General features: G+C 66.2%; 56 protein-coding genes (1 of these 56 running past the window's edge). 36 read left to right on the top strand and 20 right to left on the bottom strand.

The window, feature by feature from the left end:
• Positions 1-339, bottom strand: the start of a protein-coding gene (rfbF, locus tag VIF40_RS02775; protein ID WP_331935994.1) for a glucose-1-phosphate cytidylyltransferase. Its footprint begins 435 nt before the window's first position; only the first 339 of its 774 coding nucleotides appear in the window; it begins with the start codon at positions 337-339; its stop codon lies beyond the left edge, outside the window.
• 294 nt (positions 340-633) lie between these two features.
• Here rfbF and VIF40_RS02770 point away from each other — a divergent pair, with 294 nt between their 5' ends.
• Positions 634-1,635, top strand: coding sequence for a peptidoglycan-binding domain-containing protein (locus VIF40_RS02770; protein WP_331935993.1), 1,002 nt, complete (start codon positions 634-636; stop codon positions 1,633-1,635).
• 151 nt (positions 1,636-1,786) lie between these two features.
• Complete coding sequence (locus tag VIF40_RS02765) at positions 1,787-4,309, top strand: FtsK/SpoIIIE family DNA translocase (RefSeq protein ID WP_331935992.1); 2,523 nt, start codon at positions 1,787-1,789, stop codon at positions 4,307-4,309.
• 128 nt (positions 4,310-4,437) lie between these two features.
• Here VIF40_RS02765 and VIF40_RS02760 read toward each other — a convergent pair whose 3' ends face one another.
• Positions 4,438-5,586: a hypothetical protein gene (locus VIF40_RS02760; protein ID WP_331935991.1), complete on the bottom strand. Its 1,149-nt coding sequence runs from the start codon at positions 5,584-5,586 to the stop codon at positions 4,438-4,440.
• Between the two features lie 244 nt (positions 5,587-5,830).
• On the opposite strand from VIF40_RS02760, the gene VIF40_RS02755 reads away from it, so the two are divergent.
• Entirely contained in the window at positions 5,831-6,730 is a 900-nt protein-coding gene (locus VIF40_RS02755; protein ID WP_331935990.1) for a LolA family protein, read from the top strand.
• A 93-nt stretch (positions 6,731-6,823) separates the two neighbouring features.
• On the opposite strand, the gene VIF40_RS02750 is transcribed toward VIF40_RS02755, so the two are convergent.
• Both VIF40_RS02750 and VIF40_RS02745 read right to left on the bottom strand, forming a co-directional pair.
• The gene (locus tag VIF40_RS02750; protein WP_331935989.1) at positions 6,824-7,459 is read right to left on the bottom strand and encodes a Type 1 glutamine amidotransferase-like domain-containing protein; all 636 of its coding nucleotides are present in this window, start codon (positions 7,457-7,459) and stop codon (positions 6,824-6,826) included.
• An 11-nt stretch (positions 7,460-7,470) separates the two neighbouring features.
• Entirely contained in the window at positions 7,471-8,526 is a 1,056-nt protein-coding gene (locus VIF40_RS02745) for an NAD(P)-dependent alcohol dehydrogenase (RefSeq protein ID WP_331935988.1), read from the bottom strand.
• A gap of 169 nt (positions 8,527-8,695) precedes the next feature.
• Between VIF40_RS02745 and VIF40_RS02740 the strand changes: the two genes are divergently transcribed.
• On the top strand, positions 8,696-8,980 hold the full coding sequence (locus VIF40_RS02740) for a HigA family addiction module antitoxin (protein ID WP_331935987.1): 285 nt from the start codon (positions 8,696-8,698) through the stop codon (positions 8,978-8,980).
• A gap of 15 nt (positions 8,981-8,995) precedes the next feature.
• Here the strand turns inward: VIF40_RS02740 and dgcA are convergent, their stop codons facing one another.
• Complete coding sequence (gene dgcA / locus VIF40_RS02735; protein WP_331935986.1) at positions 8,996-9,979, bottom strand: N-acetyl-D-Glu racemase DgcA; 984 nt, start codon at positions 9,977-9,979, stop codon at positions 8,996-8,998.
• Between the two features lie 137 nt (positions 9,980-10,116).
• Between dgcA and VIF40_RS02730 the strand changes: the two genes are divergently transcribed.
• From VIF40_RS02730 to VIF40_RS02700, 7 genes are all read left to right on the top strand, one after another.
• Complete coding sequence (locus VIF40_RS02730) at positions 10,117-11,262, top strand: ABC transporter permease (protein WP_331935985.1); 1,146 nt, start codon at positions 10,117-10,119, stop codon at positions 11,260-11,262.
• A gap of 6 nt (positions 11,263-11,268) precedes the next feature.
• The gene (locus VIF40_RS02725; protein ID WP_331935984.1) at positions 11,269-12,162 is read left to right on the top strand and encodes an ABC transporter ATP-binding protein; all 894 of its coding nucleotides are present in this window, start codon (positions 11,269-11,271) and stop codon (positions 12,160-12,162) included.
• A 4-nt stretch (positions 12,163-12,166) separates the two neighbouring features.
• On the top strand, positions 12,167-13,051 hold the full coding sequence (locus tag VIF40_RS02720) for an MlaD family protein (protein WP_331935983.1): 885 nt from the start codon (positions 12,167-12,169) through the stop codon (positions 13,049-13,051).
• Positions 13,052-13,151: 100 nt separating this feature from the next.
• Positions 13,152-13,754 (top strand): ABC-type transport auxiliary lipoprotein family protein, encoded by a 603-nt coding sequence (locus VIF40_RS02715; protein ID WP_331935982.1) that lies wholly within the window; start codon positions 13,152-13,154, stop codon positions 13,752-13,754.
• A gap of 187 nt (positions 13,755-13,941) precedes the next feature.
• A complete protein-coding gene (locus VIF40_RS02710) occupies positions 13,942-14,331 on the top strand; it encodes a 2Fe-2S iron-sulfur cluster-binding protein (protein ID WP_331935981.1) in 390 nt (129 codons plus the stop codon).
• A gap of 354 nt (positions 14,332-14,685) precedes the next feature.
• Positions 14,686-15,720, top strand: a complete 1,035-nt coding sequence (locus VIF40_RS02705; RefSeq protein ID WP_331935980.1) for an NAD(P)/FAD-dependent oxidoreductase — start codon at positions 14,686-14,688, stop codon at positions 15,718-15,720.
• 37 nt (positions 15,721-15,757) lie between these two features.
• On the top strand, positions 15,758-16,432 hold the full coding sequence (locus tag VIF40_RS02700; protein WP_331935979.1) for an O-methyltransferase: 675 nt from the start codon (positions 15,758-15,760) through the stop codon (positions 16,430-16,432).
• Here the strand turns inward: VIF40_RS02700 and VIF40_RS02695 are convergent.
• The 3 genes from VIF40_RS02695 to VIF40_RS02685 all read right to left on the bottom strand — a co-directional run bounded on the left by VIF40_RS02695 (position 16,328) and on the right by VIF40_RS02685 (position 19,057).
• On the bottom strand, positions 16,328-17,863 hold the full coding sequence (locus VIF40_RS02695) for a Hint domain-containing protein (protein ID WP_331935978.1): 1,536 nt from the start codon (positions 17,861-17,863) through the stop codon (positions 16,328-16,330). The two genes, VIF40_RS02700 and VIF40_RS02695, sit on opposite strands and share 105 nt — an antisense overlap.
• A 251-nt stretch (positions 17,864-18,114) precedes the next feature.
• A complete protein-coding gene (locus VIF40_RS02690; RefSeq protein WP_331935977.1) occupies positions 18,115-18,498 on the bottom strand; it encodes a hypothetical protein in 384 nt (127 codons plus the stop codon).
• Between the two features lie 166 nt (positions 18,499-18,664).
• Positions 18,665-19,057: a hypothetical protein gene (locus VIF40_RS02685; RefSeq protein ID WP_331935976.1), complete on the bottom strand. Its 393-nt coding sequence runs from the start codon at positions 19,055-19,057 to the stop codon at positions 18,665-18,667.
• Positions 19,058-19,247: 190 nt separating this feature from the next.
• Between VIF40_RS02685 and VIF40_RS02680 the strand changes: the two genes are divergently transcribed.
• The 4 genes from VIF40_RS02680 (at position 19,248) to VIF40_RS02665 (ending at position 23,076) form a co-directional block, all read left to right on the top strand.
• Positions 19,248-19,889, top strand: a complete 642-nt coding sequence (locus VIF40_RS02680; RefSeq protein ID WP_331935975.1) for a helix-turn-helix transcriptional regulator — start codon at positions 19,248-19,250, stop codon at positions 19,887-19,889.
• Positions 19,890-19,972: 83 nt separating this feature from the next.
• Positions 19,973-20,758 carry a 3-hydroxybutyrate dehydrogenase gene (locus VIF40_RS02675; protein ID WP_331935974.1) on the top strand — a complete coding sequence of 262 codons (786 nt, stop codon included), beginning with the start codon at positions 19,973-19,975 and terminating at the stop codon, positions 20,756-20,758.
• Positions 20,755-21,771, top strand: coding sequence for a patatin-like phospholipase family protein (locus tag VIF40_RS02670; RefSeq protein ID WP_331935973.1), 1,017 nt, complete (start codon positions 20,755-20,757; stop codon positions 21,769-21,771). The genes VIF40_RS02675 and VIF40_RS02670 overlap by 4 nt, the downstream gene beginning before the upstream one ends.
• A 255-nt stretch (positions 21,772-22,026) precedes the next feature.
• Positions 22,027-23,076: a hypothetical protein gene (locus VIF40_RS02665; protein WP_331935972.1), complete on the top strand. Its 1,050-nt coding sequence runs from the start codon at positions 22,027-22,029 to the stop codon at positions 23,074-23,076.
• Positions 23,077-23,191: 115 nt separating this feature from the next.
• On the opposite strand, the gene VIF40_RS02660 is transcribed toward VIF40_RS02665, so the two are convergent.
• Both VIF40_RS02660 and VIF40_RS02655 read right to left on the bottom strand, forming a co-directional pair.
• Positions 23,192-25,321: a putative bifunctional diguanylate cyclase/phosphodiesterase gene (locus VIF40_RS02660; RefSeq protein ID WP_331935971.1), complete on the bottom strand. Its 2,130-nt coding sequence runs from the start codon at positions 25,319-25,321 to the stop codon at positions 23,192-23,194.
• A gap of 116 nt (positions 25,322-25,437) precedes the next feature.
• Positions 25,438-25,671, bottom strand: a complete 234-nt coding sequence (locus VIF40_RS02655) for a hypothetical protein (protein WP_331935970.1) — start codon at positions 25,669-25,671, stop codon at positions 25,438-25,440.
• 132 nt (positions 25,672-25,803) lie between these two features.
• Here VIF40_RS02655 and VIF40_RS02650 point away from each other — a divergent pair, with 132 nt between their 5' ends.
• Positions 25,804-26,628: a LysR family transcriptional regulator gene (locus VIF40_RS02650; RefSeq protein ID WP_331935969.1), complete on the top strand. Its 825-nt coding sequence runs from the start codon at positions 25,804-25,806 to the stop codon at positions 26,626-26,628.
• Between the two features lie 6 nt (positions 26,629-26,634).
• Here the strand turns inward: VIF40_RS02650 and VIF40_RS02645 are convergent, their stop codons facing one another.
• Together VIF40_RS02645 and VIF40_RS02640 are read right to left on the bottom strand one after the other, a co-directional pair.
• Positions 26,635-27,378 (bottom strand): acetoacetate decarboxylase, encoded by a 744-nt coding sequence (locus tag VIF40_RS02645; protein WP_331935968.1) that lies wholly within the window; start codon positions 27,376-27,378, stop codon positions 26,635-26,637.
• Between the two features lie 210 nt (positions 27,379-27,588).
• Positions 27,589-29,544, bottom strand: coding sequence for an acetoacetate--CoA ligase (locus VIF40_RS02640; RefSeq protein ID WP_331935967.1), 1,956 nt, complete (start codon positions 29,542-29,544; stop codon positions 27,589-27,591).
• A 235-nt stretch (positions 29,545-29,779) separates the two neighbouring features.
• On the opposite strand from VIF40_RS02640, the gene VIF40_RS02635 reads away from it, so the two are divergent.
• A complete protein-coding gene (locus tag VIF40_RS02635; protein WP_331935966.1) occupies positions 29,780-29,917 on the top strand; it encodes a hypothetical protein in 138 nt (45 codons plus the stop codon).
• Positions 29,918-29,968: 51 nt separating this feature from the next.
• Here VIF40_RS02635 and VIF40_RS02630 read toward each other — a convergent pair whose 3' ends face one another.
• From VIF40_RS02630 to VIF40_RS02620, 3 genes are read right to left on the bottom strand one after another with little or no spacing between them, the layout of a single operon-like run.
• Entirely contained in the window at positions 29,969-31,912 is a 1,944-nt protein-coding gene (locus tag VIF40_RS02630) for a hypothetical protein (protein ID WP_331935965.1), read from the bottom strand.
• 55 nt (positions 31,913-31,967) lie between these two features.
• On the bottom strand, positions 31,968-32,330 hold the full coding sequence (locus VIF40_RS02625; protein ID WP_331935964.1) for a response regulator: 363 nt from the start codon (positions 32,328-32,330) through the stop codon (positions 31,968-31,970).
• Positions 32,331-34,409, bottom strand: coding sequence for a PAS domain-containing sensor histidine kinase (locus VIF40_RS02620; protein ID WP_331935963.1), 2,079 nt, complete (start codon positions 34,407-34,409; stop codon positions 32,331-32,333).
• 147 nt (positions 34,410-34,556) lie between these two features.
• Here VIF40_RS02620 and ftsY point away from each other — a divergent pair, with 147 nt between their 5' ends.
• From ftsY to VIF40_RS02590, 6 genes are all read left to right on the top strand, one after another.
• Positions 34,557-35,597 carry a signal recognition particle-docking protein FtsY gene (gene ftsY / locus VIF40_RS02615; RefSeq protein WP_331935962.1) on the top strand — a complete coding sequence of 347 codons (1,041 nt, stop codon included), beginning with the start codon at positions 34,557-34,559 and terminating at the stop codon, positions 35,595-35,597.
• Complete coding sequence (locus VIF40_RS02610; RefSeq protein WP_331935961.1) at positions 35,594-36,199, top strand: septation protein A; 606 nt, start codon at positions 35,594-35,596, stop codon at positions 36,197-36,199. Before ftsY ends, VIF40_RS02610 begins: the two co-directional genes overlap by 4 nt.
• Positions 36,200-36,338: 139 nt before the next feature.
• Positions 36,339-36,494 (top strand): hypothetical protein, encoded by a 156-nt coding sequence (locus tag VIF40_RS02605; RefSeq protein WP_331935960.1) that lies wholly within the window; start codon positions 36,339-36,341, stop codon positions 36,492-36,494.
• 78 nt (positions 36,495-36,572) lie between these two features.
• Positions 36,573-37,295: a DsbA family protein gene (locus VIF40_RS02600; RefSeq protein WP_331935959.1), complete on the top strand. Its 723-nt coding sequence runs from the start codon at positions 36,573-36,575 to the stop codon at positions 37,293-37,295.
• 48 nt (positions 37,296-37,343) lie between these two features.
• The gene (locus tag VIF40_RS02595; protein ID WP_414684741.1) at positions 37,344-37,796 is read left to right on the top strand and encodes a DsrE family protein; all 453 of its coding nucleotides are present in this window, start codon (positions 37,344-37,346) and stop codon (positions 37,794-37,796) included.
• Positions 37,797-37,917: 121 nt separating this feature from the next.
• Positions 37,918-38,277: a VOC family protein gene (locus VIF40_RS02590; RefSeq protein WP_331935958.1), complete on the top strand. Its 360-nt coding sequence runs from the start codon at positions 37,918-37,920 to the stop codon at positions 38,275-38,277.
• Positions 38,278-38,294: 17 nt separating this feature from the next.
• Here the strand turns inward: VIF40_RS02590 and VIF40_RS21400 are convergent, their stop codons facing one another.
• Positions 38,295-38,441, bottom strand: a complete 147-nt coding sequence (locus VIF40_RS21400) for a hypothetical protein (protein WP_414684740.1) — start codon at positions 38,439-38,441, stop codon at positions 38,295-38,297.
• 304 nt (positions 38,442-38,745) lie between these two features.
• On the opposite strand from VIF40_RS21400, the gene VIF40_RS02580 reads away from it, so the two are divergent.
• Positions 38,746-39,852 carry an endonuclease/exonuclease/phosphatase family protein gene (locus VIF40_RS02580; protein ID WP_331935957.1) on the top strand — a complete coding sequence of 369 codons (1,107 nt, stop codon included), beginning with the start codon at positions 38,746-38,748 and terminating at the stop codon, positions 39,850-39,852.
• 54 nt (positions 39,853-39,906) lie between these two features.
• On the opposite strand, the gene VIF40_RS02575 is transcribed toward VIF40_RS02580, so the two are convergent.
• On the bottom strand, positions 39,907-40,338 hold the full coding sequence (locus VIF40_RS02575) for a hypothetical protein (RefSeq protein ID WP_331935956.1): 432 nt from the start codon (positions 40,336-40,338) through the stop codon (positions 39,907-39,909).
• A 290-nt stretch (positions 40,339-40,628) separates the two neighbouring features.
• On the opposite strand from VIF40_RS02575, the gene VIF40_RS02570 reads away from it, so the two are divergent.
• From VIF40_RS02570 to VIF40_RS02560, 3 genes are all read left to right on the top strand, one after another.
• Complete coding sequence (locus VIF40_RS02570) at positions 40,629-41,450, top strand: L,D-transpeptidase (RefSeq protein ID WP_331935955.1); 822 nt, start codon at positions 40,629-40,631, stop codon at positions 41,448-41,450.
• A 128-nt stretch (positions 41,451-41,578) separates the two neighbouring features.
• Positions 41,579-41,722 (top strand): oxidoreductase, encoded by a 144-nt coding sequence (locus tag VIF40_RS02565; RefSeq protein WP_331935954.1) that lies wholly within the window; start codon positions 41,579-41,581, stop codon positions 41,720-41,722.
• A 7-nt stretch (positions 41,723-41,729) separates the two neighbouring features.
• Positions 41,730-42,668: a site-specific tyrosine recombinase XerD gene (locus tag VIF40_RS02560; protein ID WP_331935953.1), complete on the top strand. Its 939-nt coding sequence runs from the start codon at positions 41,730-41,732 to the stop codon at positions 42,666-42,668.
• Between the two features lie 73 nt (positions 42,669-42,741).
• Here the strand turns inward: VIF40_RS02560 and VIF40_RS02555 are convergent, their stop codons facing one another.
• Positions 42,742-43,620 carry an alpha/beta hydrolase gene (locus tag VIF40_RS02555; protein WP_331935952.1) on the bottom strand — a complete coding sequence of 293 codons (879 nt, stop codon included), beginning with the start codon at positions 43,618-43,620 and terminating at the stop codon, positions 42,742-42,744.
• A 344-nt stretch (positions 43,621-43,964) separates the two neighbouring features.
• On the opposite strand from VIF40_RS02555, the gene sucD reads away from it, so the two are divergent.
• The 8 genes from sucD to VIF40_RS02515 all read left to right on the top strand — a co-directional run bounded on the left by sucD (position 43,965) and on the right by VIF40_RS02515 (position 51,732).
• Positions 43,965-44,849 (top strand): succinate--CoA ligase subunit alpha, encoded by an 885-nt coding sequence (gene sucD / locus VIF40_RS02550; protein ID WP_331935951.1) that lies wholly within the window; start codon positions 43,965-43,967, stop codon positions 44,847-44,849.
• Positions 44,850-44,982: 133 nt separating this feature from the next.
• Positions 44,983-48,042 (top strand): 2-oxoglutarate dehydrogenase E1 component, encoded by a 3,060-nt coding sequence (locus VIF40_RS02545; protein ID WP_331935950.1) that lies wholly within the window; start codon positions 44,983-44,985, stop codon positions 48,040-48,042.
• Between the two features lie 2 nt (positions 48,043-48,044).
• A complete protein-coding gene (odhB, locus tag VIF40_RS02540; protein WP_331935949.1) occupies positions 48,045-49,271 on the top strand; it encodes a 2-oxoglutarate dehydrogenase complex dihydrolipoyllysine-residue succinyltransferase in 1,227 nt (408 codons plus the stop codon).
• Positions 49,272-49,393: 122 nt separating this feature from the next.
• On the top strand, positions 49,394-49,663 hold the full coding sequence (locus VIF40_RS02535; protein ID WP_331935948.1) for a DUF1150 domain-containing protein: 270 nt from the start codon (positions 49,394-49,396) through the stop codon (positions 49,661-49,663).
• 85 nt (positions 49,664-49,748) lie between these two features.
• A complete protein-coding gene (locus VIF40_RS02530; RefSeq protein WP_331935947.1) occupies positions 49,749-50,015 on the top strand; it encodes a hypothetical protein in 267 nt (88 codons plus the stop codon).
• Between the two features lie 54 nt (positions 50,016-50,069).
• Positions 50,070-50,420, top strand: coding sequence for a hypothetical protein (locus VIF40_RS02525; protein WP_331935946.1), 351 nt, complete (start codon positions 50,070-50,072; stop codon positions 50,418-50,420).
• A gap of 67 nt (positions 50,421-50,487) precedes the next feature.
• A complete protein-coding gene (locus VIF40_RS02520; protein WP_331935945.1) occupies positions 50,488-50,928 on the top strand; it encodes a Rieske (2Fe-2S) protein in 441 nt (146 codons plus the stop codon).
• 99 nt (positions 50,929-51,027) lie between these two features.
• On the top strand, positions 51,028-51,732 hold the full coding sequence (locus VIF40_RS02515) for a glutamine amidotransferase (RefSeq protein WP_331935944.1): 705 nt from the start codon (positions 51,028-51,030) through the stop codon (positions 51,730-51,732).
• 104 nt (positions 51,733-51,836) lie between these two features.
• Here VIF40_RS02515 and VIF40_RS02510 read toward each other — a convergent pair whose 3' ends face one another.
• Together VIF40_RS02510 and VIF40_RS02505 are read right to left on the bottom strand one after the other, a co-directional pair.
• The gene (locus VIF40_RS02510; protein ID WP_331935943.1) at positions 51,837-52,313 is read right to left on the bottom strand and encodes a hypothetical protein; all 477 of its coding nucleotides are present in this window, start codon (positions 52,311-52,313) and stop codon (positions 51,837-51,839) included.
• 140 nt (positions 52,314-52,453) lie between these two features.
• Positions 52,454-54,649 carry a penicillin-binding protein 1A gene (locus VIF40_RS02505; protein WP_331935942.1) on the bottom strand — a complete coding sequence of 732 codons (2,196 nt, stop codon included), beginning with the start codon at positions 54,647-54,649 and terminating at the stop codon, positions 52,454-52,456.
• 456 nt (positions 54,650-55,105) lie between these two features.
• Here VIF40_RS02505 and VIF40_RS02500 point away from each other — a divergent pair.
• Positions 55,106-55,205: hypothetical protein (locus tag VIF40_RS02500; RefSeq protein ID WP_331936081.1), on the top strand; the 100-nt coding region annotated here is incomplete at its 3' end.

The following is a 55,205-nucleotide window of genomic DNA, read 5'->3' as shown; positions in this document are numbered from 1 at the left end:
GATGCGCTTCAAGCGGCCGCCCGTCATCGTCTCTACGCCCGTGTCGACCAGCGTGATTCGCCAGGGCTCGGCCTTTTTATTGTGGACGATGGTCTTGTTCTCGGCGAGGTCGAAGGTGACGTCGCTCATATGCAGGAAGTAGTTCGTAAAATAATCCTTGATGAAATAGCCTCTATAGCCGAGGCACACGATGAACTCGTTGACCCCGTGCTGCGAGTATATTTTCATGATGTGCCACAGGATCGGCTTGCCGCCGATCTCGATCATGGGCTTGGGGCGATTGTCGGTCTCCTCGCTGAGGCGCGTGCCGAGACCGCCTGCGAATATTACGGCTTTCACGCGCGGTCTCCTCGAGGATGGGAGCGCGGTCCTCGGCGAATCGGGACGCGCCTTTCACGCAGTCTAGCCGCGCGCCTTGCGCGAGCCTGTCGCGCGGCGCGAGTGACCGAGGGGCGTGGTGCTTGCGTCCTCTCGTGCGCGGGCGCACATTATCTTTCATTGTGGCGCGCGAGAAGATCGCTCGGCGATCGACGTAGAATTTGTGGCCAAAAGGTCCCAGCAGCTTCGACCATCCTCCTACGATCGAAGCGGTATTCGAGCGATTGTTTCTTTAATCGAGGGCGGGGGCCGCGAATGCGTTGGTGTATTTGCAAATCGCACGGCATTATCGACTATCGTTCCGCGGACGCCCCGCCGGCGCGCAAGCCGGACGAGGTTCGAATTTCCGAATCCGTCGGCCTCGGCGGCGTCAATTCCTATTCTGATGTGCTGAAAATTCAGCAGCTTCTCGACAAGATTCCAAAGATCAACGGCGGTCCCGCGCCACTGTTGGCGACAGACGGAATATGCGGGCCGCTGACGCGAGGCGCCATTCTCGACTTCCAAAAAAAGCAGTTCCCGGCAAATCCGCAATTCCATGACGGCTGGCGCCCGGATGGGCGAGTCGATCCGGGAAAATGGACGATCGACAAGATGAATGTCATCGCCAATTGGGGGAGCCGAACCGATTTGCTGGAGATCGCGCGGAAACAGGCTCCGGTCGCGCGGGCGCGGGTGATGAACGCGCTCCACCGTCTTTCGGTCGTGCGGTCCTCCTACGCATTGCCGAGCCCGCTATTCTCCAATGCGCAGCTGAAACGCGAGGCGGATTGGCATTTCAAATTCCATGAGGCGGCCTACCCGCTGGACAATATCGACGCGGTGTCGACGATCTACCAGCGCATGAACGCCGCCCTGAGCAAATTCATCGCCGGCAGCTTCCCGCTCTTCCAATTGTCGGATCATTATCGCGAGGACGCCCTCGCCTATGCGCATGTGGGTGGATATTCTTTCAGCATCGCAGAAATCGAATCCGGCGAGCAGGGCGCTTACATCTACGTCGCCAATGAGCGGTTCGGCAGCCTCCCGGTGATCATTCACGAGCTGGGCCACTATTGTGGCGGCCGTTTCAAATCCGGGCGCGAGATCGATCACGTCAGCACGCCGCATCCCAAGCCGAATGGGGCGGCGCGCGAAGCGGGAAAGCACGACTACCGGCGCATGACGCCGGAGGAAGCATTGAAGAATGTCTATAGCTATCAAGTCTACGCCCTGCCGGAGATGGGCTATAGCCCACCCGAGTCGGGACAGATCTGAGCGCGGCGGCCGGAGCCCGCCCGCGGCGCGGCGCCAGGGTTAATCGCCCCTTAACCCCGCCTGCCTACGCTCGGCCGTCACGTCAGGCGAGGACGCCCGTTTTCCGGGCGCCTCGTTGTTTCCAATCGTCGCACGAGTGGGCTCATTCGTCATGATGCGCAGCAACGCATTCCGTCACGTCTCCGAGCCGGTGCGCGAATTCACGGCGCGGCGGGCGGCGGAGCTCGCCGGCGCGGCGCTCATCGCGGCGTCGGTCGCCGCGGCTCTGGCGCTGGTCTCCTGGTCGGCGCGCGATCCGTCCTTCAATCATGCGACGACCGGGCGGGTGCGCAATCTGCTCGGCTCCGGCGGCGCGGTCGCCGCCGATATATTGATGCAAATGCTCGGCCTGGCGGCGATCGCCGCGATTCTGCCGCTCGCCGCCCAGGGCCTGCGGCTGGTCACGCAGCGCGCGCTGCATCGGCCGCTGCTGCGCTTTGGCTTGTGGATCATCGGCGCGCTCGCGGCGTCGGCCGTCGTCTCGCTGCTGCCCGTCACCGATCGCTGGCCGCTGCCCACAGGGCTCGGCGGCGTGCTGGGCGACGCCGTGCTGGCGCTGCCGCGCCGCGTCTTCGGCGAATCGGCGGCCGCCATGGCCCTCGTCGCGCTGGTCGGGGCGGGGACCGCCATTCTGGCCCTCACCGGCGCCGCCGGCTTCGGCTTCGAGGCGCCTGCCGCCGGCGCGCATCCCGAGGACGAGCCGGTCGAGCGCAGAATCGACGAGGAAGAGGATGACGAGCCGGGCGTCGCCATCGTCTCGCTCGGCGCGCTCATCCACGCGGGTCTGACGATCAAGACGCTGGTCTCGCGCCGCCTCGCCGCGCTTCTGGCGCGCCGCGGCAAGCCGGTCGAGCCCGACGAGCCCTCGGGGCCGCCGCTGCTCTCCGCCCGTCGCGAGCCGGTCTTCGACGCTTTTTCCTTCGTCCCGCCGCCGGCCCCGGCGCGGGCCGCGGCCGCCGCGCCGCGCGAAGAGGAATATGACGAGCCGCAGCCGACGGCGCGCGTGATGGAGCCGGTCGGCCCGCTGAAGCAGGGCAAGCGCGTGATGCGCGAGCGTCAGCCCTCGCTGTTCGAGGGCCGCAACGAGCAGCATCGCTACGAGCTGCCGCCGCTGCTGCTGCTGAGCGAGCCCAAGAAGCAGGCGGCGGCCGCCAAAATCTCGCAGGATGCGCTGGAGCAGAACGCCCGCCTGCTGGAGGGCGTGCTCGAGGATTTCGGCGTCAAGGGCGAGATCATCAATGTGCGCCCGGGCCCGGTGGTGACGCTCTATGAGCTGGAGCCCGCGCCGGGGATCAAATCGTCTCGCGTGATCGGCCTCGCCGACGATATCGCGCGCTCGATGTCGGCGGTCTCGGCGCGCGTCGCCGTCGTCTCCGGCCGCAACGCCATCGGCATAGAGCTGCCCAACCATCGCCGCGAGACCGTCTTCCTGCGCGAATTGCTCGCCTGCGAGGATTTCGAGAAGACCAAGCATCGCCTGGCCATAGCGCTCGGCAAGACGATCGGCGGCGAGCCGGTGATCGTCGATCTCGCGAGAATGCCGCATCTGCTCGTCGCCGGCACGACCGGCTCCGGCAAGTCGGTCGCCATCAACACCATGATTCTGTCGCTGCTCTACCGGATGAAGCCGGAAGAGTGCCGCCTCATCATGGTCGATCCGAAAATGCTCGAGCTCTCGGTCTACGACAACATTCCCCATTTGCTGACGCCCGTCGTCACCGACCCCAAAAAGGCGGTGGTGGCGCTGAAATGGGCGGTGCGCGAGATGGAGGACCGCTACAAGAAAATGTCCAAGCTCGGCGTGCGCAACATCGAGGGCTTCAATCAGCGCGTCGTCGAGGCGCAGGCCAAGGGCGAGATCATCACCCGCACGGTGCAGACCGGCTTCGATCGCGAGACCGGCGAGGCGATCTTCGAGCGCGAGGAGATGGAGCTGCATCCGATCCCCTTCATCGTCGTCATCGTCGACGAGATGGCGGATCTGATGCTGGTCGCCGGCAAGGATATCGAGGGCGCGATTCAGCGCCTCGCGCAAATGGCGCGCGCGGCCGGCATTCACCTCATCATGGCGACGCAACGTCCCTCGGTCGATGTCATCACCGGCACGATCAAGGCGAATTTCCCGACGCGCATCTCCTTCCAGGTGACGTCGAAGATCGACAGCCGCACCATTCTGGGCGAAATGGGCGCCGAGCAGCTGCTGGGCCAGGGCGACATGTTGCATATGGCCGGCGGCGGGCGCATCTCGCGCGTGCATGGACCGTTCGTCTCGGATGTGGAGGTCGAGAAGATCGTCGCGCATCTGAAGACGCAGGGACAGCCGCAATATCTCGACGCCATCACCACCGAGGACGAGCCTTCCGACGAGGCCGTGGAGAGCGCCGCGCCGGGCTCGATGGATGCGGAGGAGGGCGCCGATCTCTACGATCGCGCCGTGGCGATCGTGCTGCGCGACCGCAAATGCTCGACGAGCTACATTCAGCGGCGCCTGTCGATCGGCTACAATAAGGCGGCCTCGCTGGTGGAGCAGATGGAGCGCGAAGGCGTGGTGGGTCAGGCCAATCACGCCGGCAAGCGCGAGATTCTGGTGGGCGGCGGGATCGATCGCGGGGCGTTCGACATAGACGCGGCATGAGGCGTTCCAGCGATCGTCGGATGACGATTTCCTCGTGCTTCGAGACGGCCGTTTCGCGACCTCCTCGGCATGAAAGGGAGAGCGTCGCTTCCTGAGAGCCAGAAGCCGGCGCCGCACCCCTCGCGCGGCTATCGCACCAGCTTGCGGCCCATCTCGATCGCCTCCGTGGCGAGGTTGGTCGCGACGATCCGCACGCTCAGCACAGCGCCTTGCGCGGGGACGATCCGCACCCAGCTCTGCGCCCCGACTTTCAGCGTCTCGACGGCCGCTCCGGCGGCGACTTCTATGTCGATGTAGGTTCCGACGCCCGTCGCTCCGGCGTTCCAGGCGTAGACGCCCTCGCCAAAATGCGCCGCCGCGCCCGTCGAGAGCCGCAGCGAGCCTTCCATCTCGATGCGCGCATAGCTGACGCCTTTCAGCTCCGAGGTGAGCGTATGGCGAAATATCCTCGACGATGTCAGCAATTCGGCGGTACGGATCGGGCTTTTGCCCTGCAGATCGACGATTGTCTTCTCGAGGCGGATCATCGCGGGGTTCGCCGCTATTCGCCCCGCGGCCTTGCGGGCGGCCCTTTGCGCAAGCAGCTTCAAGACCACTCTGCCGCCCTTCGTCGCGAGCTTGAGCAGGCCATAGCCCGCCATGACGTAGCTCAACGGGTCTTCCGACTCGAGGCCCGGCTCGCTCCCGCCGGAGCCCTGGATCGCCAGGATTTGGCCCTCGGGGTCGATCAGCAGCTCGAAATAATTCGGCCCGACATTGTTGAAGTGGGCGAAGGGGCCCCAATCGCCCGCATTCGGATAATCCTCTTCCACATAGGCGATATCCTGATCCAATATCGCCCGAAGGTCTTTTATGCGGCGCACGCTGTCATTCTCGGTCGCGAATTTGCGTCGAACGATGATGTTCTCGACCGGCACTCTCCCGAAATGCCCGATCACCGGATAAGCGGCGAATTTACCGAGAATCGGATAGTCGTAAGTATAGAAGGGCTTTTGATCGACGACCGGAGCGAGCGACATTTTCGTGCTGCGATTGGCGAAGAGCAGGCTGTAGCGCTTCTCCCACCGCGTCGCGAAATCCTCGAATTTCGTGCTCTGCGCGCGATAGAGATCCAAGGGCCGCATTTGCGTGGGAAGCAGCTGAAGGCCCGGGACGGAATCCTCGAAAGGCACGCGAACCCGGCCGCCATGGGCGTTGTCGCCCACGGTCTCCCATTCCTGCCGGGCCCATAATGTCGCATCGAGCAGGCTGCGATTGGCAATGGCTTCGTAATCCATGAAATTCTCCGGCGGCAATCGGCGCATTCTCGCTCTGGCGCCGAGGTTGGCGCGGATGCGCGCCGCCGCCTGTGCGCCAGCGCACGCTCGCGTGAGAGCGGCTGCCGGCGGACGCTCCCCCGACGTCAGGGCGACGCAATCGTTCTCGCCGAATATGATCCAACATTAGCCATATCGCCGTCCTAGTGAGGACGGCGGACGGCCCCGATCGGCCGCGCCGAATCGTCCCGGAGCACCCATTGCTGTGAAATCGCCTCTCGCCGCCGCGCTGGTCCTCGCCCTTCTCGCCGCTTCCGGCGCTCAGGCCGTGGAGCCGAAGAAAAAGCCGCATCCGGCGCCGGCCGCCAAGGCTCAGGCGGGAAAGCCCGCGGCCAAGGGCAAGCCGGCCGCCGACGCCAAAGCGAAGACGAAGCCCGACGATTCCAAAACCGCGCAGGCCAAGCCGGGCGACCCGAAAGCCGCCGACCCCAAAGCTGCTCCCCCCGCCGCCAAGCCGCCAGCCCCCGCTGTTCCGGACGCCGCCAAAGCGGCCGCGGGCGCCGCCGCCGTGGGCGGAGCCGCCGCCGCCGCCGTCGCGGTCGCCGCCCAGCCCCAGGCGCCGCTCACCCGCGACGAGGCCATCAAGCGCGCCGAGGCCTCGCTCAACGCCTCACCCGTCATGACCGCCGATTTCGTGCAGATCGGCGGCGACGGCCGCAGGGCCGAGGGCAAGCTCTATGTCCATAAGGTCGGGCGCATGCGTTTCGAATATGCGCAGCCGGCGACGATGGAGGTCGTCTCCGACGGCACGCAGGTCGCCGTGCGCGACCGCAAGCTCAATACGCAGGACCTCTATTTCATCAATCAGACGCCGCTGAAATTCCTGCTCAACGAGAAGATCGATCTCGAGAAGGACGTGAAGCTCGTCGATGTCGTCATCGACGACGCCGGCGTGTCCATTTCGATAGAGGATAAGGCGACGTTCGGCGGCACCTCGAAGATCAAGCTGATCTTCGAGTCCAAGACGTTCACGCTGAAGCAATGGCAGGTCTCCGATCCGCAGGGCTATGAGACGCTGGTGTCGCTGTTCAACGTCGACCGCAGCCGCTCGCCGGACCCCAATCTGTTCAAGATCGACAAGGGATCGCTGCTCGATTTCCATTAGAGCGCTTTCCGATCGAACGGAATCGTTCGATCGATCAGAATTCGCTCCAACGAAAGAAAGCGAGAGCGCCATCCGATCCAGATCGGATGGCGCTTAGAGTCGACGGCGCGTCGCGCCGTCGATCAGCAGGACCTCGCCGTCGCGCAACGCCTCATAAGGCAGGCCCTTCGCCTCCAGGAAGGCGATTTGCGCCGCGACCGCGCCCGGCTGCCAATGATCCGCGTCGAAATGCACGACGAGCGCATGACCGAGCAGGCCGAGCCCTTCCCATAGGATTTCGCGCGCATAGCCGGCCGGGGCGCTATGCGGATCATCAGCGGCCTCGAGGCCCGCGAGACTCTCCGCGACCACCACCGCCCCGGCGCTGAAGCCGCCATAGACGAAGGCGTCGCGCGCCAGCGCCTCTTTCGCGAGCCGGTCGAAGCCGCTCTGCCGCATCGCGCGGCGCAGGATGAAGACATTGCCGCCGCTCACCCAGACGAGATCGAGCGTCGCGAGCCGGGCGGCGAGAGCCTCGGCCTCGCCGAAATAATCGCGCAAGTCGAGCTCTTCCGCCGCATAGCCCAGCCGGCTCAATTTCTCGATCTGATCGGTCAGCCAATCGGCGCGGGCGCGGGGGCGGTCGTCGAGCGGATTGACGACGACCGCGGCGCGACGCCCGCCGCGCGTCAGCGCGACGAGCGCCTCGGCGTGATCGCCGAGATCGAAAGAGGAGAGATAGAGCCGCACGCCGGCGCGGATCAGGCGGCTTTCAGCGTCGCCATATCGATGACGAAGCGATATTTCACATCGCTTTTCACCATGCGGGCGTAGGCCGTCTCGATCTCCTGCATGGCGATCGTCTCTATGTCGGCGACGATGCCCTTCTCGGCGCAGAAGTCGAGCATCTCCTGCGTCTCCTTGATGCCGCCGATCAGCGAGCCGGCGATCTGCCGCCGCCGGAAGATGAGTCCGCCCGCCGACGGCGAGGGATGCGGCGTCTCCGGCACGCCGACCAGCGTCAGCACGCCGTCGCGCTTCAACAGATTCGTGTAGGCGTCGAGATCATGGGAGACGGCGACCGTGTCGAGGATGAAATCGAGGCTTCCCGCGCGCGCCGCCATGGCTTGCGTGTCTTTCGAGACGACGACCTCATCGGCGCCGAGCGCCAGAGCGGCCTCGCGCTTCGACGGCGAGGTGGTGAAGGCGACGACATGCGCGCCGAGCGCATGGGCGAGCTTCACGCCCATATGGCCGAGCCCGCCAATGCCGACGATCCCGACTGTCTTGCCCGGCCCGACGCCCCAATGCTTCAGCGGCGACCAGGTGGTGATGCCGGCGCAGAGCAGCGGCGCCACGGCGGCGAGCTGCGCTTCCGGATGGCGCACCGAGAGCACGAAATGCTCGTCGACGACGACGGCCGCCGAATAGCCGCCATAGGTGTTCTCGCCGGAGCCGTCGAGCGGGCCATTGTAGGTGGCGGTGAAGCCATGCTCGCAATATTGCTCGAGCCCATCGTCGCAGGAGATGCAGCGGCCGCAGCTGTCGACCATGCAGCCGACGGCGGCGATGTCTCCCACTTTGAACCGTGTCGCCTCCGCGCCGACGGCGGTCACGCGGCCGACGATCTCATGGCCCGGCACGCAGGGGTAGCGCGTGCCCGGCCATTCGCTGCGCGCGGTGTGGAGATCGGAATGGCAGACGCCGCAAAAGAGAATGTCGATCGCGACATCCTTCGGTCCCGGCGCGCGGCGCTCGATGGAGAAGGGCGCAAAAGGCGTGGTCGCGGATTGGACCGCATAGGCCTTGGTGGGCATGGGGGGCCTCGGGATTTTCGAAGGGGGGCTCGCCTCGGGCGGAGGCGGTTTCCAATAGCATGTTTCGGCGATCGGGTCGCGCCGGGTCGCGCTCGAATTGACGTGTGTCGCGTTACAAGTTACAAATTTTCATGATCGCAAGCTTTCGACACTGAAGAAGGCAGCGGCGATGATGAAAAATCCTGCCCATCCCGGTGGGCTCATCCGAGACAATATAGAGGATCTGGGCTTGAGCGTCGCCGAGGCGGCGAAGGGGCTCGGCGTGACGCGTCAGCAGCTCTATCGCCTCATCAGCGGCCGGCACGGCGTTACTCCCGAAATGGCGCTGCGGCTCGAGCAGGCTTTCGGCGGATCGGCCGACGCCTGGATGCGAATGCAGATCGCCTATGATCTGGCGCGGGCGCGGGCGCAGGCGAGCGTTTCCATTGCGCGACTCGCGCCGAAGGTGGCGTGACCTCGCCCACGGATCTCACCCCCACAACTCCCTCTCCGGCGGAAACACCAGCGACCCCTCATAGCGCAGCCCTGGCTCGCGATCCTTCGCCAGCAGCAGCGGCCCGTCGAGATCGACGAATTCCGCCCCTTGCGCGACGATCAGCGCCGGCGCCATGGCGAGCGAGGTGCCGACCATGCAGCCGGCCATGATCGAGAAGCCCAGACGCCGCGCCTCGGCGGCGAGCGCCAGCGCCTCGGTGAGGCCGCCGGCCTTGTCCAGCTTCACATTCACCGCATCATAGCGCCCGACCAGCGTCGCAAGTCCGACGCGGTCATGGACGCTCTCATCGGCGCAGATCGGCACGGGATGGGGCAGGTGCGCCAGCGCCGCATCCGCGCCGGCCGGCAGAGGCTGCTCGATCAGCCGCACCCGGGCGCGGGCGCAGGCCTCGCTATTGGCGATGAAGGCCGCCTCGGTCCAAGCCTCGTTGGCGTCCACCACCAGCTCGGCCTCGGGCGCACCGGCGCGCACGGCATTGATGCGCTCGGCGTCGCCTTCGCCGGCGAGCTTCACCTTCAGCAGCGGGCGATGCGCGGCCTTGGCCGCCGCCTCGCGCATCTCCTGCGGCGTCCCGACGGAAATCGTATAGGCCGTGACCAGCGGCTCCATCCGTTCGAGCCCGGCGAGTCGATAGGCCGGAACGCCGGTGCGCTTCGCCTCCAAATCCCAGAGCGCGCAATCGGCGGCGTTGCGAGCCGCGCCCGGCGGCAGCAGGGCGGCCAGCGCCGCGCGGTCGGCGCCGGCCTCGAGCAGTGCGCGCAGGCTCTCCAACTGATCGACGACGCTTTCCACGCTCTCGCCATAACGGGCGTAGGGCACGCATTCGCCGCGCCCCAGGGCGTCGCCGTCGCGCAAAGTCGCCGTCACGACGACGGCCTCGGTCTTGGCGCCGCGCGAGATGACGAAGCGCCCGGCGATGGGGAAGCGTTCGACGGAGACGGTCAGTTGGACGCTCATTCGGATTTTTCCAGTTGAAACAAATAGCCGCCCGCGGCTCCCGGCCACGGTCATGCTCGACTTCGGCTGCGCCGGAAGTTAAGACGCTGCGGGGCGCGGAGAAAGGGAGCCGCCGGCCCATAGGGCCGAAAATAGGCATGGCCACGGATCTCGACCATACGGCCCGCCTCTCGTCGCGGCGAGAGGGAGAGACCGCCGTCTTCGCGCTCGGCGGCGAATGGCTGCTCGCCGATTCGCAGGCCCTGGAGCGCGACGCCGCCGGCATGGCCGCTTCCGCCCACGGCGCCGCCCGCGCCATCGTCGATCTCGCGCGCATCGCCCGGCTGGACACCGCCGGCGCCTGGATCATCGGCCGGGCGCTGGACGAGCTCGCCCAGGCGGGCGTCGCCGTCTGCGTGGAGGGGGCGCGGCCGGAACATGCCGTGCTGCTGCGCGAGACGCGGTTTCGCCGCTTCGAGACGCCGGCGCGATGCCGCCGCCTGCTGGTCGTCGATATTCTCGCCGATCTCGGCCGCTCCGTCGTCTCGGCGGCCCAGGACGCCTATAATGGGATCGGCTTTCTCGGCGAATTCGTCGTCGCCGCCGGCGTCTCCGTCCTGGCGGTGGGGCGCTTTCGCTTCACCTCGCTGGTCTATCATATCGAGAGCTTCGGCTTCCGCAGCCTGCCGATCATCGCGCTGATCAATCTGCTGGTCGGCGCCATTGTCGCGCAGCAGGGCATTTTCCAGCTCCGCCGCTTCGGCGCGGGCGCCTATGCGGTCGATCTCATCGGCATATTGGTGCTGCGCGAGCTCGGCGTGCTGCTCACCTCCATCATGATCGCCGGCCGCTCGGGCTCCGCCATCACCGCCGAGCTGGGCTCGATGAAGATGCGCGAGGAGGTCGACGCGCTGCGCGTGATGGGCCTCTCGCCGATCGAGGCGCTGGTCACGCCGCGCATATTGGCGCTGGTGCTGTCGCTGCCGCTGCTCACCTTCGTCGCCGATATGTCGGCGCTGTTCGGCGGCCTGCTCGTGTGCTGGGTCTATGAGGGCATCAGCCCGGCCGCCTATCTCTCGCTGCTGCAGGGGGCGATCGGCCGCAACACTTTCTTCGTCGGCCTCATCAAGGCGCCATTCATGGCGCTGATCATCGGCATGGTCGCCGCCATGGAGGGCATGGCGACCAGGGGGTCGGCCGAATCGCTCGGGCGTCACGTCACCGCCTCGGTGGTGAAGGCGATCTTCATGGTCATCGTCGTCGACGGCTTCTTCGCCATCTTCTTCGCCTCGATCAAATATTAGCGCGCGATGACCGATCTCTCCTCGCAAACGATCGAAAAACCGGAGCCGAGCGCGGCGCGCGAGACGGTGATCCGCGTGCGCGATCTTTTCGTCGGCTTCGGCCAGACTTTGGTCATGCGCGGCCTCGATCTCGATGTCTATCGCGGCGAGGTCTTGGGCTTCGTCGGCGGCTCGGGGCAGGGCAAATCGGTGCTGATGCGCACCATTCTCGGCCTCGTCGACAAGCGCTCCGGCCTCATCGAGCTGTTCGGGCAGGACCGCGATCGGATGTCGTCGGCGGAGCGCCGCCGCGTCGAGCGCCGCTGGGGCGTGCTGTTTCAGAATGGGGCGTTGTTTTCCAGCCTCACCGTGCGGCAGAATATTCAAATGCCGATGCGCGAGAGCCGGCAGGTGTCGGCGCGGCTGATGGACGAGCTGGCGATGCTGAAGCTCGAGCTGGTCGGGCTACCGGCGAGCGCGGCGGACAAATTTCCGGCTGAATTGTCGGGCGGCATGATCAAGCGCGCGGCGCTCGCCCGGGCGCTGGCCCTCGATCCGGAGCTCGTCTTCCTCGACGAGCCGACCTCCGGGCTCGATCCGATCGGCGCGGCCGAATTCGACGAGCTGATCGCAACGCTGCAGCACACGCTGGGATTGACCGTCTTCATGGTCACGCATGACCTCGACAGCCTCTATTCCATCTGCGACCGCGTCGCGGCGCTGGCTGAGGGCAAGGTGATCGCCGCCGGGCCGATGGAGGAGATGCTCGCCTTCGATCACCCCTGGCTGAAGGCCTATTTCCACGGCGTGCGCGGCTCGCGCCTCGCCGGAGCGCTGGACGAGCGCAAATCGAAAGATCTGCGAGCGAAAGATCTGCTAGCGCAAGATCTTCGAGCGCAAGATATGCGAGGACGAGAGTAGCCCAATGGAAACCCGCGCCAATTTCGCGCTCATCGGCGCTTTCGCCCTCGCCGTGGTGTTCGCGGCCTTCGGCTTCGTCTTCTGGTTCTCGGGGGCGAGCCAGACGGCGCAATACAAGACGTTCGAGCTGCATTTCAGCGGCTCGGTCAGCGGCCTGCTGCGCGGAAACGACGTGCGCTTCAACGGCCTCAAGGTCGGCGAGGTGACGCAGCTCGCCATCTCCGATCAGGACCCGAGCCGAGTCGACGTGCTCATCAGCATCGACCGCAAGACGCCGGTCAAGACCAATACGCGCGCCCGCCTGGAGCAGACCGGCTTCACCGGCGTCGCCTATGTGTCGCTGACCGGCGGCACGCCCGGCGCCGAGGATTTGCGCGCCAAGCCGGGCGAGACCTATCCGATCATCGAGGCGGAGCGCTCCGAATTCCAGAATATTCTGGAGAATGTGCAGAAGCTCTCGTCGACCGCCACCGAGGTTCTCGACAAGGTGGGCAGATTGCTCGACGCCAATTCGCAGACCATCTCGGACACGCTGAAGAACACCGAGAAATTCACCAAGGCGCTGGCCGATAATTCCGGCGGCATCGACTCCTTCATCCACGATATGTCGGAGATCAGCGCCTCGATGAAGCCGCTGCCGGCGCGCATCGACAAATTGCTCGCGGCGATCGATCCCAAGAAGCTGAATAGCATAGCGACCGACATCGCCGGCGCCTCGGCCAATCTCAAGAGCTTCTCCGGCAGTGGGCTGAAGCAATATGAGCAGCTCGCCGTAGACGCGCGCAAGACGCTGGACACGGTCGAGCGCGCGGTGCGCTCGCTGGAGAAGAATCCGCAGCAGGTGATCTTCGGCGCGAGCCCGGGTCTACCCGAATATCGCGGCAAGTGAAGGGCGTCGCTCTTTGATGTCGCGCCGCCTTCGAGTAGTCTTCGGAATCATTGCCGACAGCGGCGCGGCGTCGCGCGCGGTCGGCGGGAAGGATCGATTCATGGCGCCGTCGCGAGCGTCGCTCTCACTCATTCTGCTCGCCGCTCTGGGGCTGCCCGCTTGCCTGGGGCTGTCCGCTTGCGGCGGCGCGCCGCAGCGCGAGAGCTTCGATCTCGGCGGTCCGGGCGGGGCGGCGCGGACGCTCGCGCGGCCCTTGCGCGGCACGCTCGCCGTCGCCGAGCCGCTGGCGGTGCAGCCCATCGACTCCGACCGCATCGTCGTGCGCACCGGGCCGAACGAGGTGGCCAATCTCGCCGAGGCGCAATGGGTGGATCGGCTGCCGCGGCTCGTGCAGGCCCGGCTCATCGCCGCCTTCGACATCGGCCGGGCGACCGGCTCCGTCGTGCGCGCTGGAATGATCGCCGATCGCGTTCTGGCGACGGAGATCCGTCGTTTCGAGATCGATGTGACCAGCGGCGAGGCGATCGTCGAGATCGCCGCCAAAATGCTGGATGCGCGCGGCGCGCCGGTCGGCCATGGCCGCGTCTTCTCGGGCCGCGCGCCGGCGCCGCATTCCACCGGCGCGGCGGCGACGCAGGCGCTGGACGAAGCGCTGACCGCGACCGTCGGCCAGATCGTGCGCTGGACCGCGGCGCAAGTCTGAAATCGGCCGTCCGACATCACCGCGTCGCAGGCTCGAGGAAAGACTAGCGCGCCCGCTCCGCCGATGATAACTGATCGCGCGAGAGGACGAGCGTCGGGCCGAAGCTTCGGGCGAAGGACTTCGGCGGCCCGCCGATTTTTGCGCCCGCGGCAGGCGCGCCGACACGTCAACGGAAGAGACGAGCACCATGGTGAAGACCAGCCTCTACGACCAAGCGACCCGCTACGGCGCCGAGCCCGGCGGCGGGGCTCCGACCAAGGCGAAGATCACTTTCGTCGACTCGCATGGTCAGGCCCGCACGGTCGAGGGCGAGACGGGCTCCACCGTCATGGAGACGGCGCGTCGCAACGACATACCGGAAATTCCGGCCGAATGCGGCGGCGCCTGCGCCTGCGCCACCTGCCATGTCTATGTGGACGAGGCCTGGGTGGAGAAGGTCGGCAAGCCCTCGCAGATGGAAGAGGACATGCTGGACTTCGCCTTCGACGTGAAGCCCAATTCGCGGCTGAGCTGCCAGATCACCGTGCGGCCGGAGCTCGACGGCCTGGTGGTGACGACGCCGTCGCAGCAGGGCTGAGCGCTCCGCTCCGGACGCCGATTTTTCGGACGACCCGAACGCCGCGGAAACGCGGCGTTTTTTTTCGCATCGGCGAGCCGATTCTCGTGCGCGGCCGGGCGCAACGCCGGAAGACATTACGACTTGAAGACATTTGCATGGCGGCGCGGATGCTAATAGACCAGAGCCGTGACGGATCGGGCGTCGACCGGGGCTTGCGCCTCGGCCGCGCCCGTTTCGACGGCGGCGGCCATGGTCGATCGAGACGGGCGGCGCCTCGGGTGTGGTCCCGAGCGCGCCCCGGCGCATTTTCGGTCCGATGAAGCCGCCTCGCCCCTCGCAAATTTCGTTTTGGACGCGGCGAAGGACAAGAAAATGAGTGAGACAATCGAAACCGACGCGCTGATCGTCGGGGCCGGCCCGGCCGGTCTGTTCGCGGTTTTCGAATTGGGGCTTTTGGATATTCGGGCTCATGTCATCGACATTCTGCCGCGCGCCGGCGGACAATGCTCGGAGCTCTATCCGGAAAAGCCGATCTACGACATTCCGGGCCATCCGCTCGTCACCGGCCAGGGCCTCACCGACAATCTGCTCGAGCAGATCAAGCCCTTCAATCCGACCTTCCATTTCAATGAAATGGTCGAGCAGCTCGTCCCCACCGGCACGCCCGAGTCTCCCTCCTTCGAGGTGACGACCGACGCCGGCACGAAATTCAAGACCAAGGTCGTCTTCGTCGCTGCGGGCGGCGGCTCGTTCCAGCCCAAGAAGCCGCCGATCGCCGGCATCGACGCCTATGAGAGCAAATCCGTCTTCTATGCGGTGCGCCGCATGGAGGATTTCCGCGATCGCGACGTCGTCATCGTCGGCGGCGGCGATTCCGCGCTCGATTGGACGCTCAATCTGCAGCCGATCGCCAGGAGCCTGACGCTGGTCCATCGCCGCGACCAGTTCCGCGCCGCGCCGCACTCGGTCAATGCGTTGCAGGAGCACATCGCCGCCAAGAGGGTCGACTTCCGCCTCGGCCAGATCACGGCGATCGAGGGCGCCGACGGCGAGCTCTCCTCGGTGACGATCCGCGGCAACGACAATGTCGACACGGTCGTCTCGGCGCATCGTCTCATGCCGTTTTTCGGCCTGACGATGAAGCTCGGCCCGGTCGCGGATTGGGGTCTCAACCTGCACGAGAATCTCGTTCCCGTGGACACGGAGAAATTCGAGACCAATCACCCGGGCATTTTCGCCATCGGCGACATCAACACCTATCCGGGCAAGCTGAAGCTCATTCTCTGCGGCTTCCACGAGGCCTCGCTGGCCGCGCAAAAGGCGCATCGCTACATCTATCCGGACAAGAAGCTGCTGTTCCAATACACGACGTCTTCGACCAATCTGCAGAAGAAGCTCGGCGTCTGATCGCCGAGCCGCTCGTCGATCGCGGAGGAGGGTGGCCATGTCTTCGCAAGACCAGTCGCAACGCTGGAATACCGTCGACGCCTATCTCGCGGATCGCCTGATCGGCGCGGATGCGGAGCTCGACTCCGCCCTCGCCTTCAACGCCGCCGCCGGGCTGCCGGCGATCGACGTCTCGCCGCCGCAGGGCAAGCTGCTGCATCTTCTCGCGCGCTCGATCGGCGCCAGGCGCATTCTCGAGGTGGGCGCGCTCGGCGGCTACAGCACCATATGGCTGGCGCGCGCGCTGCCGGAGGGCGGTCGTCTCGTGACGCTCGAGCTCGAGCAGAAGCACGCCGATGTCGCCGCCGCCAATCTCGCCCGCGCGGGGCTCGCCGAGCGCGTCGACATTCGTGTCGGCCCTGCGCTGGACACGCTGCCGAAGCTCGAGACGGAAGCGGCGGGGCCTTTCGATCTCGCCTTTATCGACGCGGACAAGCCCAATAACGCCAATTATTTCGCCTGGGCGCTGAAGCTCGCGCGGCCGGGGAGCCTCATCATCGTCGACAATGTCGTGCGGGATGGCTCCGTGCTCGCGGGGACAGACGCCCACGCCGTCGGCGCCCGCGCGCTATTCGACGCTCTCGCCGCGGAGCCGCGCGTGACGGCCACCGCCATTCAGACGGTCGGCTCCAAGGGCTGGGACGGTTTCGCGATCGCGCTCGTGAACGGGTGACGCGTCAGGGCGCTCGCTCGCGTCTCGCGCGGCGTTGCTCTGCGTCGGCGCCCGCCATCGCGCGACAGGCGGGCCGCAGAGGTCGACGCGCAGAAAGGTCCCGTCCGGACAATTCTGAAGAAATGCGGCCGGCAATCTCGCGCGCGCCGCAGTCCAGCGCCGCGGGCCTTCCTCGAGCGTGTGGAAACCGCTCGCGTCGAGCCGCGGATCGGCGAGATCGATTCGCCGATTCTCGCCGAAACCGTCGCAGAGCGTCAGAGCCGATATGCAGACGCCGAGCTCGCGCTCATCGCTCTGGCCCGCATCCGCCGGCCGGGCGATCGGCGACGCGAGCCGCACCTCCTGCGCGCCGGCGGGAATCTCGAAGCGGCAGGCCAGCCCGCGAATGACAGGCTCGATCCGCGCGCCGTCGACGATGAGATGCAGCTCGAGCGGCGGCTTTTCGTCGAGCGTCCAGCCGAGCGCTTTCGCCCGCAAGCGAAGCTGCGTCCGCAGAGCCTCGACGAGCGGGCCGCCGGCGTGGAAGGGGCGGCAGAAATCCGCATGGCTGCGGGTCGCCGGATCGACGGCCGGGCGGGCGCCGATCGAGACGACGTCATTCTCGACGAAGAAGGCGCGATTGCCGGTGTCGATATAGCTTTCCGAGGGCTGGTTCTCGGCGAGGAGAATGTCGTGCTCGTCGAGCTCGACATGCCAATAGGTCACGCGTTCGGCGTCGAGCTTCCGGATCGTCGCGCCATTGACGAGCGCGCCGGCGGGAATGAGCACCTCTCCCAGTATGTCGAAGCAGAGGGCGTGGTCATGGGAGACATGGAGGTCCCGAGCCGGTCGGTCGGGCCCCAAGGCATGGGCGGCGATGCGGACCGGCCGGATTTTGGCGGGGGCGTCCGCGCAATCGACCTCGCTGTGGCCGAGCCAGCGGATGGGCTTGTGCGCGCCGGAGGCGGTGACGACGAGATCGCCGACGACGAGCGCCTCGACCGGGACATCGCCGCGCGCTGTGCGAATGCGCGTGCCGGCGCAATAGCAGGCGACCACGGACGTGACCGGCAAGCTAGCGTTCGCAGCGTAGTAATTGCTGGAAGTTGCTCCCGTGTCGAAAGTGCGGCCATTGGCGGACTGGTAGATGACGCGACCGAGCGCGGTCGGGTTCTGGCCCGTAAAATACATGACGAAATTATAGTCGGAACCAAGGTTCGTCATGCCGACATTGTAGGTCCCGTCTTCATTGTCGCCGAAAGTGGCGATGTTCCCGCCGCTGCCGCCGACAGCGCTCAGAGCGTCCACGCCGTTGATGGTCAGCGACGACGCCGCCACCTTGCCGGCTGTGAAGTCGATCGTGAATTGGCCCGAAACGGTGTCGGTATTTCCAGCGTTGGAGCCGGTCCCGGGAATAGTCAGATTGGTAAAGGAGATCGTATACGTCGCCATGGCCGACAATCCGCGTCGAAATAAAATTATTATTTCAACGCTAGATTGCGGGACTGTGCTTGTCAACGCTCGGCAGCGCGGCGCTGGTCGCGGCGTTAGGGCTCTTCGGCGCCACGCCTTTGCGGTCGGAGATCGGAATTCATCTCCACCAGCCGATAGCGCTATCCGATTCAATTAGATCGGATAGCGCTCCGGGGGGCTGCGGCGGCCCGCGTCCGTCGGGTCGCCGAGCGAGCGCTCGGTCTGCTCGATCAGGCGTCGGCGAGCGCCCGGTCGCGCGCGGCGGCGCCCTTCTGGACCGGCTCGCCGGCGACGTCGTAGAAGGAGGCGTCGATCTGCCGGCCGCGCTCGTCATAGCTCCAGGCGATGCGGGCGACGCCGAGGCCCTTGCGCAGGGTCGGCTTGCCGTCGGCGTTGAAATAGGCCTCCTCGACCTTGTTGCCGCGCTCGTCATAGTGACGGGCGACGCGCGCCGCGCCTGTGCTCTTGCGCTTCACAGGGCGGCCGTCGGCGCCGAAATACGTCTCCAGCACCTCGATCCGGCGGCGCGTCGGCGCATTGGATTGGTCCTGACTGGGCGCAGCCGCGGTTCGCACGGCGCGCCGGCCTTCTCGGGGGGAAGCATCATAATCCATTGTTTTGTCTCGGTCTCTCGAGCGAATATTCGGATCGATCCTCCGCCGCGCGGCGCGCGTCTGCGGGGTCGAGCACGGTTTCGCTTTTGTCTTCTGGGGAAATGCGCCTTCCGCTCCCGAAGGCGGGAGCACGAAGACGCGCCAGTTAGCGCAGCCTCGGCTGCGGTCAGACGGAGAGGACCGGCGGAGCGCGCGCTCCGACGGGAAGCTGGGCGAGACGCTTGTGGCCGCCGGATTCGCGCAGCGGCGCGAGAACGCCGATCTCGGGCGAGCGCGGCGCGTCGAGCTCCGCGAAATCGCCGAGGACGCCGCCGTCGAGCCCCGTGCAATGCTGGAGGCAGCAGGCGTCCATCCGATGGGCGGGGGCGCGCGGCCCTTGCGAGCCCTCGTCGACGGTCGTCGCTTTGGCGCTGAGGCAGATCGCGCTATTGACGTTCTGTCCGGCGCGCGCGCCGACGACGAGGCCTGCGGCCAGTCCCTGCAGCACGAGCAGATAGGCGACGAGCAGCGTCGCCGCCGTCTGTCCATACTGCCGAGTTTTGTCGCTCTGCTGGGTCACGATCGGACCAAGATAGGCGGCCCGGCCGGCATGGTCAATGGAGCCGTCCCGGCCAATTCCTGGAGTTTGCTGAAAATGCGACGACTTCCGCCGGAAAAATGCAGCGGCCCGATCGGCGGCGGCGGGCAAATCTGGAATTGCGGAGCGGCGGCGACTGTTCTATTCCTACTTATAGGAATGAGGTCCGCCAATGGCTGAAATCCTGACGCATGCGCAGATCTGGGCGGCTCTCGACGCGCTCGGCGAGCGCTATGGCCTCACCGCGTCCGGCCTCGCCCGCAAGGCCGGGCTGGACCCGACCACATTCAACCGCTCCAAGCGGCAGACCGCCGATGGGCGGCTGCGCTGGCCCTCGACCGAATCGATCGCCAAGGTTCTGCAGGCGACGGGGGCGAGCCTGGACGAATTCATGAATCTGGTCATGGCCAAGGGGCAGCGGCCGGCGCGCAGCGCGCGTCCGCTCATCGGCCTCGCCCAGGCCGGGGTCGGCGGTTTCTTCGACGACGCCGGCTTCGCCACCGGCGCGGGCTGGGACGAGATCGACGTCTTCGCCGACGCCGACGAGCACTCTTATGCGCTCGAGATTTCCGGCGACTCCATGGCCCCGCTCTATCGTGACGGCGACATCGTCATCGTCTCGCCGGCCGCCCCGGTGCGCCGCGGCGACCGCGTGGTGGTGAAGACGACGGCCGGCGAGGTCCTCGCCAAGGAGCTGAAGCGCCAGACCGCCCGCATGATCGAGCTGAAGTCCTTCAACCCCGCCTATCCGGATCGCGTCGTGCCCCGGGAGGAGGTAAGCTGGATCGCGCGCATTCTGTGGGCGACCCAGTGAGCCGCCGGCGGCGTCATGTTCCGTCGACGTCGAGACGCTAGATTGCCGTCCGACGATCGACCTTTTCACGAAGAGGAGCGCGAATGTCTCTCGCCAAACGCAACGCCGTCGTCACCGGCTCCACCAGCGGCATCGGCCTCGCCGTCGCCCGCGCCCTCGCCAAGGAGGGCGCCAATGTCGTCATCAACGGCTTCGGAGAGGCCGCCGACATAGAAAAGGAGCGCGCCGCCATAGAGAAAGAGTTCGGCGTCACCGTCATCTACGACGGCGCCGACATGACCAAGCCCGAAGAGATCGCCGCGATGATCCACAATGCGGAGGAGACGCTCGGCTCGGTCGATATTCTCGTCAACAACGCCGGCATACAATTCGTCTCGCCGATCGAGGATTTCCCGATCGAGAAGTGGAATCAGATCATCGCCATCGATCTCTCCTCGGCCTTCCACACGATTCGCGCCGCGACGCCCGGAATGAAGAAGCGGCGCTGGGGCCGCATCGTCAACACCGCCTCGGCCCATTCGCTGGTCGCCTCGCCGTTCAAGGCCGCCTATGTCGCCGCCAAGCACGGCATCGCCGGGCTCAACAAGGTGGTGGCTCTGGAGCTGGCGACGTTCGGCGTCACCGCCAATTGCATCTCGCCCGGCTATGTCTGGACCCCGCTCGTCGAGAAGCAGATCCCGGACACGATGAAGGCCCGCAATCTCACCCGCGAGCAGGTCATCAATGACGTCCTTCTACAGGCGCAGCCGACCAAGGAGTTCGTGACCGTCGATCAGATCGCCGCGCTGGTCCTGTTCCTGTGCTCGGACGCCGCGGCGCAGATCACCGGCTCCAACATTTCCATCGACGGCGGCTGGACGGCCGGATGACGATCCCGAAGAAGAAGGTCACTCTGGCCTTGCAGGGTGGGGGCGCTCACGGCGCCTTCACCTGGGGCGTGCTCGACGCCTTTCTCGAGGACGGGCGGCTCGACGTCGTCGGCGTCAGCGGCGCGAGCGCCGGCGCGATGAACGCCGTCGTCTATGCCGATGGATTGCGCGAGGGCGGCCCGGCGCGCGCCCGCGCGCAGCTGCAGGAGTTCTGGCGCACGATCAGCGTCGATGGCGAGCTGAGCAAGGCGCAGCGCGATCTCTGCGACATGGTGTTCGGCTTCTGGGACCCGCTGAAGCTGCGCAAGGCGCTCACGCAGAATGCGGCGAGCTACTTCTCGCCCTACGACTTCAACCCGCTCGATATCAATCCGCTGCGCGATCTCATCGCCGGCCTCATCGATTTTGCGGCGCTGCGCGCCACCGACGATCTGAAGCTGTTCATCTCGGCGACCAATGTGCGCACCGGCAAGGTGCGCATTTTTCGCCGGCCGGAGCTGACCATCGACATGCTGATGGCCTCCGCCTGCCTGCCCACTGTGTTCCAGGCGGTGGAGGTGGAGGGCGAGGCCTATTGGGACGGCGGCTATATGGGCAATCCGGCGCTGTTCCCGCTCTACACCGAGACCGATTGCCGCGACATCGTGCTGGTGCAGATCAATCCGGTGGAGCGTGACGAGGTCCCGCGGACCTCGCATGACATCATGGACCGGCTGAACGAGATCACCTTCAACGCCTCGTTGCTGCACGAGTTCCGCGCCATCGACTTCGTCGCGCGCCTCATCGACGCCGGGCGGTTGGAGGGCACGCACTATAAGAAGGTGCTGCTGCATCTCGTCGAGGGCGGCGCGGCGATGAAGCGCTTCGGCGCCGACACCAAGCTCGACGCCGATTATGATTTCCTGCGGTCGCTGTTCGATATCGGACGGGACGCCGGCAAGGCGTTTCTCGACGAGCATTATGATGCGATCGGCGTCGCCGGAACGCTGCAATTGAAGGAGCAGCTCGTCTGAGCGCAGCGCCGCGGGGCGCTTTTCCCCAGGAGAATCGCCTTTGTCGCGTCGCGGCGCGCTGCGACAGCGGCAAAGATCGGCCACAATTCTCTCTATCTCTGAGTGGCGTGGCATGGAAAGCCGCGTGGAATTTCACGCCGACAGGGGTGTTTCGCGAATATTCGTGAAGGCCGCGATCGGCGAAAATCGCGAAAGATGGCGTCGGGCGTCGCGGGATTTGGACCGACGCGGCCGACGCAATCGGAGGACTGGAAGATGAACGCACCCGCCGACAAGAAGCTCATCGCGGAGTTCGAGGAGTTCAAGGAGCTGTTGCGTCACACCGGTCCGCAGCAGGAAGGTGACGATTCTCACGCCCGGCTGGATCACGCCGTCGAGCCGCCATCGACGGCGGAGCCGGAGGCCGTGCTGGCCCCGAACGAGGTCGATCGGAAGCTGCGCGCCCGCAGGCCGAAGGTCGCGCCCGGTCAAGAGCAGGGCCTAGAGCGCGGCACAGTGCGCCGACGCGGGCGCGGATGGCTGATCGCGGCCGCGGTCGTCATTCTGGTGGTCGGCGCGGGAGCGGTGGCGAGCATGTTCCTGCCGGGCGATGAGGAGGAGGAGCCCGTCGCCTCGGCGACGCAGCGCGAATCCATCGATCCCGCCGAGCCTGCTTCGAACGCCGCCGCCGTCGACAATGCCGGAGCCGAAGGCGACGCCATGGCCGCCGAATCGGCGCCCGCCGCCGCCGAGCCCGTTTCCGAAGAGCCGCCCGCCGCGGTGGTCAGCGAGCCCGCGCCGCCGTCGGCTCGGGCGCTGCCGGATGGCGCGCTGAGTCCGCCAGGCGCCGACGCCGTTCCGCTCACGGCGCCCACGGCCGCTCCCATTCGCATCATTCCGCAGCCGAAGGCGCCGTCGCCGCCGGTCGAGCCCGTCGCCGCGGAGCCCGCTCCGGCGCCCGAGCCAGTGGTCGCCGCGCCCGCGCCTCCGCCGGTCGTGAAGGCGCCGCACGCCGCTACCGCCAAACCGCCGCTGGAGAAGGCGCATGCGGCGCCGCCGGCCAAGCCTGTGGCGCCGCCGCCGGCCAAGCCCGTTGCGCAGCAGCAGGCCAAGCCCGCCAAGCCGAAACCCGTTCCCGCTCCGGCCGCGGCGGCTCCGGTCGCGCCTGCGCCCGCGCCGCTGGCGGAAGCGCCGATTGCGGCTCCGCCGCCGCGCGCGCCCGAGCCGAGTGAGCAGCCCGGCTTCATGCAGCGCGCCGTCGACACGGTCACCGGCGCGGTCGGCGATCTCGGCCGCATGGCGACCGGCGTCATTCCGCGCGATTAGACCCGGCTTTTCCGATCCGATCTGGGCGATCGGGGTGACCCCCGAGTCTTTCGCGTGGAACCCGCCCCGGGGGGAACACGCGTTCGACCGATCGTCCTGGAAAAAGCCGCGCGGCTCAGGCGACGCGGCGATCGACGCGGCGGCGACGCAGCAGCTTCGAGGCGTCGCCTATGGTCATGGCCTTGCCGAAATAGAAGCCCTGGCCGATCTCGCAGCCATTCTCGGCGAGGCGGCGCAGCACCTCCTCGGTCTCGACGCCTTCGGCGACCGTCGTCACGCCGAGATGCTTCAGCAGGCTCAATATGGCGTCGACAATTCTGCCGCTCTCTTCGTCGTGCTGCATGGCGAGCACGAAGGAGCGGTCGATCTTCACCTTGTCGAAATGGAAGGCGCGCAGATGATAGAGGCTCGAATAGCCGGCGCCGAAATCATCGAGCGAGATCCGCACGCCCTCGGCCTGCAGGGCGGCGAGCGTCGCGCGGGCGATGTCGACGTCGTCGATGAGCGCGCTCTCGGTAATCTCGACATCGAGGCGCGACGGCGGGAATTTCTCCTCCTCGAGCGTCGCCAGCAGGCGTGACGCGAGCAGCGGATCCTTGAGCTGCATCGGCGAGACATTGACCGACAGCCGCACCTGCGCGCCCCAATGCAACGACTCGCGGCAGGCGCGACGCACCACCGACCAGGTGAGATCGGCGATGACGCCGATCTGCTCGGCGAGCGGTATGAAGACGTCTGGCGGAATCGATCCGAGCTTGTCGTGCGTCCAGCGCGACAGCACCTCGAAGCCATAGATGCGGCTGTCGCGCAGATCGACGAGCGGCTGATAGAAGGGCCGTATGTCGCCGGCCGCGACGGCTTTCTTCAAGGCCGATTCGAGCGCGGCGCGCCGGCGCAGCTCCTCGTCCATGCTCTGCTCGAAAAAGCGGAACCGGCCGCGGCCGTCGCGCTTGGCGTGATACATTGCGATATCCGCCGCGCGCAGCAGCGTGCCCACGTCGAGACCATTCTCCGGACAGAGCGACACGCCGACGCTGGCGCTGAGCTCGATGCGCCGATCGCCGATCTCGATCGGCTCGGCGATGGCGGCGAGCGCGCGGCCGGCGACGCGCATCGCCTGATCCAAATGGGTCGCGGGAGTCATCTCGATCAATATCGCGAATTCGTCGCCGCCCAGACGCGCGACGATGTCGTTCTTGCGCGAGACCAGACGCAGGCGCCGCGCCACCTCGCAGAGCACGGCGTCGCCGATGCGATGACCCTCGAGATCATTGATCGGCTTGAAGCGGTCGAGATCGACGGAGAGCAGAGCGCAAGCGGCGGCGCCGTCCTCGACGCGCTCGATCGCGGCGTGCAGATCGGCGACCATCATGCGCCGATTGGGCAGGCCGGTGAGCAAATCCTGACGCGCGAGAATCTGCGCATGCTCCTGCGCCGCGCGCGTCGCCTCATGCGCGCGCTCCAGCGCCTGCGCATTGGCGCGGAACACATCGAAGGATTTCGCCATCGCGCCGATTTCGTCGTCGCGTTCGATCTCCGGAACCTCGATATGGCGATTCCCGGCCGCGAGCTGGGCGAGCGCCTCGGTGATCGCCGCGAGCGGCCGCGTGATCTGCTCCTTCACGCGAAACAGCAGCCAGATCGCCAGCGCGATCCCGAGCGATGCGGCGAGCAGTGTGATGTCGATCGCGCCTCTGGTGATGCGCCCGGCCGTTTCGGCCTCCGCGCCCGCCGACCATTTGAGCTCGTCTATGGCGGCGTCGGCCGCGTCGTCGGCGGCTTTGTAGGCCGCGTGCAGAGCGCTGACGCCGCGCGCCGCCCGGATCGACGCGAGATCCGGCTCGCGCTCCATCCATGCGTCATGCGCCGCGAGATAGGCCGCCAGCGCATCGCGGACTTTGGCGAGATCGGGGCGCGGCTCCGCGCCGAACAGCGCGAAATAGTCGCGTTGCAGCTGCTCGATGACGAGACGATTGGTCGCGGCGCGCTGCTCCGCCGCGATCCGATCTTCGTCGGTGTCCGCCAGCGCGCGATAGGTCTCGGCGATCCTGAACTCGGAAATTCGGTCCGATAATTCGCCGAGAAGGCGCGTGCCTTCGATCCATTTCGTCGCGAGCGCATCGGTCTTCGCGTCGACCGAACGCAGGCTCTGCATGGATAAAACCGCGAGTCCGAGCACGATCGCGAGGAATGCGCCGATAAACAGCGCCAGCTGCGCTTGCAGCGAGAAGCGAAAGCTCGTCATTGAGCGCGCCCGAAGCGGTGATCATGTCTCATCGTCTACGATAATTGTAATTTGATCGGCGTCTGTCCAGTTGCGCCGGACGCTATCGCAGGCGCCGAATCGACGCGGTCGCGCGATCAGGACGCCGCGCTTCCGTCTTCCGGCGCAAGCGCGGCGGCGGGATAGGCGCGCCGCGCTTTCGCCTGCGTCAGATAAAATCGCTCGCCTTCGCGATAGGCCGCGTTTCCGCTCACCACCTCGAACTCGCAGAAAGCGCGGGCCTCCGCCGGCGCGGCCAGCAGCCGCACGCAGCGCGGCAGCAGCGCGAAGCCCGCGCCATCGTCCTTCTCGAATATCGTCAGCGGTTCCATCGGCAGCGGCTCCATGCCGTTTCGCTTTATGCCCGTTTCGCTTTCTCGAGCTTCGTCACAGCGACGGATATGGCGCGCTCCTGCGGAACGATCCAATTGTCATTTGCGATTCGATGATGCATTTCTCGCATCATGGAGCTGCAATGGGTCGACGATTTCCTGGCGCTCTGCCAGACGCGCAACTTCACGCGGGCGGCGGAGGCGCGCGGCACGACGCAATCCGCCTATAGCCGCCGCATGCAGCGGCTGGAGGAATGGCTCGGCGCGCCGCTGTTCGATCGCGAGCGTCGTCCGGTGACGCTGACGCCGGCGGGCGAGGAGTTTCTCGCGCGCGCGCATCGCCTGCGCGACGAAATCTATGACGCGCGCCGCGCCGTGCTCTGCGTGTCGAGCCATTTGGAGAAGGCGCTGCGCATCTATGCGACCAACACGCTGGCCGCGACCTTTCTGTCGCCATGGTTGATGAAGCGTGAATTGCGCAATTACTCCGTCGTCGTCGCCTCCGTCTCCGGCTGCATAGAGGCGGTCAAGCGCGGCCATGCCGATCTGGCGATGGTTCCCGATTTCGGCGACGCCGACAATCTCGCCGGGCTCGAGCGCGAGGCGATCGGCGAGGATCGGCTGATCCTCGTGCAGCGCCGTGGCGCGGAGGACGTCGTCACGCTGGATGGCGGCGCGCTGAGCGGACGGCTGATGGTCTATGCGCCGGGCACGCATTATGGCGCGCGCATCGCCGCAATGCTCGCCGCGCATGATGTGCGCATGCGCGGGCGGCCGGTCTGCGAGAGCGCCTCGGCCGAGGCGCTGCTGGCGCAGGTCGAGGCCGGGCTCGGCGCCGCCTGGATTCCGGCGATTCTCTTGCGCGGCGAGACCGTCGCGCGCTGCGCGGCTCCCGACTATTTCGACATCCCGTACAAGATTCTTCTGGCGCGCGCGCCGAAAGGGAAGGGCGCGTGAGCGCTGCTATTTCTCGTCCAGATAGTCGAGCACGACCTCGCCCAGCGCGAGCGTGAGATCGGCGACGAAATGCGTCGCCGAAATAATTTCGCGCACCGGCAGGCGGGCGACGTCGCAGGCGACATGGGGATGCAGCGCGAGCGCCGCCGGCGAGGCCCAGGCGCCTTTCACGACGACATCCGTCATATGGTAGCGCACGAGCTCCAGCACGCGCGGCGAGCCGTCGACATGGGGGATGATCTTCAAAAGGAAATTCGGCTGCTGGATTGCCTCGGCGACGGGCGCCGTCTCCAATATGCGATGCTTGTAGCCGACCGAAGCCTCGACGCAGAGCGCCGGGCCGTAGCGCAGCGTGCAGAGAATGACGTCGCCGTCATGCTCGATCTTGGGCGAGGCGAGCTTCTTGGGAAAGCCCCACAGCTCGCGCCCGCCGGCGATGGGCGCGTCATCGTCGAGATACATGGCGTGGACGTAAGCGCCCTTCTGCCCGTTGAAGCGCACCGGGATCACCTGGCCGCTCTCGGTATAGTCGCCGAAGCCGGTGGAATCCGGCATGCGGATGAATTCATATTTGACGATCGGCTCGTCGATCTCGAGCGGCTCCGGAACCACGGCGCGGAGCGCGTCGATATCGGTGCGATAGGTGATGACGATGAATTCGCGATCGTAGAAACGATAGGGCCCGCGCGGATAGGCGGGATTGGTGAGCGGCATCGCAAAGGCCGTCCTGCGCACCTCGTCGATCTTCATCTTCGCGGGCTCCCTTTTCTATTCCAATGGAACGAACAAATAGCGCGGCTTCATGACGATCCGACGCCTACCCTCCCATTCAGGGGAGGGTCGCGCCATAGGTGCGGTGTGGGGTTCTCGCGATAGAGACTCGGGGATCACCCCACCCCGTCCTGCTTTGCAGGCCGACCCTCCCCCTGGAGGGGAGGGTGTTGCGCGCTCACTTGCCCGTCACTTGCCCGCGAGCTGTGGAAGATTTGCGAAAAAGTCGAGCGCTTCGGGATTGGACAATGCGCCGATATTCTTCACCGGACGTCCATGCACGATCTCCTTCACCGCGAGCTCGACCAGCTTGCCGGAGCGCGTATGCGGCAGATCGGGCGCCGCGACGATGATCGAGGGCACATGGCGCGGCGAGGCCTTCTCGAACAGCTCGCGCTTTATGCGGGCGGCGAGCGTATCGTCCAGCTCTGCGCCGTCGCGCGTCTTCACGAACAGCACGATGCGCGTCGTGCCTTCCCACTCCTGATCGATGGCGAGAGATTCGAGAATCTCCGGCAGGCGCTCGACGATATTGTAGATGTCCGCCGTGCCGATGCGCACGCCCTGCGGATTGAGCGTGGCGTCCGAGCGCCCGTGGATGAGGAAGCCCTCATGCTCCGTCTGCGTGGCGAAATCGCCATGACGCCAGATTCCCGGATGTTCGGCGAAATAGGCCTTGCGATATTTCTCGCCGTCGGCGTCGTTCCAGAAATAGATCGGCATCGAAGGAAAGGGCTGCGTGCAGACCAGCTCGCCCTCATGGCCGGTGACGCGCTTGCCCTCATCGTCCCAGACCTGCACCGCCATGCCGAGTCCCGCGCATTGAATCTCGCCGCGGTAGACGGGGCTCCACGGATTGCCGCCGACGAAGCAGGAGACGATGTCGGTGCCGCCGCTGATCGAGGCGAGCTGCACATCCGCTTTGAAATCGCGATAGACATAATCGAAGCTGTCCGGCAGCAGCGGCGAGCCGGTGGAGGCGATCGTCCGCACGGCGGAGAGATCATGGCTCTTGCGCGGCGTCAGCCCTTGCTTCTCGATCTGCTTCAGATAGCCGGCCGAGGTGCCGAAGAAGGTCGCCTTCTCCTTGGCGGCGAAATCGAGCAGGATCGCGCCATCCTTGCCGGCGTTGAAGAAGCCGTCATAGAGCAGCAGCGTCGCCTCGCTGGCGAGGCCGCTCGCCAGCCAGTTCCACATCATCCAGCCGGTGGAGGTCGCGTAGAAGAAGCGGTCGCCGGGCTTTATGTCGCTTTGCAGGCGATGCTCCTTCAAATGCTGCAGCAGCGTGCCGCCGGCGCCATGCACGATGCATTTGGGCGCGCCCGTCGTGCCGGAGGAGAACATGATGTAGAGCGGATGGTCGAAGGGCAGGCGCTCATAGCGCAGCGCCGCGCCCTCATGCGCCGCGATCGCCTCCGGCCAGAGCAGCGCATCGGCGAGTCCGTCGAGCGAGGGCGACGCGTTCGTATAGGGGACGAGCAGGATTTTCTGCACGCTCGGCAGCTTGCCGGCGATCTCGCGAATATTGTCGGCGCGGTCGAGCGTCTTGCCCTTGTAGAAATAGCCGTCCACCGCGATGAGAATGCGCGGCGCGATCTGGCCGAAGCGATCGAGCACGCTCTGCACGCCGAACTCCGGCGCGCAGGAGGACCAGACGGCGCCGAGCGAGGCGGCCGCCAGCATGCCGATGATCGCCTCCGGCCCATTGTGGATATAGGCGGCGATGCGGTCGCCGGGCTCGACGCCCTGCGCGCGGAAGAAGGCGGCGAGCGCGCCGGCCTGCCGCTCGATCTCGCCGAAGGAGAGCCGCCGCTCGACCTTGTCCTCGCCCCAGAAGACGATCGCCTCGGTCTCGGCCGGGCGTGGGCGCAGCAGATTCTCGGCGAAATTCAGCCGCGCGTCCGGGAACCAGCGCGCGCCGGGCATTTTGTCGGCGTCGATGAGAATGCGCTCGCCCTTTTCGCCGATGACGCCGCAAAAATCCCAGACGGACGACCAGAATTGCGGCGAATCCGAAAGGCTCCAGCGAAACAGCCCGTCATAGTCGAAGCGCTCGGCGAAGGGCTTGGTCGCCTCGAGGGATTGCGCGAAGCGGGTGAGAATGGCGTTTTTCCGGCGATCGAGGTCGGGCGTCCAGATCGGCATCGACTTGTCCTTGCGGCGCGGCGTTGGGCTCGCCAACTCATAGAATCTCCGAAATCCGCGCGATAGGGGCTCGGCCCGCGTATTTTGGGACCGGGGCCAGCCGGGCGACAAGCTCTGGTTTCGGGCTCGGCGCCGCTATGTTGGGCGCCGCGGCGGCTCGTTCGGCATTTATTCATCTTGGCCGCGGCATTGTTCGGGCGCGTCGCCCCGACGCCTCTCACTCAGAGGACAGATCATGACCAAAAAGCTGATCGCGACCTTGGCTCTCGGCCTCGCCGTCGCCCTGGCTCCGCTGGCCGCCTCGGCCCATCCCCGTCCCCACCGGCATCACCATCATCACCATCACCACCATCATCATCATCATCACCATTGACGATGGGCGACGCCGGGCGGCGCATATTTTCGCGCCGCTCGGTGTCGGCGTTTATCGCGCGGCCGCGTCGGCGCGCAGTTTTGCGCGCAATCGGACGGCGCGCTCGAGGGTGTGGCGCGCATTTTCATAATGGAAGGGCGAAACCCCTTTTATCGTCCCGTCGAGCGTCTGTCGAAACACGGCGATGGCCTCCTCGACATGCGAGGTTTTTTTCTCCCTCGCTCCGAGCCCGAGAAGCGTGACGCCGAGATTGTTCCGCGTTATCACCCATTCGACCGGCGCGCTTTCTCGGCTGAAAATACGCAACGCTTCGCGATAGGCGCCGACCGCCTCCGCGAGCCGTTGCGTCCCCTTTTTCTCGCGCTCCGCGAGAATGCCGAGCGCATTGCCGAAATTGCTCTGCGCCATGGCCCAGGCGCGCGGATTCGCGTCACGCGATTGGTCGTGCAGCGCCTCTCGAAAGGTCGTGATCGACTCCTCGAGTCGTCGCGTTTCGCGCTCTCTCGCGCCGAGATCCATGAGCGTGACCCCGAGATCGTTTTGCAGATCGACCCATTCGCGCGGCTGTCGCTCGCGCATTCGCTCTTTCGATGCTTCGCGATAGGCGGCGACCGCCGCCTCCAGGTTCCGCTTGCCCTGCTCGCGTTTCCCGCGTTCGCGGAGCGAATTGGCCATGTTGTGTTGCGTGCCGGCCCAATCCAATGGCGTGCATTCGCGCTTGTAGACCGTCAGCGCCGCGCGATAGGCCGCGATCGCCTCGTCGAAACGCCGCGTTCCTTGCTCCTTCGTTCCGAGCAGCTCGAGCGAGACGCCGAGATTGGTGTGGGTTTTCGCCCAGATGGCGGGCGCCTGCGTCAGCGCTTTTTCCGAGAGCGCGTCGCGAAGCGCTGCTACCGCTTCCTCGCTCGGCCGAGTCACGTTCTGCGCGCGGCCGAGCTGCGCCAGAGCGACGCCGAGCTTGCTCTGCGTGATCGCCCGATCCAGCGGGGCGCGCTCGCGCGTTCGTTCCTTCAGGGACTCGCGATAGGCGGCGGCGGCTTCGGCATAGCGCCGGGGATTTTCGTTCTCGAGATCGCCGAGCCGCACCAGAGCGTCGCCGATTGCGCTCTGCATTTCGGCCCAATAGAGCGGCGCGCGTTGGCGCTGCGCCAGAGGGAGAAGGACGGTCCATTTTTCGGCAGCCGCTTTCAGCGCGGAAGCGTCTTTCCGCTCGGCGCCCTGGCGATACCAGGCCGCTGCTTCCCGAAAGAGATAGAAGACGCGCATCTGCCGCTCGGTGTCGCCGCTCTGCTCGGCCAGGGCGGCGGCGGCGGCGAAATGGTCGGCCGCCTCGAGATTGCGCAGCCGCGTCATCGCGATTTCGCCGCGCAGGGCGCGCGCCGCAGCGGCGCCGGCGGGGGGCATCGTCGGGGCCGGCGCCGCGAATAGCGCGTCCGCGGCGTTCAGATCGCCCGCCTCCGCCAGCGGGGCGGCGCGGCTCTTGCGCGCGGCGAGCGCGGCGTCGTCGCCCTCTTGCGGGAGGAGCCGCTCGCGCAGCGACGCGAATTGCTGCGCGACTTCGGCGAGCCGCACCGAGAGCCGCTCGGTGGGAATATCGGTTTCCGCGAGTATGTCGAGACCTGCGGCCAGCTGTCGGCGATCGAGCCGGAGCTTGCTTTCGAGCGCCGAGAGCAGATGTTTTTGCGCATCGTCGAGCCCGTCCGGCCGATCGCCTCTCGCGGCGAGCAGCGATCGGAGCCTATCGCCGGAGACGAGCGGCGTATCGACGGTTCCACTCGCAGAGGCGGCGGCGCCGCCGCCGATGGCGGTGGCGTCGCAAATCTCCTCGGCGATCACGCGAGGCGGGGCGAGCAGAAGGAGAATGACGAGCAGCGCGCCGATGCGATCGATCGAACGGCTCCGTTCGGTCGGATTGCGCGCCGAGGCGCTGTCGCGGCGGGACGCGGTCGATTTCGAGCGGAGAGGGAAAAGGGAGATCGGGAGAACGCCGCGCATGAAAAAACTCGAAAGCCATTGATACGGAAAGGCTAGCACGCCTTTTCCGGCTTTGCTACCGTCGCGCCAGCGCCAATATGCGCGAGGTCAGCTCGTCCTGATCATAGGGCTTGGCGAGGAAGGGCGCGCCGCAGAGCGCCTCTGGCAATTGCCGCTGCAGATAGCCCGACAGCACGAAGAAGGGCAGCTTCCTGGCGCGCAGCGCGTCGGCGACGCTGGCGCTGCTGGAGCCGCGCAGATTGGCGTCGAGGATCACGCCGTCTATGTCCTCGTCCTCGATCAGCTTCAGCGCCTCGTCGACCGAGCTCGCCGTTCCGCCGATCTCATATCCGACCTCCTCCACGACGAAGCAGAGATCGGCGGCGATCGCCGGCTCGTCCTCGACGACGAGAATGCGGATCGGTTCGTTTCCGCTCATCTAATCCTCTCCCTGCGGGGGCTCGATCACATTGTCGAGCGGCGCGCTCACCTTCCAGACGACGCCGGTCGGCGCATAATCGAGCGTCACTCGTCCGCCGAGCGCATGCTTGGCCATTTGCAGAATCACCATATGGCCGAAGCCATGGCGCTTGGGCGCGACGACGCTCGGCCCGCCGCTCTCGCGCCACTCCATCTCGAAATGCGGCTCGCCGCCCTCGCTCGTCACGCCGAACGCGATGCGCACCACGCCCTTGTCGGTGGAGAGCGCGCCATATTTGCCGGCGTTGGTGGCCAGCTCGTGCAGGGCCATGCCGATGGCCTGGCTCGCCGCCGGCTTCACGATCGTCGTCGGCCCCTCGATGCGGATGCGCGAGCCGAACAAATCGTCGAAATGGGCGAGCTGCGAGCGCGTCAACGCATGCAGCTCGACGCCGCGCCATTCGTTCTGCACCAAGAGATCATGGCTCGCGCCGAGCGCCGCGATGCGTTGATCGAAGCGCTGCGCGAAGGCGATGGGCGAATCCCGCCGCGCCGTCTGGCGCGCCACCGCGCGCACGACCGTCAGCAGATTTTTGGCGCGATGGGTGACCTCGCGCAGCAGCAGCTCGACGCGTTCCTGCGCCTGCTTGCGTTCGGTGATGTCCTGAATGGTGCTGCGCAATCCGACGATCGCGTCGCGCTCGTCGCGCACCGCCTCGCCGCGAATGGTGACATGAATGGCGGCTCCGTCGGCGCGATGGGCGGGAAGGTCGAGCTCGAAGCTTTCGCCGGTGCGCAACGTCTCGCGCGTCGCGGCGTCGAGCCGCTCCCAATCGGCGGGGGCGTAGAGCCTGCCCTTCTGCTCGGAGAAGCTCGGCGGCGGCGCGTCGGGATCGAGGCCGAAGATGTGCGCCAGATAGGGCGAGGCGCCGCCGCGGTCGTCATGGCGTCCGCTCCAGCGCCAGCTGCCGATGCGGCCGAGCCGCTGCGCCTCGCGCAGCTCCGCCTCTGTGCGCCGCAGCGCCAGCTCGCGCACGCGGATCTCCTCGGCGCGCTCGCGCTCCGCCGCATAGGCGCGCGCGTCGGTCATGGAGGAGGCGATCTTGGCGGCGACGCGATCGAGAAAATAGGCATAGGCGGCGTCGAGCCGCTTGAACGGATTGACGGCGGCGATCAGCGCCGCCGCGGCGCGATCCTGGCCGAGCAGCACGATGGGAAACAGCACGGCCTCGTCCGCCGCCGCGGACCAGGGGCCGCAGGGCGTCTCGCCGAAGCGCGCGTCGATGGCGCGGATGGCGACGCGGCCGGGGGTGAGCCGGGCGACCTCGGCGAGGCCCCATATGTCGCCGCGGATCGGATCGGGATCGCCGAGCGGAATGCGAAGCGGGGCGACGGATCCGCCCGGCCGCACGCCGGTCGCGGCCATCAGCTCCGCCTCGCCGCGGCTCTCGTCGAAACGATAGATCGCCGAGAAGGGGAGGTCGTAGCCATTGACGGCGAGCACGCTGGCGGCGAGGCGGCAGGCCTCGCCCTCGTTCTCGGCGCGGCTCAGCGCGGCGAGGTCGCGCAGCGTGCGCAGCCGCCGCTCGCCGATGACGCGGTCGGTGGTCTCCACCACCGGGCAGAAGACCCCGCCTATGGTTCCGTCGTCGTCGGGAATGGGGCTGTAGGAGAAGGTGAAATAGCCCTCGTCGCGGCGGCCGTTGCGCATCATGTGCAGCTGCAGGTCTTCCGAGCGCGTCGGGACGCCGTCGGTGAGCGCGCCCTGCAGCATGGGGCCGATCACGTCCCAGATTTCCGGCCACACCTCGCGCGCCGGCCGGCCGAGCGCGCGCGGATGCTTGTCGGCGAGCAGGCCGTGATAGGCGTCGTTATAGAGCAGGCAGAGCTCGCCGCCCCAGAAGAGCGCGATGGGAAAGGCGCTGTTGAGGCAGATTTCCAGCGCGACGCGCAGGCGATTCGGCCAGGTTTGCGGCAGGCCGAGCGGCGATTTCGCCCAATTGGCGGCGGCGATCGCCGCAGCGGTCTCGCTGTCTCCGAAGAAGAACCGTCCGGATCGCCTCTCCGCGACGTTGATCCAGGCTGCGCCGGCTGTCACTTTCGACGACCCACAACTCTAGCAGCGCCAGCTCCCGACATCACATATCGAGCCGCGGTTTCGCCGAATCAAGCCTCGGGCGGCGAAACGCGCCGCTGGCCCTTCGGCGCGCCCTGGTGTAGCAATCGGCCGCGACCGCGAGGGATCATGAGCGAAGCCGAGGAAAAAAAGGGACTCTTCTCGCGCCTGTTCGGCCGTGGAGGAGCGCCCGCCGCAGAAGCCGGCGCCGATCGCCCGAAGAAGCGCTCCTGGTGGGAGCGGCTGACCGGGGGGCTGTCGCGCTCCTCGCAGGCCATCGTCCAGGGCATTTCCGATCTCTTCAGCAAGCGCAAGCTCGATGCGCTGACGCTCGAGGAGCTCGAGGACGTGCTGATCCGCGCCGATCTCGGCGTCGCCGCGGCGCAGCGCATCGCCGCCAAGGTCGGCGCCGCGCGCTATGAGAAGACGATCGGTCCGGACGAGGTGCGCGCCATTCTGGCGGAGGAGGTCGAGCGCTCGCTCGAGCCCGTCGCGCGTCCCTTCGAGATCGACGAGACGCAGAAGCCGTTCATCGTGCTCGTCGTCGGCGTCAACGGCTCCGGCAAGACGACGACGATCGCCAAGCTCGCCGCCAAATGGACCGGCGAGGGCAAGAAGGTGATGCTCGCCGCCGGCGACACTTTCCGCGCCGCCGCCGTGGAGCAGCTCCGAATCTGGGGCGAAAGGCTCGACTCGCCCGTATGTTATGCGCCGGAGGGCGCCGACGCCGCCGGCCTCGCCTTCGATGCGATCAAATCCGCGCGCGAGCGCGGCTCCGATATTCTGCTGATGGACACGGCCGGCCGCCTCCAAAACCGCGCCGAGCTGATGGCCGAGCTGGCCAAGATCGTGCGCGTGATGAAAAAGGCCGAGCCCAGCTCGCCGCACGCCGTTCTCCTGGTGCTGGACGCGACCGTCGGCCAGAACGCCATCGCCCAGGTCGACGTTTTCGGCAAGACGGCGGGCGTCACCGGCCTGGTGATGACCAAGCTGGACGGCACCGCGCGCGGCGGCATTCTGGTGGCGATCGCCGAGACCTACGGCCTTCCGATCCACTTCATCGGCGTCGGCGAAGGCTCCGACGATCTCGAGCCCTTCACCGCGCGCGATTTCGCCCGCGCCATCGCCGGGCTCGAATCCGACGGCGAAACAAGCGATCAGACGACATGACCGAAGACACTGCGGCGCCCACCAAGAGACGCCTTCACCCGGGACTGAAATTCGCGCTGGAGATGGGGCCGCTGGTCCTGTTCTTCGTCGTCAATCAGAAGTTCGGCATCTTCCAGGCGACGGCGGCGCTCATGGTCGCTGTGGTGGCGACGCTCGCCGTCTCCTATGCCATCACCCGCCATTTGCCGACCATGCCCATGGTCACGGCGGTCTTCGTGCTCGTCTTCGGCTCGCTGACCTTCTTTCTGCAGGACGAGAATTTCATCAAGCTGAAGGTGACGCTGCTCTACGCTCTGTTCGGCTCGGCGCTGCTCGGCGCGCTGTGGTTCGACAAGCTGCTCTTGCCGGCGGTGTTCGAATCCGCCTTTCGGCTGGACGACGCCGGCTGGCGCAAGCTCACCTGGCGCTGGGCGTTTTTCTTCTTCTTTCTCGCCGTGCTCAATGAATTCGTGCGGCGCAGCGTGGCGACCGACGTCTGGGTGGATTTCAAGGTCTTCGGCATATTGCCGCTGACCTTGCTCTTCGCTTTCGCGCAAATCCCGCTGATGATGCGCCACGAGCAGAAGGACGACGGCGCCGAGGAGCCGGACAGCCACTTCTGAGCGCTCGAGAGCGCGGGGTTTCCTTTCATTCTCGTCCGGCGCGTTTCGTGTGATTTCGCACAGGCGCCCGCCGGCGGCGGCGCTAGATGTCATGGCGCTCGCCGCCTCCGCGGCCGTTCTGACGCGAAGAAGTCCCGCCATGACCGAGTTCATCCAGCTCTTCGCCGCTCTGGTGGCCGCGATCGTCGTCGGCGCCGTTTTCTCGCTCATCGACGCCGACGCCGCCATCGCCTCGGCGCCGGTCGGCGCGGGGGCTATCCATTCGGTGATCTGCGGCGGCGGCTGGTGCGGCTGAGGGTCGCCGCGCACGCTCCGCAAAATCGCTTCTTTCTGTGCTAGCCGGGATGCGATCTCGATTCAGGAGCGCATTCTCATGGCCGTAGAAGAAGTGCTTTCGCCGCTCGCCCGTCCTTTCAGCCGTCGTGTCCTGCTCGGCTCGCTCGCCGCAATGACGGCGGGGGGCGCCGCCTTCCGCTCGGCGCGGGCGCAGGAGAGCGGCCTCTTTCCGATCCTGGCCGACGATGGCGCGCCGATCGCCAATTATCGTCTGCCCTCGGACGTCTCGCCCGCCGATCTGCCCGGCCTGCTCTGGCATGGGCCGGCGACCGCGGATGTGGTCGTGTTCGAGTTCTTCGACTATAATTGCCCCTATTGTCGCAAGGCCGCGGTCGATCTCGATGCGCTCGTGACCAAGGACAAGAATGTGCGGCTCGGCCTCGCGGACAACGCCGTGCTCGGCCTCGGCTCCTTTCTGACCGCGCGGGTGAAGCAGGCGGTGCTGCGCCTCTATGGCCCGGAGCGCGCCTATCAGTTCCACAAGCAATTATTCGCGCATCGCGGCGCCAATGACGGAATCTCCGCTCTCGCTGTCGCCCGAGCGATGGGCCTCGACACCTCTAAAATCGAGGAATCGGCGAATTCGGAGATGATCGGCGGCATTGTGAAACGCCATGTCCAGCTCGCCGCCGATCTCGGCTTCGCCGCCTCGCCGTCCTTCGCGCTGAGCTCGGTCGGCATCCTCGGCTATCCCGGCCCCAAATCGATGGCGCGGCTGATCGCCGCGAGCCGCAAATGCGACGCGCCGGTCTGCGGCTGACGTTCACGGCCGAGTGGATCGGCGCAAATCCGAGCGAGGGCGACGAATATGAAACATGCGTTGATGATCGCGCTGATGGTCCTCGCGTCGGGCCTCGGCTGGCGAGCCATGGCGGAGCCGGCGGATTATTACAAGGATCAGAAGGTCGTCTATCACAATGACGGCGGCGGTCCGGACAATGCCGCCTATTTCAAGCGAATGCTCAATTCGATCAAGAACCACATAGAGGCGGTCGGCGAGCGTCATGTCGAAATCCGCGTCGTCGATCATGCGGGCGGCGTCGAATTGTTTCAGCTCGCCAATGCGGACAAGGAGCTCGCCGCGCGTCTCGATGCGCTGAAGGCGCAGGGCGTGCGCTTCCTCGTCTGCGCCAACACGCTGCGCGAGCGCAATATCGATCGGCGCACGCTCTATGGCGTGGCCGAGAGCGACATTGTTCCGAGCGGCGTCGCCGAGCTGGCGCGCCTCCAGGCGCTGGGCTTCGTCTATATCCATCTGTGAGCGGAGCCGGGCGGGGCGGGGCGGCCCGCTTCGGAAGCGGGCCGGACTCGACTTTCACGGCGATCTCCCGCAGTTTGCGGGGCCCCGATCCCGTATCGGAACGACGCGCCGAGACGATTGCATGACCCTTCGAACCATTTCCATCTCGCTCGCCACCGAAGATATTTCCCGCTCCGTGAAATTCTATGTCGAGGAGCTGGGTTTCGTCTGCCTGCTCAAATTGGAGAGCTTTGCGCGCGTGCGCTCCGGCGCGGCGGACATCATGCTCGCCTCGCCCAATGCGCATCATCCCTGGCAGGGACCGCGTTTCACCGGGGCGATCTATCTCGGCGTCGACAATGTCGACGAATTATGGGAGCGGCTGAAGGATCGCGTCCGCGTCGTCTATCCGCTCGCGACGATGGATTACGGCGTGCGCGAGTTCGGCCTTTTGGACGACAGCGGCTATCAGCTCTCGCTGGCGCAGCCGGTCGCCGGCTGAGGCGAGAGAGGCTCGCGTCAGACCGGCTCTTCCGCGTCTATCGCATAGGCGGCGAGCCGGCGGTCGTGAACGCCGAGCGCGTCCCAGGCGTCCCGCCATCGGCGCAGATGGTCGGATTGGAAATGCGTGGTCAGCGCCGCGCGGCTCTCCCATATCTCGGTCACGCGAATGAGCCCGGGCTTCCAGCACGTCTTCCGCATAGGAATAGGCGCGGCAGCCCGGCTCCGCGCGGCTCGCGCGGATCATCGCCGCCATCGCCGGCCGCGCCCGCTCGAGCGCGCCCGGCGGGATTCGAATGGTTCCGACGATCGAAATTCGCTTCTGCGGCATGTCGCCTCCGACTTCTCCTCCGCGAGGCGGCGTCGCATCATTGAAACAAACGCCGTGCAGTGATTATATTTCATCGCGCCGGCGTCGCCGGTCATTGCGTGAGTGGCTTTTTTTCCGCTTCGTTCCGGGAGCTCTCCCATGAAGCTCGCATCCTACAATCTCGAAAATCTCTTCCTGCGCGCCCATGCGCTCAATGGCGAGAGCTGGTCCGACGGCAAGAAGGCGCTGGAGGCGCAGGCCGAGCTCTCCGCCATTCTCGGCAAGCCGGTCTACACCGCCGCCGACAAGAAGAAGATCCTCGCGCTGCTCGGCGTGTTGAAGCTCGACAAATCCGACGACGGCGGCCCTTTCGCGATTTTGCGCCAGAATCGCGGCCATCTGGTCAAGCGCGCCAAGACCGGGACGGAGATCGTCGCCGGCGGCCGCAATGATTGGATCGGCTGGGTCGAGCTGAAACGCGAGGAGGTGAATGAGGAGGCGACGCGCAACACGGCGCGCGTCATCATCGATGTCGACGCCGATGTGCTCGGCGTCATCGAGGCGGAGAGCCGGCCGGCGCTGGTGCGCTTCAACGACAATATCGTCAAGGCGGAGGGCGGAAAGCCCTACGCCCACGCCATGCTCATCGACGGCAATGACGATCGCGGCATCGATGTCGGGCTCTATGCGCGCGCGGGCTATGAGATTGTCGCCATTCACAGCCATGTCGACGACGCCGACAAGACCGGCCGCATCTTCAGCCGCGATTGCGCGCATTATGAAATCCGCACGCCCAAGGGCCATACGCTGCATCTCTTGATCAATCACTTCAAGAGCAAGGGCTTCGGCTCGCAGACGACCTCCAACGCCAAGCGCGAGCGGCAGGCGGCGCGGGTGAAGGAAATTTACGACGCGCTGCGCAAGAGCGCGGATCACGTCGCCGTCATCGGCGATTTCAACGACACGCCGGACGGCGCGCCGCTGGCGCCGCTGCTGCATCAGACCGATTTGAAGGATATCAGCGAGCACGCCGCTTTCGACGATGGCGGCAGGCCGGGCACTTTCGCCGCCGGCACCGCGTCCAACAAGATCGACTATATTCTTCTGTCGCCGGCGCTCTTCGCCGCGGCGAAGGGCGGCGGCATTTTCCGCAAGGGCGTGTGGGGCGGCAAGAACGGGACGCTCTTCCCGCATTATCCGGAGATCACCAAGGCCTCGGAGGCCGCCTCCGATCATGCGGCGATCTTCGCCGAGATCGACGTGTAGCGGTCTGCTCTGGAGAAGCGAGCCTTCAGGCTCGCTCTTTTAAGACCCTTCAGCCTATCTGCCCCACTCGCGCTGATGCAGCTCCAAGTCCAGATGACGCAGGAATTTCGCATCCGGCAGCGCGCGCAGCGCATTTTCGATGCGATCGACATCGGCGCCGTCGACATCGGCCGCGAACAGGACCATCAAGCCGCCGTCGCCGCTTTCGACGATCACATCCTCGAGGCGTGAGACATCGCCGCCGCGCTCGCCCTTGACCACGGCGAAATCGAAGACGATCCGCAGGTCGGGCGACAGCAAGATGATCGGCTCCAGGCTTTCGAGCTCCGCCTGCGGAGCCTCATGGGCGAGCCGATAGGCGAATTCCGGATCGCCGGCCGCGACGACGGCGCGCTGGAGGTCCTCGCTCCAGCCTTGCTCGCGCAATCGACAGAGCGCTTCGACGAGAGACAGGGGGTCGGCGCGCAGCGCCATCGCTTGCGACATAGGCGGGGAGCCCTCCTCTTTTGTTCCGCGCGACGGAACGCTGTCTCGAGTTTCCTACAGAATGTCGCCCCCGAGGCCATCCGGCAAGCCTGTCCGGGCAAGCCTGTCCGCTGGCAAGCCTGTCCGCCGGCGACGGGGGAGGCGGCGTCGGCGTGGCTGTTACCGCTTCGTCAACCATAAAGAATGCTTCAGATTTACGATTAAAATTCAGGGTTTATTCTTGCCACTGTCCAGTTAGAGCAAGATGTTCGCGCCGCCGCTTTCCGGCGACGCGGGGGGCAGTGCGTTCCATGTCCAGAGTTCCTTATTTCGTCGCCGTCCTTCTCACTTCCGCGATCGGGACCGCCGTCGCCGCCCCGCGCGTGATCACCGGCATCGGCGAGCACGAGGCCGGCCGGCTGTTTCCGGTCGAGCAGCAGGCTGCCGAGCCGGCTCTCGTCGAGCCGCCGCCGGCCCCTGTCCAGCCGCCGCCGGCGCCCGCCTATGTTGCGCCGCGGCCGGCGCCGCAGCCGCGCATCGTCGCGGCGCGCGCCGAGCCCCCGGTCGCGCCCGGCGCCTATGGCGGCGGCTTCATCGAATTGCTCGTCACCGGCCAGACGCCTTCGCCGCAGCCGCAACGGCGCTATGCCGCGCTCGGCGCGCCGCCGGCCAATGTCCAGCGCCAGATCGATCCCGCCTTCTTCCGCACCGAGGTCGATTACGACGGCTCCGAGCGCGCCGGCACGATCGTCATCGATTCGGAGAATAAATTTCTCTATCTCGTGCAGGCGAGCGGTCGGGCGCTGCGATATGGCATCGGCGTCGGCCGGCCGGGCTTCACCTGGGCCGGCGTCAAGGCGATTTCCCGCAAGGCCGAATGGCCGGATTGGACGCCGCCCGGCGAGATGCTGTCCCGAAGGCCCGATCTGCCGCGTCACATGGAGGGCGGGCCGGCCAATCCGCTCGGCGCGCGGGCCATGTATCTCGGCTCCTCGCTCTACCGCATCCACGGCACCAACGAGCCCTACACGATCGGCCAGAACGTCTCCTCGGGCTGCATCCGCATGATGAACGACGACGTCGTCGACCTCTACGACCGCGTCCATGTGGGGACCAAAGTGGTGGTTCGTTGACTCTGGCGAGCGATCGCCGGTGGCGGAGCGGCGGCCGCGCGCCTATCTCTCGGGACGCGCGGACGGTTGCAAAACAACCGGCTTCGGGCGATAGCTTGCCATGTGTTTTCCTCGAAAGGGCCCGATTCTTGCCCAGCCTCATCCGTTTTCTGGTCATTGTCGGCGTGCTCGCGGCTCTCGGCTATGCGGGGATGCTGGCGCTCGTGGCCTATGTCTCGCCGCAGCCGCGCGAAATGACGCAGACGATCGCTCCACAGCGCCTCAACAAGTGAGACTTTCATGGGCGACGGCAAGCGCCATCCGCTGATCGCCGCCTTTCTGGACATGCTGGCCGCCGAGCGCGGCGCCGCGCGCAACACGCTCGACGCCTATCGTCGCGACCTCGCGGATTATTTCGCTTTTCTCGCAAAGGCCGGCGCCGATCCGCTGCGCGTCGGAACGGACGGCCTGCGCGACTATCTCGCGGCGCTGGAGGCGCGCGGCATGACCGGCGCGACCGCCGCGCGGCGGCTCTCGGCGCTGAAGCAATTCCATAAATTCCTCTATGTCGATCGCTATCGCGTCGACGATCCGGCCGCGCCGCTCGAGGGCCCGCGCCGGCATCGCAGCGCGCCGGATATTCTCTCGGTCGACGAGGTCACGCGCCTCATCGACACGGCGCGGGAGGGGATCGACGACGAGGCGCGTCCGCTCGGCGAACGTATGCGCGCCGCGCGTCTCTACGCCGCGCTCGAGACTCTCTACGCCAGCGGCCTGCGCGTGTCGGAGCTCGTCTCTCTGCCGGCGAGCGCGGCGCGCGCGCGCGAGCCTTTCGTCACCGTGCGCGGCAAGGGCGCGAAAGAGCGGCTCGTCCCGCTCTCGGAGCAGGCGCGGGCGGCGCTGAACGTCTATCGCGCGCTGCTCGCGAAGCAGTCGCCGGGCCTCGCGACGTCGCCCTTCCTGTTTCCGTCCGACGCGGCGGAGGGGCATCTCACGCGCCAGGCCTTCGCGCGCGATCTCAAAAGCGCGGCCGCCGCGGCAGGGCTGCCGTCTCGCGACATCAGCCCGCACGGGCTGCGCCACGCCTTCGCCAGCCATCTGCTGCAAAATGGCGCGGACCTGCGCGTCGTGCAGGAATTGCTCGGCCACGCCGACATCTCGACGACGCAGATCTACACGCATGTGCTGGACGAGCGCATCCGCGCCATGGTGCGGGACCTGCATCCGCTCGGCGACTGATTTGGCGTCGCAGCGGTTCATTCACCACGAAGACAGGCGCCACCAAGACAGGCGCCACGAAGACAGGAAGCGCTCACCCGTGGCGCTCGACGAAATCCCCGATCGCGGCGATCGTCGGCGCGTCGAGCAGCAGCGGCGCATGGCCCTGGCCGGGCACGGTCAGCCGCTCGAGCAGCGGATGGCCGTCGCCCATCGCCGCGAAAGTCTCGACGGAGAGCAGGTCCGAATTGCCGCCGCGGATGACGAGCGTCGGAATGGCGGCCATGGCCTTCCATTCGTCGTGGAACAGGATCGGCCCGCTGTCGGGCCCGACCTCGTCCAGCGTGTGGGAGAGCGCCGGATCATAGCAGAGCTGGAGCCGACCATCGGTCTCGACGAAGGTGCTCCGCGCCCATTCCTCCCATTCCGGCTGGGTGAGGCTGCCGAATTGCGCACCGGCGACGAGCTTCAGCGCGGCCAGCGCGATCGCCATCGAGGCGGAGCCAGGCTGGCGACCGACATAGCCCTTTATGCGCCGCAGCCCGCCGACATCGATGACCGGGCCTATGTCATTGAGGACCACGGCGCGCAAAATCTCCGGCTGGCGCGCGGCGAGGCGCATCAGGTGAATGCCGCCGCGCGAGGTGCCGACGAAAACCGCCGAGGCGACGTCGGCCGCCGCCAGCGTCGCCAGAATATCGGCCTCCTCGACGTCCAGGCTGTAGCGTGTCCAGTCGGCGTCCCAGTCCGAGAGGCCGCGGCCGCGATAGTCGAGCGCCAGCACACGCCGGCCGCGCCGCGCGAGCGCCTGCGCCAAAGCGTCGAAATCCAGCGCCGTGCGCGTGAGCCCGGCGAGGCAGACGACGGGAATGGCGCCGCTGTCGCTCGCCGGCCGATAATCGACATAGTGCAGCCGCAGCCCGTCCGGCGCGGCGAGAAAGCGGCTTTCGCGCCGCACGCTATGCTGATCCATGCGCGCCCTCGGTTTCGGCTCCTCGCCCGCGCGGGCGGCCGCTCGCCGGATATAGGCGCCGCGGCGCCGGAATGTCTTCCCCGGCGCGGTCGGCGCCTAGAAATTCTCCGGCTTCGTCGGCGGCCGCGCATTCTGCCGCTATTTCGCGCAGGAGCCGAGCCTGCTTCTGCGCCACTCAGCCTTGATGCGCGCGGCGTTTCTCAATAATTTGCGCTTTGCCGCTTTTCGAAACGGCAAAGACGCGTTTCGAGCGAGCAGATCGTCGCGCCGCCCGTGAATCGAGCGGGCGCGCTTTCCGAACAAGACTGGCGGCGCATCTGCGCCCCGACGCCCCAGGGGCTCGAATGTCCGTCCTCATCGACACGAACACCAAGGTCATCTGTCAAGGATTTACCGGCAAGACCGGCACGTTTCACTCGGAGCAGGCGGTGCGCTATGGAACGCGCATGGTCGGCGGCGTCTCGCCCGGCAAGGGCGGCTCCACCCACCTCGACCTGCCCGTCTTCGATACGGTGGCGCAAGCGCGGGAGCGGACCGGCGCCGACGCTTCGGTCATCTATGTGCCGCCGCCGGGCGCGGCCGACGCCATTTGCGAGGCGATCGACGCCGAGATCCCGCTCATCGTCGCCATCACCGAGGGCGTTCCGGTCCATGACATGATCCGCGTCAAGCGCGCGCTGTCGGGCTCCAAATCGCGCCTCATCGGGCCCAATTGCCCGGGCGTCGTCACCGCCGGCGAGTGCAAGATCGGCATCATGCCGGGCAATATCTTCAGCCGCGGCTCCGTTGGCGTCGTCTCGCGCTCCGGCACGCTGACCTATGAGGCCGTGTTCCAGACGACCCGCGAGGGATTGGGCCAGACCAGCGCCGTCGGAATCGGCGGCGATCCGGTCAAGGGAACCGACTTCATCGAGGTGCTGGAGTTGTTTCTGGCCGACGCCGCCACCAAATCCATCATCATGATCGGCGAGATCGGCGGCTCCGCCGAAGAAGACGCGGCCCAGTTCTTGAAGGACGAGGCCAAGCGGGGCCGCAGCAAGCCGATGGTGGGCTTCATCGCGGGCCGCACCGCCCCTCCCGGGCGGCGCATGGGTCACGCCGGGGCGATCGTCTCCGGCGGCAAAGGCGACGCCGAGAGCAAGATCGCCGCGATGGAATCGGCCGGGATCGTCGTCTCGCCGTCTCCGGCGCGGCTCGGCAAGACATTGGTCGAAACGCTGAACCGCTGAGGCTCGGCAATGCGCGTCGGCGAATCGCCGGCGCGCTCCCCGGAAAAATGAGCGCAGAGCGAAATCTTTAAAGAATTGTCAAAATGATTTCGCTCAACTTCGAGAAAGTTCTGCGCTCCGGAGACTGAACAGTATGGCGCGTCTCGAGACCAATAGCGGATCGGCGGGCGGCGAAAGACAGCCCTCGCCGCGTGGGAACGCTTCTGTTCAGAACTCGCTTCTGCAGAGCGTCGACGCGCGATACCTCGAACATCTGCTCGCGGCCTATGAGGCCGACCCCGCCGCGGTCGGCCCGGCTTGGCGCGACTATTTCGCGAGCCTCGGCGCGGAAGCGGCCGGCGGCTCGACCAATCGTCCGGCGAGCGGCCCGTCCTGGGCGCGCGCCGGCTGGCCGGCCACGCCGACGGATGAGCTGGTCGCCGCGCTCGGCGGCGAGACGCAGGAAAGCGCCGAGGCGGCGGGCAAATCGACTTCGGGCAAGTCTTCTTCGGTCAAGTCTTCGGCGGACAAGTCTGCGGGCGAGCGCGCGCCTTCGGCCGAGGAGATCCAGCGCGCCGCGCGAGACAGCGTGCGCGCGCTGATGATGATCCGCGCCTACCGCATGCGCGGCCATTTGCACGCCAATCTCGATCCGCTCGGCCTCGAGCAGCGCCACGACCATGGCGAGCTGCATCCCGAGACCTATGGCTTCACCGATGAGGATTACGATCGCAAGATCTTCATCGACGGCGTGATGGGCATGAAATACGCCAGCGTCTTCGAGATGGTGGCGATCCTGCGCCGCACTTACTGCGGCCCCATCGGCTATGAGTTCATGCATATCTCCAATCCGGAGGAGAAGGCCTGGATTCAAGCCCGCATCGAAGGTCCGAAGAAGGAGATCGTCTTCACCGACGAGGGCAAGAAGGCGATTCTGCGCAAGCTCGTCGAGGCGGAGGGCTTCGAGAAATTTTTGGACGTGAAATACACCGGCACCAAGCGTTTCGGTCTCGACGGCTCGGAGTCGATCATCCCGGCGCTGGAGCAGATCATCAAGCGCGGCGGCGCGCTGGGCGCCAAGGAGATCGTGCTCGGCATGGCGCATCGCGGCCGGCTGAACATTCTCTGCCAGGTGATGGCCAAGCCGCATCGCGCTCTGTTCCACGAGTTCAAGGGCGGCTCCTTCCTGCCGGACGAGGTCGAAGGCTCGGGCGACGTCAAATATCACCTCGGCGCCTCTTCCGATCGCGAGTTCGACAATAACAAGGTGCATCTCTCGCTCACCGCCAATCCGTCGCATCTCGAGATCGTCGATCCGGTCGTGCTCGGCAAGGTGCGCGCCAAGCAGGATCAATATCGCTGCCTGGACGATGAGCGGCGCGTGGTGATGCCGCTGCTGATCCATGGCGACGCGGCCTTCGCCGGCCAGGGCGTCGTGGCGGAATGTCTTGGCTTGTCGGGGCTGAAGGGCCATCGCACCGGCGGCTCGGTGCATTTCATCATCAATAATCAGATCGGCTTCACCACCTATCCGCGCTATTCGCGCTCCTCGCCCTATCCGTCCGATGTGGCGAAGATGGTCGAGGCGCCGATCTTCCATGTGAATGGCGACGATCCGGAGGCGGTCGTCTACGCCGCGCGCATCGCGACGGAGTTTCGTCAGCAGTTCCAGAAGCCCGTCGTCATCGACATGTGGTGCTACCGCCGCTTCGGCCATAATGAGGGCGACGAGCCGGCTTTCACTCAGCCGCTGATGTATAAGAAGATCCGCGCGCATAAGTCGACGCTGGAGCTCTATAGCGAGAGGCTGATCGCCGAAGGGCTGCTGACGCGCGAGGATGTCGACGCGATCAAGAACGAATGGCGCCAGCGGCTCGAGCAGGAGCTCGAATCCTCGCAATCCTACAAGCCCAATAAGGCGGATTGGCTCGACGGACGCTGGGCGGGCGTGAAGCCCGGCTATCAATCCTCCGAGGATGAGCGGCGCGGCAAGACCGGCGTGCCGGTGGAGACCTTGCGCCGCATCGGCATGGAGCTGACGCAGACGCCGGAGAATTTCCACATTCACCGGACGATCCAGCGTTTCCTCGACGCGCGCCGGGCGTCGATCACCAGCGGCGTCGGCATCGATTGGGCGACGGCGGAGGCGCTGGCCTTCGGCACGCTGCTGGCGGAAGGCTATAATATCCGCCTCTCCGGCCAGGACAGCGAGCGCGGCACCTTCTCGCAGCGCCATTCGGTGCTGATCGATCAGGAGGACGAATCCCGCTATCTGCCGCTCGACCATGTCGGCGTGGGGCAGGGGCGTTTCGAGGTCATCAATTCGATGCTCTCGGAAGAGGCGGTGCTCGGCTTCGAATATGGCTATTCGCTCGCCGAGCCGCGCTCGCTGGTTCTGTGGGAGGCGCAATTCGGCGATTTCGCCAATGGCGCGCAAGTGGTTTTCGACCAGTTCCTCTCCGCCGGCGAGCGCAAATGGCTGCGCATGTCGGGCCTCGTCTGCCTGCTGCCGCATGGCTACGAGGGGCAGGGGCCGGAGCATTCCTCGGCGCGGCTCGAGCGCTATCTGCAGCTCTGCGCGGAGGATAATCTGCAAGTCGCCAATTGCTCGACGCCGGCCAATTTCTTCCATATTCTGCGTCGGCAATTGCATCGCGACATTCGCAAGCCGCTGGTGCTGATGACGCCGAAGTCGCTGCTGCGCCACAAGCGCGGCGTGTCGCGTCTCGACGAGATGGGCGAGGGGACGATGTTCCATCGCTTCATCTCCGACGACGCCGAATTGCAGCCCTCGGAAAAATTCCGCCTCGTTCCCGACGATAAGATCGCGCGTGTGATCCTGTGCTCTGGCAAGGTCTATTACGATCTCTTCGAGGAGCGCGAGTCGCGCGGCGCCGATGATGTCTATCTGCTGCGCGTCGAGCAGCTCTATCCCTTCCCGCTGAAGGGGCTGGTGACGATGATGTCGCGCTTCAAGCAGGCCGATGTCTTCTGGTGCCAGGAGGAGCCCAAGAATATGGGCGCCTGGTCCTTCGTCGAGCCCTATCTCGAATGGGTGCTGACCCAGGTCGGCGGCAAGACCAAACGCGCCCGCTATATCGGCCGGCCGGCTTCGGCCTCGACGGCGGCGGGAACAATGTCCAAGCATCAGGCGCAGCTGCGGGCCTTCCTCGACGAGGCCTTCACGACGCGCATTTCTCTGGCGGCGGAGTGATCATGACGGAAATCCGCGTTCCCACGCTCGGGGAATCGGTGAGCGAGGCGACGATCGGCCGCTGGTTCAAGAAGCCCGGCGACGCCGTCGCCGTCGATGAGGCGCTCGTCGAGCTCGAGACCGACAAGGTCACGCTCGAGGTGAATGCGCCCGCCGCCGGCGTGCTGACCGATGTGATCGCCAAGGACGGCGAGACGGTCACGCCCGGCGCGCTGCTCGGCCAGATCGCCGAAGGCGCCGCCGCGCCGCGCGCCGCCCCCGCGGCGGCCATCGTCGCGCCGCCGCCTGCCGCGGCCGCGTCGATCGCGGCTCCTCTCGCCGAGGCGTCGGCTCGTCCGCCGGCGCCGTCCGCCGCCAAGATCGCGAAAGAGCAGGGCGTCGATCTCTCCGGCGTGCTGGGCTCCGGCAAGCAGGGGCAGGTGCTCAAGGGCGACGTGCTGGCGATCGCGGCGCGGCCTGCGCCCGTAGCGCCCGCGCCGGTGAGCGCCCCGCCGGCTGCGCCGCGCCCGGCCGCCCCGCCGGCCGACGCCGAGCGCGAGGAGCGGGTGCGCATGTCGCGCCTGCGCCAGACCATCGCCAAGCGCCTGAAGGAAGCGCAATCCAACGCCGCCATGCTGACGACCTTCAACGAGGTCGACATGTCGTCGGTGATGGCGCTGCGCAATCGCTACAAGGATTTGTTCGAGAAGAAGCATCAGGTGAAGCTCGGCTTCATGGGCTTCTTCGTGAAGGCCTGCTGCAAGGCGCTGGAGGAGGTGCCGGCCGTCAACGCCGAGATCGACGGCGCCGATGTCATCTATAAGCATTATTGTCACATCGGCGTCGCCGTGGGCACGGAGAAGGGCCTCGTCGTGCCGGTGGTGCGCGACGCCGACCGCATGAGCGTCGCCGAGATCGAGAAGGCGATCGGCGATTTCGGCAAGAAGGCGCGTGAGGGACGGCTCGATCTCGACGATCTCACCGGCGGCACTTTCACCATCTCCAATGGCGGCGTCTATGGCTCGCTGATGTCGACGCCCATTCTCAACGCCCCGCAATCGGGCATATTGGGCATGCATAAGATCGAGGAGCGGCCGGTCGTCGTCGCGGGCAAGATCGAGATCCGCCCCATGATGTATCTCGCCCTCTCTTATGATCACCGCATCGTCGACGGCAAAGAGGCGGTCACTTTCCTGGTGAGAGTCAAGGAACAGCTCGAGGACCCGGCGCGTCTCGTGCTGGATTTGTGACGGTTTCACGAAAAAACGGGACGGCGCCCCTGAAAATCGGCCGCTGCGATGCACAGATATCTCTCGTGCTACGAAAGTAGGCGTCCGCCGAGCGGGTCGATACGACCGCCGAGGAGTGTGAGATGGAAGGCAAGACCGCGACCGAGAAGAGAGCCCATCTGCTGACCCAAGAGCAATTCGCGCATCTGGGCGACGGAGCCATCGCCTATGTGCGGACGATGCGTTCGGAGGACGTCAGCCGGCTCTATCCGCAGGCTCCGGCCATAGAGCCCGGCCTCACCTTGTTTGCGCTGCTCGGCGCGGACGGCACGCCGATCGTGCTCGCCGACACCGAAGAGGGCGCGCTCGCCAACGCCTGGCAGCAGCAGCTCCAGACTGTCAGCCTCCACTGAGGCTGACGGGCCGGCGAAATTCGGCTAAGCTATGCTCGTGACGCGCTGCGGCGCGGCTCCTATGGTCGAGGCTGGGAGATTTCTCATGAGCGACTCGCTGTTGGATCGAAGCAAGATCATGGTCGAGCCACAGACAGAAAGCGCGAAAGAGGGAACGGCCGGCCGCCGGCTGGAGCGACTTTTTCGTCCGATCCTCGGTTTCATCCGATCGATGGCCGATGGAGTCGAGCCGATAAGACCGCTCGAGGACGATATTCGGACGATGTCCGCCCAGGCGCGAAGACTGTCGAAATCGATGCAGGATTATGGCTCGGAGCTGCGCGGTTACGGAGCCTGGGCAAAAAAATTCTGAATTTCTCGTAGCCTAAAGTTTTGTCGGTTGATTTGATTTACGGAGCTGGCCGCTTTGTTCGGAGGCACGAAGGACACGCTGGCTCAGCTCGCGGCGCGGCTGGCGGAACTCTATAAGGAAATCGTCACGACCACGGTGCAATTCGACGAGCTGCGTCGATACACCAAGGAATCGCTCGACGAATTCAAGCGGCTGCTCGAGCGGCAGAGCGACAAGATCGATCGCATAGAGCGCGAGCGGATCACGGCCGAGGCCGAGTTGACCGCGAGAATCAGATTTCTGGAGGGCCGGCTGGACGTGTTGAGCGAAAAAGCGCTCCACATAGCCGTCGCTGACATCGCCGCAGGTCATGTGAAGCGAGGCGGGGACGGCGAGGCGCTCAAAAGGCTCGCCGACGGAGGATGAGGGCCGGTCCGGCGCCGAGATTGCTTCGCTCTTCCGAACTTGTAGCGATTCCGAGGAGGAAAACGGTATGGAAGAGCCGGTAAGCGAAATCTTCGCCGTTTGCCATGTGAACGACGTCGCAAAACGGCGGGCCGTCGGCTATGTGCTGGCCCGCGTCAATGACGAGGGCCAGACTGTGCCCTTCCCTGTCGTCATCGTTCGCCATGTCGGCAAATACTATGGCTACGTCAACCGCTGCCCGCATCAGGGCAGCCGGCTCGATTTCGAGCCGAAATCCTTCCTCGACCCGACGCAGCGCTTCCTGCTCTGCGGCAAGCATGGCGCGCAATTCGACATTCCGACCGGCGTCTGCAACGACGGCCCCTGTGTCGGCGCGCAGCTCGAGAAGGTCGGGGTGGTGATAGACGACAATGAGGTCTGCCTCGTCGGCGTCACCATAGCCGAGGAGGACGGCCTCGACCGCGAGGAGAACGACGTCTATCCGGAGGTCGTCATCACCGCGGACTGAGGCGGGAATGGCCCTCTCGTTTTCTCCTTTCCTGGACCTTTCTGGCCGGGCGGCGCCGTCCTAGACTGCGCTTGTCCGGAATCGTCCAGCGAGGAAACGATGAAGACCGCCTTGGCCATACGTCATGTCGCCTTCGAGGATCTCGGCAGCTTCGCCGAGCCGCTCGTCGAGGCCGGCTTCTCGATCCGCTATGTCGAGGCGGGGATGCAGGCGATCCCCGCCGAGGCGGCCGCCGCCGATCTTCTGATCGTGCTCGGCGGCCCGATCGGCGTCTATCAGACCGATGATTATCCCTTTCTGGCCGACGAGACGGCGCTCATTCGCGCGCGGATCGGGCGCGACGCGCCGACGTTCGGCGTTTGTCTCGGCGCTCAGCTGATGGCCGCGGCGCTCGGGGCCCGCGTCTATCCGGGCGGCGCCGGCAAGGAGATCGGCTTCGCGCCGATCACGCTGACCGACGCCGGACGCGCCGGCGCGCTCGCGGCGCTGGTCGAGCCCGAGGCGGATGTGCTGCACTGGCACGGCGATAGTTTCGATCTTCCAGACGGCGCCGTTCTGCTCGCATCTTCGGCGCTCTATGCGCATCAGGCCTTCGCCGTCGGGCGACGCGGCCTCGCGCTGCAATTTCATCCGGAAGCGGAGAAGGACAGCCTCGAGCGCTGGCTCATCGGCCATACGGCGGAGCTTTCGGCCGCAGGCGTCTCTCTGGCGGGGCTGCGCGCCGATGCGGCAGCCAAAGCGCCCGGCCTGCGCGAGCGCAGCCGGCGTTTCATTGCGCGCTGGCTCGCGGACGTCGCCGCATAGCGAGCGCCAAAAAAAAGCGCGGTCCACAGACGCCGGGAATGCGTCGGGACCGCGCGAGAACGACGCCGCCGGGCCGAGGCGGCGTCGCTATCTCCACAACGAGATCAGCCGCGAACCGAGACCTTGCGGAACGGGTTCTCGTGGTTCGTCGTGAACACATGGCCGAATTCGGTCTTGGTCCACTCGACGGCCTCGGCGGCCAGGAATTTCAGCGTCGTGATGGTGATGGGGAAATCCTTGGTGGCGGAGACGCTCGCCAGCTTGATTTCCGTATTGCCCGGGCCGACCGAGAGGTCGGCGACCGGCGTGCCGTCGGCCTTCGAGAGCCGCGCCCAGCCGGGGGTGCCGATGCCGGTGGCGACAACCGTGTTCTCGACGAACAGCGGCGCGGCGGCGCCATCGGCCGCATCCGGGCCGAAAGCGGGAGACTGGAAGGTGAAAGTCGCCATCACCTCGCTACGGGTGATCTTATGGTCCGCACCGATCGGACGTCCGGTCGAATACAGAACCAGTTTACCGCCGTCGAGCGCCGCCTTGATATCGTCGAGCGTCGCCGAAGCCAAAGCCTCCGCCAGTCTCATATCGCTTTCTCCACTTTGCGAAATGCACGCCGCTTTTGCGACAAAAGCGACATGCGGGACAGGTTCTCGCCCCGAGCGTCGCAATTGTCGTGCCGTGCGTCTCACAATTTGAGGAGATAGAAATCTTTTGTTCGACGGCGTCAGCCTCCGAACAATTTCTCGAAAATATTCTTTTCCTCGCGTGGCGGGCCGCGTCGCGGACGCGGCGGAGCCTGGTTGGGAATATCGGCCGGCGGCAGTAGCGCCTCGAGCCCATGGACCGAGCCGGGCGGGAGGTCTTCGTCGTCGTCGCGCGCCTGACGGCGGCGCGAGGGTTTCTGGGCTTCGGGCTCTGGATCGGAGGAGAACAGGTTGAGCAGCGGCGCGATGGGCGAGGCGCTCTCCGGGACGGCGGCCGAGCGCCAGGAGCCCGAGGGCAGGGCGGCGATCGGCACGCCCTGATGCGCCGCCTTCATGAAGCGGCTCCACACTTCGACCGGCAGATTGCCGCCGGAGACTTTCTTCGTCGGCGAATTGTCGTCATTGCCGAGCCAGACGCCGGCGACGAGATGCGGCGTGTAGCCGACGAACCAGGCGTCGCGGAAATCCTGGCTGGTGCCGGTCTTGCCGGCGGCGCGCCAGCCGGGCAGCTCCGCCTTGCGCCCCGTGCCGGTGGAGAGCGTCTCCTCCATCATGGAGTTCATCATCGCCACATATTGCGGCTCGATCACGCGGCCATTGCTAGAGCCTCTGCGCGCATAGAGCTGCTTGCCGCTGGCCGTGCGCACCTTGAGGATGATGTGCGGCTGCACGCCGACTCCGCCATTGGCGAAGGGGGCGTAAGCGGTCACCAGCTCCAGCGGCGTGACCTCCGAAGTTCCGAGCGCGATGGAGGCGTTGGGCTGCAGCTCGGAGGCGACGCCGAGCCGATGCGCGGTCTTGACCACCGTCTTTGGGCCCACCTCGAGGCCGACGCGAACCGCCACCGTGTTGAGCGACAGGGCGAGCGCCTTGGTCAGCGTGACGGGCCCGAAATATTCATGGCTGTAATTTTCCGGCTGCCAGCCCTTCACATTGATCGGGCCGTCCTCGCGCACCGTGTCGGGCGTCAGCCCGTGCTCGAGCCCGGCGAGATAGACGAAAGGCTTGAAGGCCGAGCCCGGCTGCCGCTTGGCCGAGACCGCGCGGTCGAACTGGCTCTCGGCGTAATTGCGGCCGCCGACCAGAGCGCGAATGGCGCCATTGGGGTCGAGCGCGACCAGCGCGCCCTGGCTGACGCCGAATTTGTCGCCCTTCTTGTCGAGCTCGTCGGCGATCGACTTTTCGCCGACCTCCTGGAGCTTGCGGTCCAGCGTCGTCGTGACGACGATGTCCTGATCGATGGCGCCGATGGTGTCGTCGAGCATGTCCATCACATAATCGGCGGCGTAATTGATGGACCCCGCGCCGCGTTCCCGCCGCGCGACGGCCGGGCGGCCGAGGGCGAGCTTGGCCATCGCTTCGGTGATATGGCCTTCCTGCGCCATCGCGGTGACGACCTGCGCCGCGCGCTCGGTCGCGCCTTCCGGATTGCGGTCCGGCGCGAGCTTGCTCGGCGCTTTCATCAGCCCGGCGAGAACGGCCGCCTCGGCCAGCGTCACCTGGTTCGCGCCATGGCCGAAATAGCGCTGCGCCGCCGCCTCCACGCCATAGGCGCCGGAGCCGAAATAGACGCGGTTGAGATAAAGCTCCAGGATCTGGTCCTTGGAATACTTATGTTCAAGCCAGAGCGCGAGAATCGCCTCCTGAATCTTGCGGGAGATCGTGCGTTCCTGCGTCAAAAACAGGTTCTTGGCGAGCTGCTGGGTCAGCGTCGAGCCGCCCTGCACGCCGCCGCGTCCGGTGACGTTGCGCGTCAGCGCCCGCACGATGCCGAGCGGGTCGATTCCGAAATGGGAATAAAAGCGGCGGTCCTCGATGGCGACGAAAGCCTTGGGCAAATAGGGCGGCAGTTCCGAAAGACGGACCGCCGCGCCGCCGGTGTCGCCGCGATTGGCCAAAAGCTCGCCGTCGGCGGCGAGGATGGCGATGTTGGGCGGACGCTTGGGGATGGCGAGCTGGTCGATCGGCGGCAGCTGCGAGCCGTAATAGACAAAAACCCCGCCGGCGCCGATGCCGCCCCAGAGGCCGAGCACGAGGGTCCAGTAAATCAGCCCGCCGAACAGGAAGCCGGAGCGGCCTTGCGCGTTTTTGCGCGCGCGCGCGGGTTTTTCCGCGCCTTCATGCGCGTTTTTGCGCGCGCCGCGTCGTTCGGCCCGAAGGTCGTCGCCCCGGTCGTCGTCGAAAGCCGGTTCGCGGCGTCTGTCGCTACGCGCCATCGGATCTCCTGCGGCCGTCCGCCGGGGCTGGGAAATTGATTGATAAAGCTTAACGCCGGCGTTTTAAGGGCGGGTTAAGGGTGGAAAGGCGGACGGGCCGTTGGTGCGGCCCCTACAATGTGGCGCCCGCGAATCGGCCTCACGGGATTTGGCGCCCGAGCCAGCATTGTTTTCCTGTTCCCGAAGCGACCGCGCATCGTCCGTAATCACTTGATTAGTCCACTGTAATTCCAGCGACGGCGGATTCAATTAAATCCGGTCGCGTGTGAGAAGCAAAAGCTAAACAATACTGATCCATAAACGAGGGCAGTCATAGATCCCGCCCGCCACTTATGCACAACTCCCGCCCGTCACGGCGCACGCCCCTCTTGCGCTAATCGTCTAGCCGCGCCAAAGTCCCGCCCCCGGCGTCCGGTTCGGAGCCGCCGTCCACAGAGGCCAACGGAATTTCCCTCCATGAAGGTCACGATCGAGAGAGCGGCGCTACTGCGGGCGCTTGGCCATGTTCACCGGGTGGTGGAGCGGCGCACGACGATTCCGATCCTCGCCAATGTGC

Origin of the sequence: Methylosinus sp., from assembly GCF_036560965.1 — a bacterium.
In the GTDB taxonomy this organism is placed as follows: domain Bacteria; phylum Pseudomonadota; class Alphaproteobacteria; order Rhizobiales; family Beijerinckiaceae; genus Methylosinus.
This window is presented reverse-complemented; position numbering and strand designations above follow the sequence as displayed.

Bases quoted from the DNA above. Each gene is read 5' to 3' on its own strand.
- VIF40_RS02645 (WP_331935968.1), bottom strand. From the start codon at position 27,378: ATGAAGATCGACGAGGTGCGCAGGACGGCCTTTGCGATGCCGCTCACC.
- VIF40_RS02730 (WP_331935985.1), top strand. From the start codon at position 10,117: ATGGCCACGGATCTCGACCATACGGCCCGCCTCTCGTCGCGGCGAGAG.
- VIF40_RS02715 (WP_331935982.1), top strand. From the start codon at position 13,152: ATGGCGCCGTCGCGAGCGTCGCTCTCACTCATTCTGCTCGCCGCTCTG.
- VIF40_RS02655 (WP_331935970.1), bottom strand. From the start codon at position 25,671: ATGGAACCGCTGACGATATTCGAGAAGGACGATGGCGCGGGCTTCGCG.
- dgcA (WP_331935986.1), bottom strand. From the start codon at position 9,979: ATGAGCGTCCAACTGACCGTCTCCGTCGAACGCTTCCCCATCGCCGGG.
- VIF40_RS02705 (WP_331935980.1), top strand. From the start codon at position 14,686: ATGAGTGAGACAATCGAAACCGACGCGCTGATCGTCGGGGCCGGCCCG.
- VIF40_RS02740 (WP_331935987.1), top strand. From the start codon at position 8,696: ATGATGAAAAATCCTGCCCATCCCGGTGGGCTCATCCGAGACAATATA.
- VIF40_RS02505 (WP_331935942.1), bottom strand. From the start codon at position 54,649: ATGGCGCGTAGCGACAGACGCCGCGAACCGGCTTTCGACGACGACCGG.
- VIF40_RS02555 (WP_331935952.1), bottom strand. From the start codon at position 43,620: ATGGATCAGCATAGCGTGCGGCGCGAAAGCCGCTTTCTCGCCGCGCCG.
- VIF40_RS02580 (WP_331935957.1), top strand. From the start codon at position 38,746: ATGAAGCTCGCATCCTACAATCTCGAAAATCTCTTCCTGCGCGCCCAT.
- VIF40_RS02520 (WP_331935945.1), top strand. From the start codon at position 50,488: ATGGAAGAGCCGGTAAGCGAAATCTTCGCCGTTTGCCATGTGAACGAC.
- VIF40_RS02675 (WP_331935974.1), top strand. From the start codon at position 19,973: ATGTCTCTCGCCAAACGCAACGCCGTCGTCACCGGCTCCACCAGCGGC.
- VIF40_RS02600 (WP_331935959.1), top strand. From the start codon at position 36,573: ATGGCCGTAGAAGAAGTGCTTTCGCCGCTCGCCCGTCCTTTCAGCCGT.
- VIF40_RS02635 (WP_331935966.1), top strand. From the start codon at position 29,780: ATGACCAAAAAGCTGATCGCGACCTTGGCTCTCGGCCTCGCCGTCGCC.
- VIF40_RS02680 (WP_331935975.1), top strand. From the start codon at position 19,248: ATGGCTGAAATCCTGACGCATGCGCAGATCTGGGCGGCTCTCGACGCG.
- VIF40_RS02765 (WP_331935992.1), top strand. From the start codon at position 1,787: ATGATGCGCAGCAACGCATTCCGTCACGTCTCCGAGCCGGTGCGCGAA.
- sucD (WP_331935951.1), top strand. From the start codon at position 43,965: ATGTCCGTCCTCATCGACACGAACACCAAGGTCATCTGTCAAGGATTT.
- VIF40_RS02625 (WP_331935964.1), bottom strand. From the start codon at position 32,330: ATGAGCGGAAACGAACCGATCCGCATTCTCGTCGTCGAGGACGAGCCG.
- VIF40_RS02745 (WP_331935988.1), bottom strand. From the start codon at position 8,526: ATGCCCACCAAGGCCTATGCGGTCCAATCCGCGACCACGCCTTTTGCG.
- VIF40_RS02720 (WP_331935983.1), top strand. From the start codon at position 12,167: ATGGAAACCCGCGCCAATTTCGCGCTCATCGGCGCTTTCGCCCTCGCC.
- VIF40_RS02545 (WP_331935950.1), top strand. From the start codon at position 44,983: ATGGCGCGTCTCGAGACCAATAGCGGATCGGCGGGCGGCGAAAGACAG.
- VIF40_RS02605 (WP_331935960.1), top strand. From the start codon at position 36,339: ATGACCGAGTTCATCCAGCTCTTCGCCGCTCTGGTGGCCGCGATCGTC.
- VIF40_RS02630 (WP_331935965.1), bottom strand. From the start codon at position 31,912: ATGCGCGGCGTTCTCCCGATCTCCCTTTTCCCTCTCCGCTCGAAATCG.
- VIF40_RS02650 (WP_331935969.1), top strand. From the start codon at position 25,804: ATGGAGCTGCAATGGGTCGACGATTTCCTGGCGCTCTGCCAGACGCGC.
- VIF40_RS02595 (WP_414684741.1), top strand. From the start codon at position 37,344: ATGAAACATGCGTTGATGATCGCGCTGATGGTCCTCGCGTCGGGCCTC.
- VIF40_RS02560 (WP_331935953.1), top strand. From the start codon at position 41,730: ATGGGCGACGGCAAGCGCCATCCGCTGATCGCCGCCTTTCTGGACATG.
- VIF40_RS02770 (WP_331935993.1), top strand. From the start codon at position 634: ATGCGTTGGTGTATTTGCAAATCGCACGGCATTATCGACTATCGTTCC.
- odhB (WP_331935949.1), top strand. From the start codon at position 48,045: ATGACGGAAATCCGCGTTCCCACGCTCGGGGAATCGGTGAGCGAGGCG.
- VIF40_RS02710 (WP_331935981.1), top strand. From the start codon at position 13,942: ATGGTGAAGACCAGCCTCTACGACCAAGCGACCCGCTACGGCGCCGAG.
- VIF40_RS02690 (WP_331935977.1), bottom strand. From the start codon at position 18,498: ATGGATTATGATGCTTCCCCCCGAGAAGGCCGGCGCGCCGTGCGAACC.
- VIF40_RS02515 (WP_331935944.1), top strand. From the start codon at position 51,028: ATGAAGACCGCCTTGGCCATACGTCATGTCGCCTTCGAGGATCTCGGC.
- VIF40_RS02760 (WP_331935991.1), bottom strand. From the start codon at position 5,586: ATGGATTACGAAGCCATTGCCAATCGCAGCCTGCTCGATGCGACATTA.
- VIF40_RS02510 (WP_331935943.1), bottom strand. From the start codon at position 52,313: ATGAGACTGGCGGAGGCTTTGGCTTCGGCGACGCTCGACGATATCAAG.
- VIF40_RS02700 (WP_331935979.1), top strand. From the start codon at position 15,758: ATGTCTTCGCAAGACCAGTCGCAACGCTGGAATACCGTCGACGCCTAT.
- VIF40_RS02535 (WP_331935948.1), top strand. From the start codon at position 49,394: ATGGAAGGCAAGACCGCGACCGAGAAGAGAGCCCATCTGCTGACCCAA.
- VIF40_RS02725 (WP_331935984.1), top strand. From the start codon at position 11,269: ATGACCGATCTCTCCTCGCAAACGATCGAAAAACCGGAGCCGAGCGCG.
- VIF40_RS02660 (WP_331935971.1), bottom strand. From the start codon at position 25,321: ATGACGAGCTTTCGCTTCTCGCTGCAAGCGCAGCTGGCGCTGTTTATC.
- VIF40_RS02640 (WP_331935967.1), bottom strand. From the start codon at position 29,544: ATGCCGATCTGGACGCCCGACCTCGATCGCCGGAAAAACGCCATTCTC.
- VIF40_RS02570 (WP_331935955.1), top strand. From the start codon at position 40,629: ATGTCCAGAGTTCCTTATTTCGTCGCCGTCCTTCTCACTTCCGCGATC.
- VIF40_RS02695 (WP_331935978.1), bottom strand. From the start codon at position 17,863: ATGGCGACGTATACGATCTCCTTTACCAATCTGACTATTCCCGGGACC.
- VIF40_RS02665 (WP_331935972.1), top strand. From the start codon at position 22,027: ATGAACGCACCCGCCGACAAGAAGCTCATCGCGGAGTTCGAGGAGTTC.
- VIF40_RS02530 (WP_331935947.1), top strand. From the start codon at position 49,749: ATGAGCGACTCGCTGTTGGATCGAAGCAAGATCATGGTCGAGCCACAG.
- VIF40_RS02590 (WP_331935958.1), top strand. From the start codon at position 37,918: ATGACCCTTCGAACCATTTCCATCTCGCTCGCCACCGAAGATATTTCC.
- VIF40_RS02610 (WP_331935961.1), top strand. From the start codon at position 35,594: ATGACCGAAGACACTGCGGCGCCCACCAAGAGACGCCTTCACCCGGGA.
- ftsY (WP_331935962.1), top strand. From the start codon at position 34,557: ATGAGCGAAGCCGAGGAAAAAAAGGGACTCTTCTCGCGCCTGTTCGGC.
- VIF40_RS02670 (WP_331935973.1), top strand. From the start codon at position 20,755: ATGACGATCCCGAAGAAGAAGGTCACTCTGGCCTTGCAGGGTGGGGGC.
- VIF40_RS02575 (WP_331935956.1), bottom strand. From the start codon at position 40,338: ATGTCGCAAGCGATGGCGCTGCGCGCCGACCCCCTGTCTCTCGTCGAA.